The organism is Streptomyces sp. NPDC045022 (assembly GCF_056432605.1).
On record NZ_JBWKIR010000018.1, the window covers coordinates 111,672 to 161,528 of the forward strand.

The window sequence follows — 49,857 nt, forward strand, 5'->3', positions numbered from 1 at the left end:
CCGCCTCGCCCGCGTCCCGCACCGGGACGATGACGATCTCCTTGCCCGGCGCCTCCACCTGGTTCAGCTCGCCGACACCGACACCGGAGACCAGTTCGCCGAGCGGACCGGGGTCGGGGATGCGGGAGACGAACCGGGGGCAGGCGCGGGCGGCGAGGAGGTCCGCGAAGACCCGGCCGGGTCCGGCCGACCACAGCACCGCGGGGTCGCCGCTGAGCACCAGCCGGGCCCCGTCGGGCAGCGACTCCACCAGCATCGCGGCGCCCTCCACGTCCAGCTGGGGCGCGTCCAGAACGATCAGCAGATCGAGTTCCAGCGCGCCCTCCGTGTCCCGGCCGGGGCCCTCGGCGCCGGACAGCAGACCGGCGACCGTGCCCACGCTCTGCTGCGCCGGCTCCTCGCCCAGCAGCGCCGCGAAGCGGTGGCGGCCGTCCGGCGTGTGGCAGGCGGCGAAGGCCCGCAGACCCGCGGCGCGGGCGGCACCGAGCAGCGCGGCCGGCTCGGCGCGGGCCGCCTCGCCGCCGGTGTGCAGCACCAGGCCGTGCCCGGCGACCGCGCGGACCAGCTCGGCCGCGCCGCCGGACACCCCGGAGGCGGCTGACTCCCAGGCCTGCTCGGCATCCCTGGACAGTGAGTTGACCAGCCGGGCCAGGCCGTCCGCGAGGCTCTCCTCCGCCAGCGCGTACCGCTCCAGGCCGACGAGGACCCGGACCGGCCGCTCCGCGTCGCCGTCTTCGGTGTCCTCCTCCTGCGGGGCCGGGACCGGAGCCGGGGCTCCGGGCTCCTCCAGCGCGTCCTGGAACATCAGGGCCTCGCCCTCCGAGAGGGCGCTCTGCACCGCGGCGTCCGGATCGGGCACGCCCTGCCGGGTGAGTGCCGCGGTGAGCGTGGGCAGTTCCAGGGCGGTGTGACCCGCCACGGCGGCCTGGTCCAGCAGCCAGACGGTCAACGCGCGGCCCCGCCGCTCGTCGTCCGGGCCGCAGGCGGCGCCGAAAAGCGCCCGCGCGAAGCCGTCGGCCTGCTCGGGCCGTACCCCGCTGACCCGGAGCAGCCGCCACGGGTCCTCCCGCAGCGCGGCGCCCGCACCACCCAGATCCGCGGCCACCCGTGCGGCCAGCGCCTCGGGCGCGCCGCCCTCGGTCAGTACCCGGCGCACGGCCTCCACGGCCTCCGGTGCGGGCGCACCGGAGGCGACGACGGCAGGGGCCGGCTGCGGCCGGCGCACGGGCTCCGGGGCCGGGCGGCGCGGGGCCGGGGTGGGCTCGGTGAACACCGTGGCCACCGGCTTCTCGCCGCTCTCCACGGCGCGTACCGCGGCGAGCAGGTCGGCCGCCTTGCCGCTGAGCTTGGTGCCGCTCTCGATGGGGCCCTGCTTCTCGGCCTTGCGCCGCTCGATCCGCTCCCGCTCCACCCGCTGGGCGGCCAACTCGGCCTCCACCTCGGACAACTCGGCCGCGGCGGCACCGCCCCCGGAGGAGACGGCCCCCGCACTCTCCCCGCTCTCCGGGTCCGCCGCGTCCTCCGGGCTCCCGGCGTCCCCCGCGTTCGCCGTGCCGTCCGCGTCCTCCGCACGGTCCGTGCTCTGGGTGCCGTCCGCGTCCACCGGGCTCCCGGCGTCCCCCGCGTTCGCCGTGCCGTCCGCGTCCTCCGCACGGTCCGTGCTCTGGGTGCCGTCCGCGTCCTCCGGGCTCCCGGCGTCCCCCGCGTTCGCCGTGCCGTCCGCGTCCTCCGCACGGTCCGTGCTCTCGGTGCTGTCCGCGTCCTCCGCGCCGGCGGTGCGGTTCACGCCATCCGCGCCGTCCGCGTCCTTCGTGCCGTCCGTGCCCTCCGCGTCCCGCTCGTCGGTGTCGTCGCCGGTGCTCTCGGCGCTGTCGGTGCTGTCGGCCCGCTCGGCTGTCTCCGGGGCCGCGGCCTCGGTGTCCTCCGCCGTACCGCCGTCGTCCGCACGGCGGCTCTCCCCGGGTACGGCTTCCCGCCCCGCGGCCTCCGGGATGTCCGGCGTCCCCGGCCCGGCTTCCTCCGTGGTCTCCGGCTCCGTGCTCACAGCGTGCTCCAGTCGTGATCGGGATAGCGGTGCACGGGCGCCGACACATCGTCCAGCGCCCGGCAGATCTCGTCAGGAAGACTAAGGGCCTCCACTGACAATGCCGCCGTGAGCTGCTGCGCGTTGCGCGCGCCGACGATCGGCGCGGCCACGCCCGGCCGGTCCCGGACCCAGGCGAGGGCCACCTGCAGCGGCGTGACCGCGAGCCCGTCGGCGGCCGTCGTCACCGCGTCCACGATGCGCGCCGCCGTGTCGTCGAGGTACGGCTCGACGAACGGCGCCAGGTGCTCGGAGGCGCCGCGCGAGTCCGGGGGAGTGGTGTGCCGGTACTTGCCGGTCAGCACGCCCCGGCCGAGTGGGGAGGAGGGCAGCAGGCCGACCCCCAGATCGAGCGCGGCGGGCAGCACCTCGCGCTCCACGCCCCGCTGCAGCAACGAGTACTCCATCTGCGTGCCGGCCAGCCGCGTGCGGGTGCCCGGCGCCGCGAGCTGCCAGGTGGCCGCCTTGGCGAGCTGCCAGCCGCAGAAGTCGGAGACGCCGACGTACCGGGCCCGGCCGCTGCTGACCGCCAGGTCGAGGGCGTGGAGCGTCTCCTCGAGCGGGGTCCGGTGGTCGAAGGCGTGGATGTGCCACAGGTCGACGTAGTCCGTGCCCAGGCGGGCCAGGGAGGCGTCGAGCGCGGTGAGCAGATGGCCGCGGGAGCCGTCGAACCGGCGGTCGGGGTCGGGGACGCTGCCGGCCTTGGTCGAGACCACCAGGTCCCGGCGCGGTACCAGCCCGTCCATGAGCTGCCCGAGCAGATGCTCCGCCTCTCCGTCGCCGTACACGTCGGCGGTGTCGACGAGGGTGCCGCCGGCCTCCCAGAACGCCTTCAGCATGTCCGCGGCGTCGTGCTCGTCGGTGTCCCGGCCCCAGGTGAGGGTGCCGAGTCCGATGCGGGACACGCGCAGGCCGGTACGGCCGAGATGCCTCTGCTCCATGCCCGCGAGATTACTGGCCGGAACTGCTGCCGTGGGTTGCCTGTGGATAACTCCTCGGCCTGCGCGCGCAACGCCTCGGGCCTGCACCGGACACCTCGTCGGGACTGCTCCCGGCGACTCGGCGGGCCTGCTCAGGACGCGTGATCCCGCTCCCTGTCGGGGCCGCGCCCTGCCCCCCGCCCGCACCCCCGCGCTAAGGTCTGCGCCACAGGGACGTTACTCACGGGTAAGGGGAAATGGCCATGCAGCTCGGGATCAACCTCGGCTACTGGGGTGCCGGAATGGACGGGGACAATCTGGCCGTCGCGCAGGAGGCCGAGCGGCTGGGCTACTCCGTCTGCTGGGCCGCCGAGGCCTACGGCTCCGACGCGGCCACGGTGCTCAGCTGGGTCGCCGCGCAGACCGAACGCATCGACGTCGGCTCGGCCATCTTCCAGATCCCGGCCCGGCAGCCGGCGATGACCGCCATGACCGCGGCGACACTGGACTCCCTCTCCGGCGGCCGGTTCCGGCTCGGCCTCGGCGTCTCCGGGCCGCAGGTCTCCGAGGGCTGGTACGGCGTCAAGTTCGACAAGCCGCTGGCACGCACGCGCGAGTACGTGGAGATCGTCCGCAGGGCGATGACCCGGGAGCGGCTGACGTACGAGGGCGCGCACTGGACGCTGCCGCTGCCCGGCGGCCCCGGCAAGCCGATCAAGCTGACCGTGCACCCGCAGCGCGAGCACATCCCGCTGTACATCGCCGCGATCGGCCCGAAGAACCTGGAGCAGACCGGCGAGATCGCCGACGGCGCGCTGTTGATCTTCCCCGCCGCCGAGCACCTCGAGGACACCACGCTCAAGTACCTGCGCGCGGGCCGGGAGAAGGCGGGCAGGACCCTCGACGGCTTCGACGTGTGCCCGACGCTGCCGCTCGCCGTCGGCGACGACAAGGACGTGGCCCGCCTCGCCGACACCTTCCGCCCCTACACCGCGCTGTACGTCGGCGGCATGGGCAGCGCCAAGCAGAACTTCTACAACCAGCTCGCGCAGCGCATGGGGTACGAGAAGGAGGCCGCCGAGATCCAGCGGAAGTACCTGTCCGGGGACAAGCAGGGCGCCGCGGCCGCGATCCCGCAGGACCTCATCGACAAGACCACGCTGCTGGGCTCCGTCGACCGCATCGCCGACCGGATGAAGACCTACGCCGCCGCCGGGGTCACCACCCTCAGCCTCGCCCCCGCCGGCTTCACGCTCGACGAGCGTCTCGCCTCCCTGCGGGCCGGCAGCGAGGCACTGGAACGCGCCGGACTCGCCTAGGGTCTCTCGTTTGGATCATGCCGGGCTCGCGGGGCCTGGCACCGCACCTCGCCGCGTTGTCGTCGGTTGCCATGGCTCCGCCATGACGCCCTCCTCCGCCTTGCGATGCACGGCGCCAGGCCCCGCTTCCTGATCCGGCATGATCCAAACGAACGGCCGTAGTGCGGGGGGAGTTCAGCGGCCGTGGTGGGGGCTCGGGGGTCTTCCCCGCCACGGCCGTCACGGGGAACAACGCGCCCGGCGCCACGCGGTTACGACCCTCGTGGTCCTTCTTACGGCCGAGTCGGCACACCTCCGCGCCCGAGGCGGCTCACAGCCAGCCGCGCCGCTTGAACAGGCGGTACAGCAGCACCTCCAGCACCGCCATCACCAGGATCACCGCCGGGTACGACCACAACCAGTGCAGCTCGGGCATGTGGTCGAAGTTCATCCCGTAGATCCCCGCGATCATCGTGGGGACCGCGGCCATCGCCGCCCACGCGGAGATCTTCCGCATGTCGTCGTTCTGCCGCACGCTCATCTGCGCCAGGTGGGCCGAGAGGATGTCCGACACCAGCCGGTCCAGGCCGTCCACGGACTCGTTCACGCGCGTGAGGTGGTCGTTCACGTCCCGGAAGAAGGGCCGCGCCTTGTCGTGGACGAACGGCACTGCGCCGCCCAGCTGCCCGGTGCCGGCCAGCCGGGTCATCGGTACGGTCAGCGGCCCGGTGGCCCGGCGGAACTTCAGGACCTGCCGTTTGAAGGTGTAGATCCGGGACGCGGTGTTGCGCGAGCCGCCGGAATCCGGCTGGAACACCTCCGCCTCCAGCTCCTCCAGATCCGTCTGCAGCTCCGTCGCGACCTCCAGATAGTGGTCGACGACGGCGTCGGAGACCGCGTACAGCACCGAGGTGGGGCCCTTGTCCAGCATCTCGGGCTCCTCCTCCAGCCGGCGGCGCACGGCGGCGAGCGGCGAGCCGGCACCGTGGCGGACGGTCACCACGAAGCAGTCCCCGATGAACACCATGATCTCGCCGGTCGAGACGGTGTCGCTCTCCGGTTCGTACACGACCGGCTTGAACACCAGGAACAGCGAGTCGTCGAACACCTCGAGCTTGGGCCGCTGATGCGCCTTGAGCGCGTCCTCGACGGCCAGCGGATGCAGCCCGAACTCCTGGGTGACCAGGTCGAACTCCCGCTCGGACGGCTCGTGCAGACCTATCCACACGAAGCCGCCCGCCGCCCGCGCCTCCTCGAGCGCGTCGGACAGGTCCTCCGGGCCCTCGGTACGGTGCCCGTGCCGGTAGATGGCGCAGTCCACGATCACGCGGCGCACTCTCCCTTCATCCCCGCCACCGCCGCACGGCGGTGAACACCTACCCTTGCCGCATGCCCACGCTGATCCTCGTAAGGCACGGACGTTCCACCGCCAACACCTCCGGCGTGCTCGCCGGGTGGACGCCAGGCGTAACCCTGGACGAGCGCGGCGCCGCGCAGGCCGCCGCGCTGCCCGGCCGCCTCGCGGGCCTGCCGATCTCCGAGGTGGTCGTCAGCCCGCTCCAGCGCTGCCAGGAGACCCTACGGCCGCTGCTGGAAGCCCGCCCGGAACTGCGCGCCCACACCGAAGAACGGATCGGGGAGTGCCACTACGGCGACTGGACCGGCCGCAAGCTCGCCGAGCTGAAGGACGAGCCGCTGATGGAGGTCGTGCAGGCCCACCCGTCGGCCGCCGCCTTCCCGGGCGGGGAGTCCATGCGAGCCATGCAGACCCGCGCCGCCGAGGCCGTACGCGAGTGGAACGCGCGCGTGGAGCGCGATCACGGAACCGACGCCGTCTACCTCATGTGCTCCCACGGTGACATCATCAAGTCCCTCGTCGCCGACGCCCTCGGACTCCATCTCGACCTCTTCCAGCGGGTCTCCGTGGAGCCGTGTTCCATCACCGTGATCCGCTACACCCGCCTCAGGCCGTTTCTCCTTCGCCTCGGCGACACCGGGGATTTCGCCTCGCTCGCCCCGCGCGTCGACCCCGGCGAGGGCGACGCACCGGTCGGGGGTGGTGCGGGCGCACCGTGATCGTCGGCCGCAGTAGGGTGAAGCGATCCACACAGTCGTCGTATTCGCATGGCCCGCACCGCTGAAGCTCTCGAAATCAATGGAGACAGGACGTGTCCCGTCAGGTGTTCCTCTACGACCAGCCGGACCGCTTCGTGGCCGGCACGGTCGGACTGCCCGGGCGCCGTACCTTCTTTCTCCAGGCCACCGCAGGCCCCCGGGTGACCAGCGTGGTCCTGGAGAAGACCCAGGTCGCCGCGCTCGCCGAGCGCATGGACGAACTGCTCGACGAGGTCGTACGGCGTAGTGGCGGCAGCGCCGCCGTCCCCGCCGTGGCGCCCTCGGAGATCGCCGACAGCGCGCCGCTGGAGACCCCCGTCGAGGAGGAGTTCCGCGTCGGCACGATGGCTCTCGCCTGGGACGGCGAGGACCAGCGCATGATCGTCGAGGCACAGGCCCTCGTCGAGCTGGACGCCGACACCGAGGAGGACCTCGCGGAGGCCGAGGAGCGGCTGCTCCAGGACGAGGAGAACGGGCCCCCGATGCTGCGGGTCCGGCTGACCGGCGCGCAGGCCCGGGCCTTCGCCAAGCGCGCCCTCGACGTCGTCAACGCCGGGCGGCCGCCGTGCCCGCTGTGCAGCCTCCCGCTCGATCCGGAAGGACATGTATGTCCGCGCCAGAACGGATACCGCCGGGGGGCGTGACGGTCCCCGAGGCGGCGGCCGAAGCGGACCCCGCCGAGCTGCTCGCGCGGGGTGAGCTGACCGTGCGCGGCCGGATCCGCGAGGCGTCCAACGCCGCGCTGTTCTGCACGGTTGCCCACGATGGCCGGGAAGCCACCTGCGTGTACAAGCCGGTGGCCGGGGAGCGCCCGCTGTGGGACTTCCCCGACGGCACCCTGGCCGGCCGCGAGGTGGCCGCCTACGAGATCTCGGAGGCCACCGGCTGGGGGCTGGTACCGCCGACCGTGCTGCGCGACGGGCCGTACGGCGAGGGCATGTGCCAGCTCTGGATCGATGTGAGCCCCGAGGCGGAGCTGCTCGCCCTGGTGGACGGCGAGGAGCCGGAGCCGGGCTGGAAGGCGATCGGGTTCGCCGAGGTCGACGAGGACCGTACCGCGCTGCTGGTGCACGCCGACGACGAGCGGCTGCGCCGGCTCGCCGTCCTGGACGCGGTGATCAACAACGCCGACCGCAAGGGCGGCCACCTGCTGCCCACCGCCGACGGCCGGCTCTACGGCATCGACCACGGCGTGACCTTCAACGTCGAGAACAAGCTGCGCACGCTGCTGTGGGGGTGGGCCGGGGAACCGCTCACCCCGGAGGCCGTCGATGTCCTCGGGGGGCTGCGGGACGCCCTCGGCGGACCACTGCGGCGGCGGCTGGCCCGGCTCATCACGGCGGCCGAGATCGACGCCACACACGCGCGCGTCGACGCCCTGCTCACCTCCGGCAGGCACCCGGAGCCGAGCGGGGAGTGGCCCGCCATCCCCTGGCCACCGGTGTGAGGGCACGGCCGGCGCGAGCACGAGCACGATGAGCACGGCGAGCACATCGCGTCCCGATGTACAAGACCGCCTGTCCGGCCATCCGGCCCGATCCTGTCGTATCCGGGGCTGGGCGCCGGTTAGGCTCATGTACATGCATGCCTGGCCCGCTTCCGAGGTCCCCGCCCTGCCTGGTCAGGGCCGCGACCTGAGGATCCACGACACCGCGACCGGCGGCCTCGTCACCCTCGACCCCGGTCCTGTCGCCCGTATCTACGTCTGCGGCATCACGCCGTACGACGCGACCCACATGGGTCACGCGGCGACCTACAACGCGTTCGACCTCGTTCAGCGCGTGTGGCTCGACACCAAGCGGCAGGTCCACTACGTCCAGAACGTCACCGACGTCGACGATCCGCTGCTGGAGCGCGCGGACCGGGACGGCGTCGACTGGGTCGCCCTCGCCGAGAAGGAGACGGCCCTCTTCCGCGAGGACATGACCGCCCTGCGAATGCTCCCGCCCCAGCACTACATAGGCGCCGTCGAGGCGATACCCGGCATCGTCCCGCTCGTGGAACGGCTGCGCGACCTCGGCGCGGCCTACGAGCTGGAGGGCGACACCTACTTCTCCGTCGAGTCCGACCCGTACTTCGGCAAGGTCTCGAACCTCGACGCGGCCGCCATGCGGCTGCTGTCCGCCGAGCGCGGCGGCGACCCGGACCGTCCGGGCAAGAAGAACCCGCTCGACCCGATGCTGTGGACGGCGGCCCGCGAGGGCGAGCCCAGCTGGGACGGCGGCTCGCTGGGCCGGGGACGCCCCGGCTGGCACATCGAGTGCGTGGCCATCGCCCTCGACCACCTCGGCATGAGCTTCGACGTCCAGGGCGGCGGATCCGACCTGGCCTTCCCGCACCACGAGATGGGTGCCTCGCACGCCCAGGTGCTCACCGGCGAGTTCCCCATGGCCAAGGCGTACGTGCACGCCGGCATGGTCGCCCTGGACGGCCAGAAGATGTCCAAGTCCAAGGGCAACCTGGTCTTCGTCTCGCGGCTGCGCCGCGACGGCGTCGACCCGGCCGCCATCCGGCTGTCCCTGCTGGCGCACCACTACCGTGCCGACTGGGAGTGGACCGATCAGGTCCTCCGGGACGCGGTCGATCGCCTCGGCCGCTGGCGCGCGGCCGTCTCACGGCCCGACGGCCCGTCCGCGGACGCGCTCGTCGAGGAGGTCCGCGAGGCGCTCGCGAACGACCTCGACGCACCCGCGGCCCTCGCCGCCGTGGACCGCTGGGCGGCCCGTCAGGAGCAGGAGGGCGGCACCGACACCGGGGCCCCCGGCGTGGTCACCCGGGCCGTGGACGCCCTGCTGGGCGTGGCGCTCTAGGCAGCTGCGCCCCCCCACGGGGCGCGGGGAACTGCGCGATCGGCCACGACGGCGCGGCAGCCGCCGACGGTCGATCGTGGCACTTCGGACGAGCACTCCGCAGCACCTCGGCAACACGGAGAGGGGGCGGTTCCCGGCCGGGAACCGCCCCCTCTCCGTGTCCTCAGTCCTCCGAGCTGTCCTCGTCGTCGGCCTTGGAGGCGTCGCCCTTCGAACCGCCGGAGGCATCCGGCTTCGGCGGGCGGGCCTTGCCGCTCGGGCTGTCCCGCAGGTACGAGCCGCCGTCCCCGCCGTCCGCGGTCGCGTGGCCGCCCGGCGGGCTGACGTCCCGACGCCGCAGATACCGCTCGAACTCGCGGGCGATCGCCTCACCCGAGGCCTCCGGCAGCTCGGCGGTGTCCCGGGCCTCCTCCAGCGTCTGGACGTACTCGGCGACCTCGCTGTCCTCGGCGGCCAGCTGGTCCACGCCCACCTGCCAGGCGCGCGCGTCCTCGGGCAGCTCCCCCTGCGGGACGCGCAGGTCCAGCAGGTCCTCCAGGCGGTTGAGCAGCGCCAGGGTGGCCTTCGGGTTGGGCGGCTGGGAGACGTAGTGCGGGACGGCCGCCCACAGCGACACCGCCGGGACACCGGCGTGCGCGCACGCCTCCTGCAGGACGCCGACGATGCCCGTCGGGCCCTCGTACTTGGTCTCCTCCAGGTCCATGCGCTGGGCCAGGTCCGAGTCGGACGTCACCCCGCTGACCGGCACCGGACGCGTGTGCGGGGTGTCACCGAGCAGGGCGCCCAGGATCACCACCAGCTCCACGCCCAGCTCGTGGGCGAAGCCGAGCAGCTCGTTGCAGTACGAGCGCCAGCGCATGGACGGTTCGATACCGCGGACCAGCACCAGGTCGCGCGGCTTCGCGCCGCCGACGCGGACCACCGACAGCCGGGTCGTCGGCCATGTGATCTTGCGCACCCCGCCGTCCATGAACACCGTGGGGCGGTTCACCTGGAAGTCGTAGTAGTCCTCGGCGTCCAGCGCCGCGAACACCTCACCCTTCCACTCGCGTTCCAGATGCGCGACCGCCGTGGAGGCGGCGTCGCCGGCATCGTTCCAGCCCTCGAACGCGGCCACCATGACTGGGTCGATCAGCTCGGGAACCCCCTCCAGCTCGATCACCCAGTGCCTCCTTCCGACGTGCCCTCGCTTGACTCACCAACCTTACGGCGTCCGGCGGGTGCGCCCGCAGCCCCCTTGCACGGGCCAGTGAACGGATCACTGCCCCGTTCACCACCGTGGAACACCCCCGGATGACCAGGAGCCCCGGCCGCTCGGCACGGAGCATCACAGGGTGCCGCGCAGCCACTGCTCCACGCTCGCGATGTGCACCGTCGCCCAGGACCGCGCCGCCTCCGCGTCCCGGTCGCGCAGCGCGCCCAGGATCGCCCGGTGCTCGCGCAGGGTCCGGCCGACCGCGTCCTCCTGGGTGAGCCCGCGCCAGACCCGGGCGCGCGTGGTGGGCCCGGACAGGCCGTCCAGCAGCGAGCACAGCACCGAGTTCCCGGAGCTGCGCACGATGCCCCGGTGGAACTCCAGGTCTGCGGCGACCAGTTCCTCCACCGAGGGCTCGGCACCGAGCGCGTCCAACCGGGCCGCCAGCGCGTCCAGTTGCCGCTCGTCGATCCGTGTGGCCGCCATCGCGGTCGCGGCCGGCTCCAGGATGCGGCGCACCGCCAGGAACTCCAGCACCGTGTCGTCACGGTGGAAGTCCACGACGAAGCTCATCGCCTCCAGCAGTAGTTGCGGATCGAGGCTGGTCACGTACGTGCCGTCGCCCTGGCGCACGTCGAGGATCCGGATCAGCGACAGCGCCCGTACGGCCTCCCGCAGGGAGTTGCGGGACAGACCCAGCCCGGCGGCCAGCTCGCTCTCCTTCGGCAGCCGGTCACCGGGCCGCAGCGCACCGGAGACGATCATGTCCTTGATCTTCTCGATCGCCTCGTCGGTGACTGCCATGACCGGCCTCCCTGCGCCCAGACATCGGATGTCTCAGCCCACACTATGCGGGCGCACGGAAAAGGGGCGGCTCCGTCGGTGCGGAGCCGCCCCTCCCGGTTCCCGGCCCCGGTGCGGCGGGGGCCGGTCCGCGGCGGTCACCGGCCCTGGTCAGGGACAGGGCCGGTGGCCGTGGCCTACTTCTTGTCGAGCAGGTCCTGGACCTTGGCGCGGACCTCGTCCGTGGCCAGGCCCCGGATGGTCAGCGTCGTACGGCGGCGCAGCACGTCGTCCGCCGTCTCGGCCCACTCGTGGTCACGGGCCCAGACGACCTGCGCCCAGATCTCCGGGGCGTCCGGGTGGACGCGCTCGCCCAGGTCCGGGTGCTCGTTGGCCAGCCGGGCGATGTCGAAGGCCAGGGAGCCGTAGTGGGTGGCCAGGTGCCTGGCGGTGTCGGCCGCCATGCGCGGACCCGGTGCCGGGTTGTCGACCAGGAGACGGTGCGCGACGGCGCGGGGGTTCGCGACGCCCGGCAGCGGCAGCTTCTTCGGCAGCGAGGAGATCGGCTCGAAGTCGTCGCCGAGCGGGTGGCCCGGCAGCGCCTCCAGCTTCTGCATGACCGTACGGCCGATGTGCCGGAAGGTGGTCCACTTGCCGCCCGCGACGGACAGCATGCCGCCCTTGCCCTCGGTGACGACCGTCTCGCGCTTGGCCTTGGCGGTGTCGCCGGGGCCGCCCGGCAGCACGCGCAGACCGGCGAAGGAGTAGGTGATCAGGTCGCGCCGGAGCTGCTGGTCCCGGACGGAGAACGCGGCCTCGTCCAGGATCTGGGCTATGTCCCCCTCGGTGACGGACACGTCCGCCGGGTCGCCCTCGTACTCCTCGTCGGTGGTGCCGAGCAGCAGCATGTCCTCCCAGGGGAGGGCGAAGGTGATGCGGTACTTGTCGATCGGGGTGGCCAGCGCCGCCTTCCACGGGGAGGTGCGCTTGAGGACCAGGTGCGCGCCCTTGGACAGGCGGATGGACGGAGCCGCGCTCGGGTCCTCCATGCGGCGCAGGTGGTCGACCCAGGGGCCGGTCGCGTTCAGCACCAGGCGGGCGTTGACGCCGAACTCCGCACCGGAGGTCCGGTCCCTGAGGTCGGCGCCGGTGACCCGGCCCCGGGTGAAGCGCAGGCCGGTGACCTCGGCGTGGTTGAGGACGACCGCGCCCGACTCGACGGCCGCGCGGACCGTCATCAGCGCCATGCGCGCGTCGTTCATCTGGTCGTCGCCGTACACGGCCACGGCCTTGAGGTTCTCGGTGCGCAGCTCGGGCACGTCCTGCGCCGCCTTGGCGGGGGAGAGCAGGTGGCCCACGCCGTCACCGAACGCGGAGAGCGCGGAGTAGGCGAACACGCCCGCGCCGAGCTTCGCCGCGCCGTGCGGCCCCCCCTTGTACACGGGGAGGTAGAAGGTGAGCGGGTTCGCCAGGTGGGGGGCCACCTGGCGGGAGACCGCACGGCGCTCGAAGTGGTTCTCCGCCACCAGCTTCACCGCGCCGGTCTGCAGGTAACGCAGACCGCCGTGGAGCAGCTTGGAGGAGGCGGAGGAGGTGGCACCGGCGAAGTCGCCGGCGTCGACCAGCGCCACCCTGAGCCCGGCCTGCGCGGCGTGCCAGGCGGTGGAGATGCCCAGAATGCCGCCGCCGATCACAAGAAGGTCGTACGACGCCTTGGAGAGCTGCTCCCTGGTCTCGGCCCGGCTCGGGTTGGAGCCGGAGGCCGGGTGCGTCCCCAGGGCAGGTACGGTCTGCAGGGTGGACTGACTGGTCATGTCGGGTACTTACTCCTCGTCAGAGATGTCTGAGCCGTCTTGGGCCGCTCAGCTCTCGTCCTCGATCCAGCCCATGGTCCGCTCGACGGCCTTGAGCCAGTTCTTGTACTCACGGTCGCGGGTCTCCGCGTCCATCTGGGGGGTCCATTCGGCGGCCCGGCGCCAGTTGGCGCGCAGTTCGTCGGTGCTGGACCAGAAGCCGACGGCCAGGCCGGCGGCGTAGGCGGCGCCGAGGCAGGTGGTCTCCGCGACCATCGGGCGCACCACGGGTGCGTCCAGGACGTCGGAGAGCGTCTGCATCAGCAGGTTGTTGGAGGTCATGCCGCCGTCGACCTTGAGGGTCACCAGCTCGTCGCCGGAGTCCTTGACCATGGCGTCGGCGATCTCCCGCGTCTGCCAGGCGGTGGCCTCCAGAACGGCGCGCGCGAGGTGCGCCTTGGTCACGTACCGGGTCAGGCCGGCGATCACACCGCGGGCGTCGGAACGCCAGTGCGGGGCGAACAGACCGGAGAAGGCCGGTACGAAGTAGGCGCCGCCGTTGTCCTCGACCGAGAGCGCGAGCGTCTCGATCTCGGCGGCGGTGGAGATCAGGCCCATCTGGTCGCGCATCCACTGCACCAGCGAGCCGGTGACGGCGATGGAGCCCTCCAGGGCGTACACCGTCGGCTGGTCGCCGATCTTGTAGCCGACGGTGGTGAGCAGACCGGCGTAGGAGTTGATGATCTTGGAGCCGGTGTTCATCACCATGAAGGTGCCGGTGCCGTAGGTGGACTTGGTCTCGCCCTCGGAGAAGCAGGTCTGGCCGAACAGGGCCGCCTGCTGGTCGCCGAGCGCCGAGGCGACCGGGATGCCGCCGAGCAGGTCGCCCAGCTTGCCGCCGGTGACCTCGCCGTAGACCTCGGCCGAGGGGCGGATCTCGGGCAGGATCTGCATCGGCACGCCGATCGACTCGGCGATCTTCTCGTCCCACTGCATGGTGTGCAGGTTCATGAGGAGGGTGCGGGAGGCGTTGGTCACGTCGGTGACGTGGCGGCCGCCGTTGACACCGCCGGTCAGGTTCCAGATGACCCAGCTGTCCATGGTGCCGAAGAGGATGTCGCCCGCCTCGGCGCGCTCCTGGAGGCCCTCGACGTTGTCGAGCAGCCAGCGGGCCTTGGGCCCGGCGAAGTAGGCCGCCAGCGGGAGGCCGGTCTCGCGGCGGAAGCGGTCCTGGCCGACATTGCGGCCCAGCTCCCGGCAGAGGGCGTCGGTGCGGGTGTCCTGCCAGACGATGGCGTTGTGGACGGGCTCACCGGTGTTCTTGTCCCACAGCACGGTGGTCTCGCGCTGGTTCGTGATGCCGATGGCCTTGATGTCGTCGCGGGTGATGCCGGCCTTCGCGATGGCTCCGGCGACGACTTCCTGGACGTTGGTCCAGATCTCGTTGGCGTTGTGCTCGACCCAGCCCGGCTTCGGGAAGATCTGCTCGTGCTCCTTCTGGTCGACGGAGACGATCCGGCCGTCCCGGTCGAAGACGATGCAGCGCGAGGAGGTCGTGCCCTGGTCGATGGCCGCGATGAACGGGCCTGCGGTGTGGGCGTCGGTCACTGTGTGCTCCTGAAAGGTCCGTGGTGATGGGGCTGTACGTACGGCGCGTGCGCGAAGCCTCGGTGCTTCTTCCTAAGCGAATGCGACGTTGTAGATGCCTGCGGCGATCGCGCCGCCGATCAGCGGACCGACCACCGGGATCCAGGCGTAGCTCCAGTCGGAACCGCCCTTGTTGGGCAGGGGCAGCAGGGCGTGCACGATGCGCGGGCCGAGGTCACGGGCCGGGTTGATCGCGTAGCCCGTCGGGCCGCCCAGAGAGAGACCGATCGACACCACCACGAGCGCGGTGACCAGGCCGCCCAGGATGCCGAGGCCGTTGCCCTTGTCGTTCAGGCCCTGCGTGAGGACCGCGAGGATCAGCACCACCGTGCCGATGATCTCCGTGGCCAGGTTCTGCACCACGTTCCGGATCTCCGGACCGGTGGAGAAGACGCCGAGGACCGGGCCGGCGCCCTTCTCCTGCGCCTCGACGGCCTTGGCCGTGGTGGCCTGCGCACCCGGACCGCCGACGATCTCCTTGTCGGTCAGGTGCGCGTGGAACTGGCCGTAGTAGGTCACCCACACCAGAGCCGCGCCGATCATCGCGCCGAGCAGCTGGCCGGCGAAGTAGGTCGGAACGTTGCTCCAGTCGCCGTCCTTGATGGCCAGGGCGACGGTGACAGCGGGGTTGAGATGGGCCCCGGAGAGTGGTCCGGAGATGTAGACGGCCGTCATGACGGCGAAGCCCCACCCGAAGGCGATGGCGAGCCAACCGGCGTTACGGGCCTTGGAGGCCTTGAGCGTCACGGCGGCGCAGACGCCGCCGCCGAGCAGGATGAGTATGGCGGTACCGATGGTCTCGCCGATGAAGATGTCGGAGCTGGACACCCGCGACTCCTTTGTCCTTCGTCCAGGGGTAGCCGTACCCCGGGTCCCTCCGGGGGTCTGGCGCCCTCGGGGGATGAGAGCGATGAGCTGGCCCTTGGCGTTGTCACACTCTAGCGCGTATTGCCGGTAGGTGTTCGACAATGCCGACCGATGGACGGGAGTCTCGCTGCGGCGTTACGCGTGCGTCAAGAGTTCTGTTATCGAAAACAGGATCGTTATTGATCGCTGTCGGTTATCGCTCTTCATGTGCTGTCGTACCTTCTAGCCCCATTTGTCCATTTCAGGGTAGGGCGAGAACCGGGACGCCGCCCGGCGTCCCGGTCATTCCCGCGGGGAGCGCGCAGCGCTCAGAAGCGGCCCGCGCCCAGGTCCCTGGACACGGCGCGGGCGCAGTCGCGCACCGCGGCGATCAGTTCGGGGCGCAGCTCGCCCTCCCGGCACAGCCGCTCCACGGCGCCGGTGACGCCGACCGCGCCCACGGGCATGCGGCGCCGGTCGTGGATGGGCGCGGCGACGGACGCCACGCCCTCCCAGGTCTCCTCCACGTCCGCCGCGTATCCACGCGCGCGCGTGACGTCGAGGAGGTGTTCGAAGTCGCCCGGATCGCACACCGTGCGGTCCGTGAAGGGCTTGCGGTCGGCTTCCAGCGCCTCGCTGTGCGCGACCGGGTCGTAGGCGGAGAGCACCTTGCCGAGCGCCGTGGAGTGCAGTGGCTGCATGGCCCCGATCTCCAGCACCTGCCGGCTGTCGTCCGGCCGGAAGACGTGGTGCACGATCAGTACGCCCTGCTGGTGCAGGACGCCCAGGTGCACGCTCTCCCCGCTGGACCGGGCCAGGTCGTCGGTCCACACCAGGGCCCGCGCCCGCAGCTCGTGCACGTCGAGGTAGGTGGTACCCAGGCGCAGCAGCTCCGCGCCCAGCTGGTAGCGCCCCGAGGCGTCGTCCTGCTCCACGAACCCCTCCTGCTGGAGGGTGCGCAGGATGCCGTGGGCGGTGCCCTTGGCGAGGCCCAGTGACGAGGCGATGTCCGACAGGCCGAGCCGCCGCTCGCCGCCCGCCAGCAACCGCAGCATCGCGGCCGCCCGTTCGAGCGACTGGATGTTCCGTGCCATCGCCGTCCTGCCTCCGTCCCCTTCGACTGTCGACGAACGCCCGGTCGACGCCGTCCGCCGGTGTCCACCGCTGTCGTACACCCGTCGTACGTCTCTTTTACCGCCGTTCGGCAATGTCGAACACTACCGGTCCATGTCGACCTCCCGCCAATGGTCGGACGACAGCTGTTACATCTCACGTGACCCCAGCGCGGCGCCAGCGCCACCCGAGTCCGCCTCGTGGACGCCGCTGCCCATCCAAGCCGACTCCCGGTTACGCTGGCGCCGTGCGGCATCCCGGCCTGCCCGGGACACCGCATAGCCGACAGCCGTCGCACTCCAGGGAGCACCTTCATGGCCTCGTCGCCAACGTCCCCGTCCGCCGACAACCGGACCCGCGCGTCCGCGCTCCGAGAGGCGCTCGCCACCCGTGTGGTGGTCGCCGACGGAGCCATGGGCACCATGCTCCAGGCGCAGGAGCCGACGCTCGAGGACTTCCAGCAGCTCGAGGGCTGCAACGAGATCCTCAATGTCACCCGCCCCGACATCGTCCGCTCCGTCCACGAGGCGTACTTCGCCGTGGGCGTCGACTGCGTCGAGACCAACACCTTCGGCGCCAACCACGCGGCCATGGCGGAGTACGACATCGCCGACCGCGTCCACGAGCTGTCCGAGGCGGGTGCCCGCATCGCCCGCGAGGTGGCCGACGAGTTCACCGCCGGTGACGGCCGGCAGCGCTGGGTCCTCGGCTCCATCGGCCCGGGCACCAAGCTGCCCACGCTCGGCCACGTCGGATACCCCACGCTGCGCGACGGCTTCCAGGCCAACGCCGAGGGCCTGCTCGCGGGCGGCGCCGACGCCCTGATCGTCGAGACCACGCAGGACCTGCTGCAGACCAAGGCGTCCGTCCTGGGTGCGCGTCGCGCCATGGAGAACCTCGGCATCGAGGTCCCGCTGCTGGTGTCGATGGCGTTCGAGACCACCGGCACCATGCTGCTGGGCTCCGAGATCGGCGCCGCGCTCACCGCGCTGGAGCCGCTCGGCATCGACATGATCGGCCTGAACTGCTCGACCGGCCCCGCCGAGATGAGCGAGCACCTGCGTTATCTCACCCGGCACTCCCGTATCCCGCTGCTGTGCATGCCGAACGCCGGCCTGCCCATCCTCACCAAGGACGGCGCCCACTTCCCGCTCGGCCCCGAGGGTCTGGCGGAGGCCCAGGAGAACTTCGTACGGGACTACGGCCTCTCGCTGATCGGCGGCTGCTGCGGCACCACCCCCGAGCACCTGCGCCAGGTCGTCGAGCGGGTCGGGAACCTCACCCCGCCCGAGCGCCACCCGCAGCCCGAGCCCGGCGCGGCCTCCCTCTACCAGTCGGTCCCCTTCCGGCAGGACACCTCCTACCTGGCCATCGGCGAGCGCACCAACGCCAACGGCTCCAAGAAGTTCCGCCAGGCCATGCTGGAGGGCCGCTGGGACGACTGTGTGGAGATCGCGCGCGAGCAGATCCGCGAGGGCGCGCACATGCTCGACCTCTGCGTGGACTACGTCGGCCGCGACGGCGTGGCGGACATGGAGGAACTGGCCGGCCGCTTCGCCACCGCCTCCACCCTGCCGATCGTCCTGGACTCCACCGAGGTCGAGGTCATCCGGGCGGGTCTGGAGAAGCTCGGCGGCCGCGCGGTGATCAACTCGGTGAACTACGAGGACGGCGACGGCCCGGACTCCCGGTTCGCCAAGGTCACCAAGCTGGCCCAGGAGCACGGCGCCGCGCTGATCGCGCTGACCATCGACGAGGAGGGCCAGGCCCGCACGCCGGAGAAGAAGGTCGAGATCGCCGAACGGCTGATCGACGACCTGACCGGGAACTGGGGCATCCACGAGTCGGACATCCTCATCGACACCCTGACCTTCACCATCTGCACCGGTCAGGAGGAGTCCCGCAAGGACGGCCTCGCCACCATCGAGGCGATCCGCGAGCTGAAGAAGCGGCACCCGGCCGTGCAGACCACCCTCGGCCTGTCGAACATCTCCTTCGGCCTCAACCCGGCCGCCCGCATCCTGCTCAACTCCGTCTTCCTCGACGAGTGCGTCAAGGCGGGCCTGGACTCGGCGATCGTCCACGCCTCCAAGATCCTGCCGATCGCCCGGTTCAGCGAGGAAGAGGTCCAGACGGCCCTCGACCTGATCCACGACCGCCGCCGCGAGGGCTACGACCCCCTGCAGAAGCTCATGCAGCTCTTCGAGGGCGCCACGGCGAAGTCCCTGAAGGCCGGCAAGGCCGAGGAGCTGGCCGCGCTGCCGCTGGACGAGCGCCTCAAGCGCCGCATCATCGACGGCGAGCGCAACGGCCTGGAGGCCGATCTGGGGGAGGCCCTCACCGAGCGCCCCGCCCTGGACATCGTCAACGAGACCCTCCTGGACGGCATGAAGGTCGTCGGCGAGCTGTTCGGCTCCGGCCAGATGCAGCTGCCGTTCGTCCTCCAGTCCGCCGAGGTCATGAAGGCCGCCGTGGCCTACCTCGAACCGCACATGGAGAAGTCGGACGCCGAGGGCAAGGGCACGATCGTGCTGGCCACCGTGCGCGGTGACGTGCACGACATCGGCAAGAACCTGGTCGACATCATCCTGTCCAACAACGGCTACAACGTCGTCAACCTCGGCATCAAGCAGCCGGTCTCCGCGATCCTGGAGGCGGCCGAGGAGCACCGGGCCGACGTCATCGGCATGTCCGGCCTGCTGGTGAAGTCCACGGTGATCATGAAGGAGAACCTGGAGGAGCTGAACCAGCGCGGCCTCGCCGCCAGCTTCCCGGTGATCCTCGGCGGCGCCGCCCTGACCCGGGCCTACGTGGAACAGGACCTGCACGAGATCTACCAGGGCGAGGTCCGCTACGCCCGGGACGCCTTCGAGGGACTGCGCCTGATGGACGCCCTCATCGGCGTGAAGCGGGGCGTGCCGGGTGCGAAGCTGCCCGAGCTGAAGCAGCGCCGGGTCCGTACCAGCGCCGCCGTCGAGGTCGAGGAACGCCCGCAGGAGGGCCACGTCCGCTCCGACGTCGCCACCGACAACCCGGTCCCGGCCCCGCCCTTCTGGGACACCCGCGTCATCAAGGGCATCCAGCTCAAGGAGTACGCGAGCTGGCTGGACGAGGGCGCGCTGTTCAAGGGCCAGTGGGGGCTCAAGCAGGCCCGCACCGGCGAGGGACCGACCTACGAGGAGCTGGCCGAGACCGAGGGCCGTCCCCGGCTGCGCGGTCTGCTGGACCGGCTGCAGACCGACAACCTGCTCGAAGCGGCCGTCGTCTACGGCTACTTCCCCTGCGTGTCCAAGGACGACGACCTGATCATCCTGGACGAGCAGGGCAACGAGCGTACCCGCTTCACCTTCCCGCGCCAGCGCCGCGGCCGCCGCCTGTGCCTGGCCGACTTCTTCCGCCCGGAGGAGTCGGGGGAGACGGACGTGGTCGGCTTCCAGGTCGTCACCGTCGGCTCGCGCATCGGCGAGGAGACCGCCAAGCTCTTCGAGGCCAACGCCTACCGCGACTACCTCGAACTGCACGGCCTGTCCGTCCAGTTGGCCGAGGCACTCGCCGAGTACTGGCACGCCCGCGTCCGCGCCGAACTCGGCTTCGCCGGCGAGGACCCGGCCGGCATCGAGGACATGTTCGCCCTCAAGTACCGGGGCGCCCGCTTCTCCCTGGGCTACGGCGCCTGCCCCGACCTGGAGGACCGCGCGAAGATCGCCGAACTGCTCAAGCCCGAGCGGATCGGCGTGCACCTGTCCGAGGAGTTCCAGCTGCACCCCGAGCAGTCCACGGACGCCATCGTGATCCACCACCCCGAGGCGAAGTACTTCAACGCCCGCTGACCCGGACAGGGGGCGGCGCATACCCAAGGGCCTCCTGGCCCACGCCGGGGGGTGCGACAGGGGTACCCCCTCCACCCGAGTGATAAACGAGGCGCTCCGGGCGCCGGAGACGTACACTAGTCGGTCCACTGCAGGCCGGTTCCCCGCGCGGGAACCGGCCTGACCGTCCCTCAAGGAGGTGCGCCCGGATGACCAGCACGGTCCCCGCGCTCGGAACCTGTACGGCCGAAGGCTCCGCCCTGCAGGCGGTGCTCCTCGACATGGACGGCACCCTGGTGGACACCGAGGGCTTCTGGTGGGACGTCGAGGTCGAGATCTTCGCCCGCCTCGGCCACACCCTGGACGACTCCTGGCGGCACGTCGTGGTCGGCGGCCCCATGACCCGCAGCGCCGGCTTCCTCATCGAGGCCACCGGCGCCGACATCACGCTCGCCGAACTCTCGGTGCTGCTCAACGACGGCTTCGAGGACCGCATCGGCCATGCCCTGCCGCTGATGCCCGGAGCCGCCCGGCTGCTCGCCGAACTCCATGAGCACGCCATCCCCACCGCCCTGGTCTCCGCCTCCCACCGGCGCATCATCGACCGCGTGCTGACCGTGCTGGGCCCGCAGCACTTCGACCTGTCCATCGCCGGCGACGAGGTCTCGCGCACCAAGCCCTTCCCGGACCCCTATCTGCTCGCCGCCGCCAAGCTCGGCGCGGACCCGGCCAGATGCGCCGTCGTCGAGGACACCGCGACCGGCGTCGCCGCCGCCGAGGCCGCGGGCTGCCGCGTGGTCGCCGTACCCTCCATCGCCCCCATCACGCCGGCCGACGGGCGCACCGTGGTCACCTCGCTGGAAGACGTCGACCTGACATTTCTGCACGCCCTGATGACGGAAATGCGCTAGCCGTTCACCGAGCGTACGAAGTCCATTGGCGCGTTGGACAAATTTCCGGGGAAGTACACCCAGGTGGAATTCCGAGCCGGTCATCCGACCGGAATTCCACTGACTCCCCACACAGTTGGGAGTGTGACGTTCCCCACGCCCGCAGGTCTCGACAGCGTCGGCCAACTGTGCTGATCGACCCGGTTCGGCCACGCTCACCGGGTCCATGTGTCCCGATTGATGGGAAGCTGCACTAATCCTGCCGCTGTCGGGTTTTCGGTGTGTCCGCGCCTGGTTCCACTGCGTGATGGGGGGTCAACTCGCGCGGCCGTGAACCCCCCTGCGGGCGCGGACTAATCTCATCGCGAGAACATCGCCGCAACCCCCCGTGATCCGCCGCACCACCCATGCATGTCGGGTACACGGACTCGAACAGCTCTGGAGAAACTCCCGCATGAACCGCAAGACTTTGGTGCTGCCGGCGGTGGCCGGCCTGCTCACCCCGGTTCTCGCCGCATGCGGCGGATCCGACAGCGGGAGCAAGGGCGGCGACGCCATCGTCGTCGGCACCACGGACCGGTTCACCGCCACCACGGACGCCCCGGCGCCCCTCGACCCGGCCTACGCCTACGACGTCGGCACCTGGAACATCCTGCGCCAGAGCGTGCAGACCCTGATGGCCCAGCCCAAGGGAGAGGGCGTACCCGCCCCGGACGCTGCCGAGAGCTGCACCTTCACCGACAGCGGCAGCGAGCGCTACGCCTGCAAGCTGCGTCCGGGCCTGAAGTTCGCGAGCGGTGACCCGGTGACCGCGGGCGACGTCAAGTACTCCATCGAGCGTGCGCTGCGCATCAACGCCGACAGCGGTGTCTCCGCCCTGCTGAACACCATCGACACCATCGAGACGCAGGGTGATCGCGAGGTCGTCTTCCACCTCAAGACGGCCGACGCCACCTTCCCGTACAAGCTGTCCACCCCGGTCGCGGGCATCATCAACCCGAAGGACTACCAGAAGGACAAGCTGCGCGACGGTTTCGAGGTGGACGGCTCCGGCCCCTACACCTTCTCGGCCGACGTCCAGGACAACGCGATCGTCAGCGCCACCTTCACCAAGAACCCCTCGTACAAGGGCAGCGTGACGGTGAACAACGACAAGGTCGTACTGCGGGCCTACAGCGACGCGGACGCCATGGGCACCGCGATCGACAAGGGTGACATCGACGTCATGACCCGCACCATGTCGCCCGCGCAGATCCAGAAGCTGGACGCCGGCTCCGACAGCAAGGTCGACCTCGTCGACATGCCGGGCCTGGAGATCCGCTACCTGGCCTTCAACACCGACGCGCCGAGCGTGAAGTCCAAGGCCGTACGCCAGGCCATGGCCCAGGTCATCAACCGCGGCGAACTGGTCTCCAAGGTCTACGGCACCCAGGCCGAGCCGCTGTACTCGCTGGTCCCGGCGACCCTCACCGGCCACTCCAACTCGTTCTTCAACAAGTACGGCAACCCCAGCGTCGACAAGGCCAAGGGCCTGCTCGACAAGGCCGGCATCACCACCCCGGTGAAGCTGACCCTGCACTACACGACCGACCACTACGGGTCGGCCACCAAGCAGGAGTTCGAGATCCTGCAGAAGCAGCTCAACAACAGCGGCCTGTTCGACGTCTCCATCCAGGGTCACCCCTGGGCAGCCTTCCGCCCCGCCGAGCGGAAGGGCCAGTACGACGTCTACGGCATGGGCTGGTTCCCCGACTTCCCGGACGCCGACAACTTCCTCGCGCCCTTCCTCGACAAGGACAACTTCCTCGGCTCCCCGTACACCAACACCGGGATCCAGCACACCCTGATCCCGCAGTCCCGCCGCGAGGCCGACCGGCTCGGCGCCGCCAACAGCCTGACGGAGATCCAGGACACCGTCGCCGAGGACGTCCCCGTCCTGCCGCTGTGGCAGGGCAAGCAGTACGTCGCCGCGCGCGACGACGTCACGGGCGTCGCCTACGCCCTCAACTCCTCCTCTACGCTCCAGCTGTGGGAGCTCGGCCGCGGTGTGAGCGGCTGACGGCTCTCCGGGGGGACCAGGGCCGCGTCGCCGACAAGGCCCGGAGGCACCCCCCACCCGGGGGCCAGGGACGGCTGCCCCGGGACCCGGGGCCAGGACGGCGGCCCCGGCTGACGAACCGACGACAAGGCACACTTCAAGTGAACATGCGCAACCAGTGGCCAGTCCTGCCCATCGTGGCGGGGCTGGCCTCCGGCCTGTTGACCGGCTGCGGCTCGGAGACCGGTGGTTCCGGGGGAACCGGCTCCTCCGTGGTGATGGGGATGTCCGACGACGTCCTCGCCACGGACCCGGCATCCGGCTATGACCCCGGCTCCTGGCTGTTGTTCAACAACGTCTTCCAGTCGCTGCTCAGCTTCCCCAAGGGAGCGACCGAACCCGCACCCGAACTGGCGAAGCAGTGCACCTTCACCGACACCCGGGCCATGGTCTACAAGTGCGAGCTGAAGGACGGCCTGAAGTTCAGCAACGGTGACGCCCTCACCTCGAAGGACGTGAAGTTCTCCTTCGACCGCATGATGAAGATCGACGACTCCGCCGGTCCCGCGATCATGTTCCCGATGCTGGGCACGGTCGAGACACCGGACGCCAAGACGGTCGTCTTCCGGCTGAAGGTCCCCGACGCCACCTTCCCCAGCAAGATCGCCTCCGGTGCCGGCTCGATCGTGGACCACCGCCAGTACGACGCGGGCGCTCTGCGCACCGACCACAAGGCCGTCGGCTCCGGCCCCTACCAGCTGGACTCCTTTGACGAGGACCAGGCGGAATTCTCGGTCAACGGCAACTACAAGGGCACCGCCGAGGTCAACAACTCCGGCGTCACCCTCAAGTTCTTCCACGGCGACCGCACCGCCCTGAAGCAGTCCCTTCTCGACGGCGACATCGACATCGCCTACCGAGGCCTGGCCGCCACGGACCTCGCCGACCTCGACCGGCAGGACGACAGCAAGGGCGTCGACGTCATCGAGGGCAGCAGCGCCGAGGTCCAGCACCTGGTCTTCAACATGAAGGACCCGGTCGCCGGCAAGCTCGGCGTCCGCAAGGCCATGGCCTACCTCATCGACCGCGACGCCCTGATCAAGGACGTCTACCAGGGCACCGCCACCCCGCTGTACTCGATCATCCCGGCGGGCATCGCGGGCCACAACACCGCCTTCTTCGACACCTACGGCGCCCGCCCCTCCCGTGACAAGGCCGCCGCCGCTCTGCGCGCCGACGGCATCACCGGCAAGGTCAAGCTCACGCTGTGGTCCACGCCGTCCCGCTACGGCCCCGCCACCGAGCAGGAGCTGAAGGCCATCGCCGGCCAGCTCAACGCCAGCGGACTGTTCGAGGCCGACGTGCAGTCGGTCGCCTACGACCAGTACGAGAAGGACATCGCCAAGGGCCGGTACGGCGTCTACGTCAAGGGCTGGGTGCCCGACTACCCGGACGCCGACAACTTCACGGCACCCTTCTTCGGCAAGGGCAACGTGCTGGGCAACAACTACAGCAACCGCACCATCACCGGCTCCCTCATCCCCGGCACGGCCGCGCAGAGCGACCGTGGCGCCACCGACAAGGAGTTCGGCCGGCTGCAGAACATCGTCGCCGCCGAACTGCCCGTCCTGCCGGTCTGGCAGGCCAAGCAGTACGCGGTGGCCCGCGACGGCGTCTACGGCCTGGAGTACTGCCTGGACGCCTCGACGGTGTTCCGGTTCTGGGAACTCAGCAAGAGCTGACGCCGGTCACGGCGAAGGGCGCCCCTCTCCAGGCGGGAGGGGCGCCCTTCGCCGTCGTACGGTCCTACCGCGCCGGTCTACTGCGCGCCGGGGCGCACCAGGCCGCTCTCGTACGCGTACACCGCTGCCTGCACGCGGTCCCGCAGGCCCAGTTTGGTGAGCACATGCCCCACATGGGTCTTCACCGTCGTCTCGCTGACGAACAGGTCGGCCGCGATCTCGGCGTTGGACAGCCCGCGCGCCACCAGCTTCAGCACCTCCACCTCACGGTCGGTGAGGGTGTGCAGGGTGTCCGGCACCGGTTCCTCGCCGGAGGGCAGGTGCGTGGCGTACTTGTCCAGCAGACGGCGGGTGATGCTCGGCGCGAGCATGGCCTCACCGCCCGCGACGACCCGGATCGCCTGCACCAGCTCGTTGGCGGGCGCGTCCTTCAGCAGGAAGCCGCTGGCTCCGGCCCGCAGCGCCTCCACCACGTACTCGTCGAGGTCGAACGTCGTCAGCACGAGCACCTTGGCCGGACCGTCCCGCCCGGGACCGGTGATCTGCCGGGTGGCTTCGACCCCGTCCATCCGGGGCATCCGGATGTCCATCAGCACGACGTCCGGCTGCATGGCCCGTACCTGGTCGAGGGCCTGCAGGCCGTCACCGGCCTCGCCGACGACCGCGATGTCCTGCTCGGCCTCCAGGATCATGCGGAAACCGGTACGCAGCAGCGGCTGGTCGTCGACCAGTAGGACGCGGATGGCCACGTGACACTCCTTCGCTAGGCCGGCCCCATTCTGCCCTGCGCGTGTCCCGCGGTGCGCCGCCGGGGTTCCGCACCCGGTGCCCGGCTCACCCGGCGCCGGACCCGGGCGCGCTGACCGGCAGCGGATAGGGCGGGGGAGTGCCGCCGAACTCGGGGCAGTGCGCCTGGTGGTCGCACCAGCCGCACAGCTTGGTCGGCCGGGGCCGCCAGACCCCCGTCCGCGTGGCCTGCCCGATGGCCTCCCACAGCGCGTGCAACTTCCGCTCCACCCGCTCCAGATCGGCGAGGACCGGGTCGTACGTCAGCACGTCCCCGCTGCCGAGGTAGACCAGCTGGAGCCGGCGCGGGACCACCCGCTTCAGCCGCCACACGACGAGGGCGTAGAACTTCATCTGGAACAGGGCGCCCTCGGCGTACTCCGGCCGCGGCGCCTTCCCGGTCTTGTAGTCGACGATCCGCACCTCGCCGGTCGGCGCCACGTCCACCCGGTCGATGATCCCGCGCAGCCGCAGCCCCGTCTCCAGCTCGGTCTCGACGAACAGCTCCCGCTCGGCCGGCTCCAGCCGCGTGGGGTCCTCCAGCGTGAACCAGCGCTCCACGAGCCGCTCGGCCTCCTCCAGCCAGCGGGCCAGCCGCTCGCCGTCCGGATCGTCGGCGAACAGCTCGGTCACCTCCGGGCGGCTCTCCCGCAGCCGGTCCCACTGCCCCGGGATCAGCCCCTTGGCCCGCGGCGCGGTCCGCTCCCCGGCCGGCGCGTCGAACAGCCGCTCCAGCACGGCGTGCACGAGCGTCCCCCGGGTCGCGGCCTCGCTCGGCTTCTCCGGCAGCCGGTCGATCACCCGGAACCGGTACAGCAACGGACACTGCATGAAGTCACTGGCCCGAGAGGGGGACAGGGAGGCCGGCGCCGTGGCGGCACGTTCCCCACCGGCGGCTATGGCGATCGAGGGGCCCGTCGCCCCGGCTGACGTGGGCGGCGTGGGCGGCGTGGGCTGTGACGGGACGGCCGGGCCCGTCAGCTCGGCCGCGCCCGGCAGGGCCTCCGCGCCGCCGGGCCCGGCCCCCGCCTCCTCGATGCTGCTGTCCATGCCCACAGACCTTACGGCCCACCACTGACAGCGACCCGGTCGCCGCCCGCGTCGGCCGGGCGACCACGGGGCAAACACAAGGGGTGCCGGGGCGGAACGTGCCACCACGGCCGCATACCATCGACAGAGACCCTTCCGCCCGGCAGGTGCGGGAGACGCTTCGAACGAGGGGACACCGTGGACGTGAGCGGCGGGAGCGGGCAGCCGCGGTCCGGCAACGACGAGCCGGCCGAGCATCCCGCAGGTCCTACGGCCCCGGCGACCGGACCCACCGACCACCCCGGGCCCGAGTCCGAACGCCACGAACAGCCGGCGCCCCCGCAGGACCCGTCTCGCGCGGACCGGGCCCCGGACGGTGACGAGGAATCCCGAGCCGCCGCACCCCGCCCGGAGCCCGGCCCCACCGACGCGCACGGCACCGAAGGCGCCGACGACCGAGCCCCCGGCGCCGCCCCGCACCCCGACCACTCCGAGCACCGTTCCCTCGCGCACTCCGGCATCGCCAAGGGCGAGCCGCCCCAGCCGCGGCCCAAGGAACCCGGCGGTGGCATCCTCATGGGCCGCCCCTTCGGCGTACCGGTGTACGTGGCGCCGAGCTGGTTCCTCGTCGCGGCCCTGATCACCTGGGTCTTCGGCGGCCAGCTCGACCGCGTGCTGCCCGAGCTGGGCGCCGCCCGCTACCTGGTGTCCCTCTTCTTCGCGGTCGCCTTCTACGCCTCCGTCCTGGTCCACGAACTGGCCCACACGGTCGCCGCGATCCGCTTCAAGCTCCCGGTCCGCCGCATCCAGCTGCAGTTCTTCGGCGGTGTCTCCGAGATCGAGAAGGAGGCCGAGACCCCCGGCCGGGAATTCGTCCTGGCCTTCGTCGGACCGCTGCTCTCCCTCCTCCTCGCCGGCCTGTTCTACCTCGCGATGAAGCCCGTCGAGCCCGGCACCGTCCCCGGCGTGCTGCTGGCCGGACTGATGGCCTCCAACCTCATCGTGGCGATCTTCAACCTCCTGCCCGGCCTGCCCCTCGACGGCGGCCGCATGCTCCGCGCCGTCGTCTGGAAGATCTCCGGCAAGCCGATGACCGGCACCGTCGCCGCCGCCTGGGTCGGCCGCGCCCTCGCCGTCTGCGTCCTGATCGGCCTGCCACTGCTCAACCAGTCCGGTGCCCTCGGAGGCGGCGGCGAGGACACGGGCGGCATGGACACCGTCACCGACGCCCTGCTCGCCGCCATCCTCGCCGCGATCATCTGGACCGGCGCCGGCAACAGCCTGCGCATGGCCCGGCTGCGCGAACACCTCCCCGAGCTGCGGGCCCGCAACCTCACCCGGCGGGCCGTACCCGTCGAGACCGACACCCCGCTCTCCGAGGCCCTGCGCCGCGCCAACGCCGCCGGTGCCCGCGCCCTGGTCGTCGTCGACGCCGACGGCCACCCCCTCTCCCTCGTCCGCGAGGCCGCCATCGTCGGCGTACCCGAACACCGCCGGCCCTGGGTGGCCGTCAGCGGCCTCGCCCAGGACCTGACCGACGGCATGCGCGTCTCCGCCGAGCTGGCGGGCGAGGAACTGCTGGACGCCCTGCGCGCCGCCCCGGCCACCGAGTACCTGGTCGTCGAGCAGACCGGCGAGATCTACGGCGTCCTGTCCGCCGCGGACGTCGAGCGCGCCTTCGTCAAGGCCATGGCCAGGCCCACGCCGTAGTGGTCGGCGGCCCCGGCAAAGGCCGGTAGGCTGTTCACATGTCCGAACCGACCGGTGCCGCCCGCAGGCGCGGGCCCTTCAAGGTCGGGGACCAGGTACAGCTGACCGACCCCAAGGGCCGCCACTACACGTTCACGCTCGAAGCCGGGAAGAACTTCCACACCCACAAGGGCTCCTTCCCGCACGACGAACTGATCGGCGCTCCCGAGGGCAGCGTTGTCCGCACCACCGGCAACGTGGCCTACCTCGCGCTGCGCCCCCTGCTCCCCGACTACGTCCTGTCCATGCCCCGCGGGGCAGCCGTCGTCTACCCCAAGGACGCGGGGCAGATCCTCGCCTTCGCCGACATCTTCCCCGGCGCACGCGTCGTCGAAGCCGGCGTCGGCTCGGGCTCGCTCAGCAGCTTCCTGCTGCGGGCCATCGGCGACCAGGGCATGCTGCACTCCTACGAGCGCCGCGAGGACTTCGCCGAGATCGCCCAGCAGAACGTGGAGCGCTACTTCGGCGGCCCGCACCCCGCCTGGCAGCTCACCGTCGGCGACCTCCAGGACAACCTGTCCGACACCGACGTCGACCGCGTCATCCTCGACATGCTCGCCCCCTGGGAGTGCCTGGAGGCCGTCTCCAAGGCGCTCGTCCCGGGCGGCATCCTGTGCTGCTACGTGGCCACCACCACCCAGCTCGCCCGGACCGTGGAGTCCATCCGGGAGATCGGCTGCTTCAACGAGCCGACCGCCTGGGAGACCATGATCCGCAACTGGCACATCGAGGGCCTGGCCGTCCGCCCCGACCACCGGATGATCGGCCACACCGGCTTCCTGCTCACCGCCCGCCGCCTCGCGGACGGCGTCGAGCCGCCCATGCGTCGCCGCCGCCCCGCCAAGGGCGCCTACGGCGACGACTACGCCGGACCCAACGCCGACGGCGGCGCCGGCCGCTGACCGGCGACGCGCGCGTACAACGCGAGGGCGCCGTGGCCGAGTTCCCCACCGACTGACGGGAACTCGGCCACGGCGCCCCTTCGTTGACAGCGCAGGAGGGCTCCCGCGACCCCTGCGCCCCGTCCGGTCCCCACGCGCGCGGGTGTGCGGCCTGCGGGAATCCCGGACCCCGCCGTTCCCCCGCACTGTGACGTGTGGCACCATGCTGGCCACCCCACCGGCACAGCCCTCACAGGAGACACTCCTAGTGCAGCAATCCGCCGTTCCGGAGCTCGCCCACACCCAGACCCGGCCCATCCACTGGCTCGCCACCGCCACCGCTGTCGCCGGCGTCGTGGCCCTCTCCTCCGTCGTCCAGCCCGGATCGGCCACGGCCGCCCAGTCCCACAGCGGGCCGCAGACCAAGTCCGCCCCCGCGGCCGCCGCTCCGCCCAGCACGGCCGGCGTGGTCTTCCCGCTGGAGTGCGGACCCGTGAAGGCGGTGGTCGTGAAGAAGGCCACCGGTGACCTGGACGGCGACGGCAGGCCGGAAACCGTCGCGGTGGTGCACTGCGACGCCGCCATGGGCACCCCGCCGGACGGGGTCTACGTCCTCACCCGCTCCGCGGACGGCGGCAAGGCCCGCGTGGTCGCCACCCTCGTGGACCCCAAGGACCGGCTCACCGTCACCGACTTCACCCTCCACGCGCGGGTGATCGCCGCAACCCTGCTCGGCTACTCCTCGGACGCCGTGCCCAGTTGCTGCCCCGACATGAAGACCCCGGCCAAGTGGCAGTGGAAGGGCAGCGCCTTCGTCCGCTCCACTCCGGCCGGGGCCCACAGCGTCTGAACCGGACTCAGTCCGCCTCGGGCCCGTACACCTCGACCTTGTCCGAAACCCGGCGCACATGGATGCACTCGCCGGGACACTCCTTCGCCGAGTCCACCACGTCCGTGAGCAGTGGCAGGGGCACCGGCGTGGTCGCCCCCGGGTCCTGGAGCAGCACGTCCTGCGCGCCCTTCACATAGGCCAGCCCGTCGATGTCCAGCTCGAACACCTCGGGGGCGTACTGGGCGCAGATCCCGTCGCCGGTACACAGGTCCTGGTCGATCCAGACCTCCAGCGCCTCGCCCCCCGGGGCCTCCTGCTGCACGGTCATCTCTCCTGCCGTCGGTTCGCCGGGCGGCCCCGGCGCCGCGAGGGCCAGCCGGGTCCGCTCCAGCGGCTGTTGAACACACCCGACCCTACCTCCGCCCGGTTTCCGGCCGTGTTCCCCGGTTCCGGGTTTCCACCCCGGCCCCCCGGGTACGAGCGCCCGACCAGGAGAGGGGCACCCCGGCCCCGGGTCCGACGACTTCAGGCCGGACCGGAGGTGACACCGCCCGCCCGCACCGTCGCTCTGCGTGATGATCGTACGAGCGCTCCGCGGGCTGCGCCCGTATCGGTCGATCGGGCTCGCAGCGGGCAACTCCGGCCAGTAGCGAAGGGTTTTGGCCGCACCGCGCACGGAACAAGCTGCTTCCACCTCACGTTGAGTGGGTATTCCCTCCGTGCGAGGGAGAGCGCACCGGGTGACCGACGACACACCTTGACAGTCTTTGTGATCTAGGGGTTTCAATCGACACCCACCCAGGTAGGGTCTGGAAGCGTCCAGCTCCCCTTGGAGGAGGTGAGGACCGTGGCAGCCCACGACGACGACATGAACCGCGGCATCCGCCCGGGACGAGGGTCCGACGACCCGGCCGGGCAGATCGCCTACCTTGAGCAGGAGATCGCCGTCCTGCGACGTAAGCTCGCCGACTCTCCGCGACACACGAGGATTCTCGAAGAGCGGATCGTCGAGCTGCAGACCAATCTGGCCGGCGTGTCCGCGCAGAACGAACGACTGGCCAACACGCTCCGCGAGGCCCGCGACCAGATCGTGGCCCTCAAGGAAGAGGTCGACCGGCTCGCCCAGCCGCCGGCCGGCTTCGGAGTCTTCCTCGTGGCGAACGAGGACGGTACCGCCGACATCTTCACCGGCGGCCGCAAGCTCCGGGTGAACGTCAGCCCCAGTGTCGAGCTGGAAGATCTGCGGCGCGGCCAGGAAGTCATGCTCAACGAAGCGCTCAACGTGGTCGAGGCCATGGAGTACGAGCGCGTCGGCGACATCGTCACCCTCAAGGAGATCCTCGAGGACGGCGAGCGCGCCCTCGTACTGGGGCACACCGACGAGGAACGGGTGGTACGGCTCGCCGAGCCGCTGCTGGACGTCACCATCCGGCCCGGCGACGCCCTCCTGCTCGAACCCCGCTCCGGCTATGTGTACGAGGTCGTGCCCAAGAGCGAGGTCGAGGAACTCGTCCTCGAAGAGGTCCCCGACATCGGCTACGAGCAGATCGGCGGCCTCGGCAACCAGATCGAGGCCATCCGTGACGCGGTCGAGCTGCCGTACCTCTATCCCGACCTGTTCAAGGAGCACGAGCTGCGCCCGCCGAAGGGAGTCCTCCTCTACGGGCCCCCCGGCTGCGGCAAGACGCTCATCGCCAAGGCCGTCGCCAACTCGCTGGCCAAGAAGGTCGCCGAGGTCACCGGCCAGGCCGCCGGCAAGAGCTTCTTCCTGAACATCAAGGGCCCCGAGCTGCTCAACAAGTACGTCGGCGAGACCGAGCGGCAGATCCGCCTCGTCTTCCAGCGTGCACGTGAGAAGGCCAGCGAGGGCACCCCCGTGATCGTCTTCTTCGACGAGATGGAGTCGCTCTTCCGCACCCGGGGCTCCGGTGTCAGCTCGGACGTGGAGAACACCATCGTCCCGCAGCTGCTCGCCGAGATCGACGGCGTGGAAGGCCTGCAGAACGTGGTCGTCATCGGCGCCTCGAACCGCGAGGACATGATCGACCCCGCCATCCTGCGACCCGGCCGGCTGGACGTGAAGATCAAGATCGAGCGTCCCGACGCGGAGGCGGCCAAGGACATCTTCGGCAAGTACCTCACCGAGCGTCTCCCGCTGCACACGGACGACCTCGGCGAACACGGCGGCGACAGGACCACCACCGTCCAGAGCATGATCCAGACGGCCGTGGAGCACATGTACACCGAGTCCGAGGAGAACCGCTTCCTGGAGGTCACCTACGCCAACGGCGACAAGGAAGTCCTCTACTTCAAGGACTTCAACTCGGGCGCCATGATCGAGAACATCGTGGGCCGTGCCAAGAAGATGGCGATCAAGGACTTCCTGGAGAAGAACCAGAAGGGCCTCCGCGTCTCCCACCTGCTCCAGGCCTGCGTGGACGAGTTCAAGGAGAACGAGGACCTGCCCAACACCACCAACCCGGACGACTGGGCCCGTATCTCCGGAAAGAAGGGCGAGCGGATCGTGTACATCCGTACCCTCATCACCGGAAAGCAGGGCGCGGACACCGGACGCTCCATCGACACGGTGGCGAACACCGGTCAGTACCTGTAACGGCGGGGCGGCTGCGGGTGCCCTCACCGGGTACCCGCAGCCGTTGCGTTTTTCAGGCCACGACCGGAGCAGCCAATGACGCAAATGATCTCCCCACCAGCGCAAAGGCGTTCTAGGCTCGTTCCTACCGCCGAGTCGCGCAGTGCGGGGACGGGCACCGCACACGCACCGGAGCGCCAGCGGTACTTGAGCGGCGCCCACGACCGAGGGTGCCGCCGGGCAAGGAGGGCCGCATGACCGTACGGCGAGTAATGGGCATCGAGACGGAGTACGGGATCTCCGTCCCCGGTCACCCGAACGCCAATGCCATGCTCACCTCGTCCCAGATCGTCAACGCCTACGCGGCCGCGATGCACCGGGCCCGCCGGGCCCGCTGGGACTTCGAGGAGGAGAATCCGCTGCGGGACGCGCGAGGCTTCGACCTCGCCCGGGAGGCCGCCGACTCCAGTCAGCTCACCGACGAGGACATCGGCCTCGCCAACGTGATCCTCACCAACGGTGCACGCCTCTATGTCGACCACGCCCATCCCGAATACAGCGCCCCCGAGGTCACCAATCCCCGCGACGCCGTCCTCTGGGACAAGGCCGGCGAGCGGATCATGGCCGAGGCCGCCGAGCGGGCCGCACAGCTCCCCGGCGCCCAGCCGATCCACCTGTACAAGAACAACACCGACAACAAGGGCGCCAGCTACGGCACGCACGAGAACTACCTGATGAAGCGGGAGACCCCGTTCTCGGACATCGTGCGCCACCTCACGCCCTTCTTCGTCTCCCGTCAGGTCTTCGCGGGCGCCGGCCGCGTCGGAATCGGCCAGGACGGCCACGAGCACGGTTTCCAGCTCAGCCAGCGAGCCGACTACTTCGAGGTCGAGGTCGGTCTGGAGACCACCCTCAAGCGCCCGATCATCAACACCCGCGACGAGCCGCACTCGGACGCGGAGAAGTACCGTCGCCTGCACGTCATCATCGGCGACGCGAACCTCTCCGAGATCTCCACCTACCTCAAGCTGGGCACGACCGCCCTGGTCCTCTCCATGATCGAGGACGGGTTCATCGCGGTGGACCTGGCGGTCGACCAGCCCGTGCGCACCTTGCACCAGGTCTCCCACGACCCCGCGCTGAAGCGCCTGGTCACCCTCCGCAGCGGCCGCACCCTGACCGCCGTCCAGCTGCAGATGGAGTACTTCGAGCTGGCCCGCAAGTACGTCGAGGAGCGGTACGGCGCCGACGCCGACGACCAGACCAAGGACGTCCTGAGCCGCTGGGAGGACACCCTCACCCGGCTGGAGAACGACCCCATGAGCCTCGCCGGCGAGCTGGACTGGGTCGCCAAGCGCGAGCTCATGGAGGGCTACCGCCGCCGCGACGACCTGGACTGGGACGCCGCGCGGCTGCACCTGGTCGACCTCCAGTACGCCGACGTAAGGGCCGAGAAGGGCCTGTACAACCGCCTGGCGGCCCGCGGACGCATCAAGCGCCTCCTGGACGAGACCGAGGTCGAAAGGGCCCGCACGAAGCCGCCGGAGGACACGCGCGCGTACTTCCGCGGCCGCTGCCTGGAGCAGTACGCGGACGACGTCGCAGCCGCCTCCTGGGACTCGGTGATCTTCGACCTCCCCGGCCGGGACTCGCTGCAGCGCGTTCCAACCCTGGAACCGCTACGCGGAACGCGAAATCACGTCAAGGAGCTGCTGGACCGCTGCCGGACGGCGGAAGACCTGGTCAGGGTCCTGTCAGGCGGCTGAGCGCGGTCAGCGGGTACCCGTACCGCCCCGGGCGGACAGGGTGGAAAACCCACCGCCCGGGAATCATCGAGATGGCCCCCGCACGTTGTGGAAACTGCGGGGCCGATGTCGGACCCGGCTTGTAGGGTCTGATCATCACCGATCGGCAGGCGAACTGAGCGGGGTGAGGGTTATGGCAACCAAGGACACCGGCGGCGGCCAGCAGAAGGCGACGCGGTCCACCGAGGAGGTCGAGGAGCAGGCGCAGGACGCGCAGGCTACGGAGGACCTCAAGGAGCGGCACGAGAAGCTGAGCGACGACGTGGACTCCGTCCTGGACGAGATCGATGACGTTCTGGAGGAGAACGCGGAGGACTTCGTACGCTCCTTCGTGCAAAAGGGTGGACAGTAAGGCGCCCTTCCCTTCGAATCCAAGGTTCGAGGGCGCGGGGATAGTGAGTGGCCAACGAGCGGTCGAGGGAGCGCTGCTCGCGGCCGGAGAAGTCCGGGCCGCGGGCGGTCCTCGTCACCGGGAAAGGCTTTGGCCGGGCATGTGGATCACCCCCACGAGCCGGGTAAGGTCCGTGGCATACCGTGCTTCGACTGCAATTCGGCCATCGGCAAGTCGGGCGAGTCGTCCCGGGCTTGTCCGCCGGACTGCGGCCTATGTGGAAGGAAACTTGTGGAAGCCAATACTCGTGGCACCGGGCGTCTACCAGCTGCCTTCCTGACGCCAGGATCCTCCTCTTTCATGGACTTCCTCTCCGAGCACCAGCCGGAGATGCTGCCCGGCAACCGGCAGCTGCCGCCCACGCGGGGCGTGATCGAGGCGCCGCACGGGACGACGATCGTCGCCGTCACATTCCCCGGGGGCGTCGTGCTCGCCGGTGACCGCCGGGCGACCATGGGCAATGTCATCGCCCAGCGGGACATCGAGAAGGTGTTCCCGGCGGACGAGTACTCGGCCGTCGGTATCGCCGGCACCGCGGGTCTCGCCGTGGAGATGGTCAAGCTCTTCCAGCTGGAGCTGGAGCACTTCGAGAAGGTCGAGGGTGCTCAGCTGTCGCTGGAGGGCAAGGCGAACCGGCTGTCGACGATGATCCGTTCCAACCTCGGCATGGCCATGCAGGGACTGGCCGTCGTGCCGCTCTTCGCCGGGTACGACGTGGACCGGGAGAAGGGCCGCATCTTCTCCTACGACGTCACGGGCGGCCGTTCCGAGGAGCACAACTTCGCGGCGACGGGTTCCGGCTCGGTCTTCGCGCGTGGGGCGATGAAGAAGCTGTTCCGTGGCGACCTGACCGAGGAGGAGGCCACCACGCTGGTGGTCCAGGCCCTCTACGACGCGGCAGACGACGACTCGGCGACCGGTGGTCCCGATGTCGCCCGCCGGATCTACCCGATCATCACCGTGATCACTGAGGACGGCTTCCGCCGGCTCACGGAGGAGGAGTCCTCCGAGCTGTCCCGCGCGGTGCTCCAGGGCCGCCTCCAGGAGCCGGACGGCCCCAAGGCCGCCCTGCTCTGAGTGCGGGCCCGGTTCTTATCAAGGTGATCCAGTGACCATGACAGAAAGGGACGGATAACCGGTGTCGACGCCGTTCTATGTCTCACCCCAGCAGGCCATGGCCGACCGGGCCGAGTACGCCCGCAAGGGCATCGCCCGCGGCCGCAGCCTGGTCGTGCTGCAGTACGCCGACGGCATCGTGTTCGTCGGCGAGAACCCGTCCCGCGCGCTGCACAAGTTCAGCGAGATCTACGACCGGATCGGCTTCGCGGCCGCCGGCAAGTACAACGAGTACGAGAACCTGCGCATCGGCGGTGTCCGCTACGCCGACCTGCGGGGCTACACCTACGACCGTGACGATGTGACCGCCCGGGGCCTGGCGAACGTCTACGCCCAGACGCTGGGCACGATCTTCTCCTCCGCGGCCGAGAAGCCGTACGAGGTGGAGCTGGTGGTGGCCGAGGTGGGGGAGACCCCCGAGGGCGACCAGATCTACCGGCTGCCGCACGACGGTTCCATCGTGGACGAGCACGGCTCGGTCGCGGTGGGCGGCAACGCCGAGCAGATCAGCAGCTTCCTGGACCAGCGGCACCGGGACGGCATGAGCCTGGCGGAGGGGCTCAAGCTGGCCGTGCAGGCCCTGTCCCGGGACACCAACGGCAGTGAGCGGGAGATCCCGGCCGAGCGCCTGGAAGTCGCGGTGCTGGACCGTACACGCCCGCAGAAGCGCAAGTTCAAGCGCATCGTCGGCCGTCAGCTGGCCCGTCTGCTGGAGGTGGACGGCGCGGCCACCGAGGCGGAGAGCTCCGAGGAGGAGTAGCCCGTCACCTCGTCCCGCATCTCCTGTGCCCCGGCCGGTTCCTCCGGCCGGGGCACAGGAGGTTCAGGCCGCGCGCGGCGGTGCTGTGGAGCCCCGGACGACCAGTTCCACCGGGATGTCCTCGCGGTCCGGTTCCCGGCCCTCCAGGACGGCCAGGAGGGCGTGCATGCCGCGTTCGCCGAACAGCTCGGCGTCCAGTCGTACGGTCGTCAGCTCCGGATCGAGCGCGGTGGCTAGGGCGAGGTCGTCCAGGCCGGTGACGGAGACGTCCTCGGGGACGCGCAGGCCGAGGCGGCGCAGCGCCTTGTAGGCGCCGGCGGCGAGCTTGTCGTCGTCGCAGACGACCGCCGTCGGGCGGGGGCCGGGCGCGGTGAAGGCCGTCTCGGTGGCGGCCAGGGCGCCGTCGATCGAGATGGGGGCGGCCGCCGTGCGGACCTCGGTCCCGGGGACCGCGGCCAGGCGCGCGGCCAGCTCCCGTGCGCGTACCTCGAAGGTCCAGGAGGGGACGTCGGCGGCGAGGTGCAGTACGCGGCGGTGGCCGAGGCCCAGCAGGTGTGCGGCGACCTGGCGGACGCCGTCGGCGATGTCCAGGTTCACGGTGGCGGCGCCCAGGCTGCCCTCGGGGTCGCTGTCGAGCATGACGAGGGGCAGCTGGTCGCCGCGGATCGCCGTGAGGGCGTCGGCTGCCATGGAGGAGGCGATGACGCCGTCCAGGGCGGCCTGTGCGGAGGCGAAGGGGTCGCGGGCGGGGCCGACACCCTCGGGGGAGGGGTAGAGCACCATGCCGAAGCCGTGTGCCGCGGCGACGCGGGCGGCGCCGGTGTAGACGCCGGCGAAGAACTCCGTGGTCAGGGCGGGGACGACGAGCAGGACGGTGCGGGTGCGGCCGAGGCGGAGGTTGCGGGCGGCGAGATTGGGGCGGTAGCCGAGGTCGCGAGCGGCTTCCCGGACGCGTTCGGCGGTGGCCTCCGAGACCCGGCCGCGCCACTTGTCGCCCAGGACGAGCGAGACGGCGGCCTGGGAGACTCCGGCCGCCTGGGCGACGTCACGGCTGGTCGGGCGCGTGCTGCTGCGTGCCACCGCGGGCGTGCTCCTTCGTCTTCCGGTCGTTCGCCTGGACGGGCGAACAGCGCACATGGTACGTATGAGAGGAGACGTTATACGTAACACGAGGGTCGTCGAGGGTCCTGGACGAGCCACTGGAGGGCAGGACATGGCCACGGGGTACCTGGAGATCCTGCGCGCGCGACACGCGCTGCGACTCCTCACCGGCACTCTGGTGGGCCGGCTGCCCAACGCCACCGCCGCGATCGCCCTGGTGCTGTACGTGCGTGCCGAGGGCGGCACCTACAGCCTCGCGGGCGCCCTCGCGGCCGTGTACGGCGTCGCCAACGCCGTCGGCCAGCCGGTGCTGGGCCGGCTCGTGGACCTGTACGGCCAGCCGCGTGTGCAACTGCCCGCAGCGGTCCTCGCGGCGCTCGCCATGTCGGCCTTCGCCCTCCGCGGCACCGATCCGCTCCCGCTCGCCTACGCGGCCGTCGCGGCGTCCGGACTGTTCACCCCGCCCCTCGAGGGCGGCCTGCGGGCCCTGTGGCCGTCCGTGCTCCGGCGCGAGGAGCAGGTGCACACCGCGTACGCCATGGACGCGGTCGCGCAGGAGATCATGTTCACGGTCGGGCCGCTGCTGGTGACCCTGTGCGTCGCCGTGTGGGACGAGCGCGCCGCCCTGCTCGTGCTGAACCTGCTGGGCGTGCTGGGCGCGCTCTCCGTGGTCCTCTCGCCGCCCTCGCGCGCGTGGCGCTCGGCCCCGCGCGAGGCGCACTGGCTGGGCGCCCTGCGCTCGCCCGGCCTGCTGGCCCTGCTGGCCGCCTTCCTGTTCGTCGGCATCGCGCTGGGCTCCATCACGGTCGCCTCGGTGTCGTACGCCGACGGTCACGGCGGTGACGCGGTCTACGGCTGGCTGATGGCCGGCCTCGGTCTCGGAGCGCTGGCAGGCGGCACGGTGTACGGCGCCCGCCAGTGGGCCGGTGCGCCCGAACGGCGACTGCGTGTGCTGGTGGCGCTTCTGGCGGTGTGTTACCTGCCGCTGGTGCTGATGCCCGGCGCGGTCGCCATGGTGCTGCTCAGCGTGGTCTCCGGGATCTTCCTGGCCCCCTGCATCGCCTGTGCGTTCATCATCGTCGACCGGCACGCGCCGACCGGAACCGTCACCGAGGCCTTCTCCTGGCTCGTGACGACGTTCACGGTGGGCGCCTCGGTCGGAACGGGCCTGGCGGGGCCGGTGGTCCAGGCCGGTGGCACGCTGTGGGGCTTCGTGCTGCCGGGCGCGGCGGGAGCCGTGTCCCTGCTGGTCCTGTGCGCCACCGGACGGGTCCTCGCAGCTCCCGCGCGAGGCGCGGTCGTTGCGGCTTCATCGGAAACTGATCCAAATCGTGCTGCCGAACCCCGTTTCAGCTCAGGGGATCGGGCGTAATGTTCACTCATGGACCGCCGCATTTTCGGGCTGGAGAACGAGTACGGCGTCACGTGCACGTTCAGGGGACAGCGCCGCCTGTCTCCTGACGAGGTGGCGCGGTACCTCTTCCGCCGTGTCGTGTCATGGGGCCGTAGCAGCAATGTCTTTCTGCGAAACGGCGCCCGGCTCTATCTCGACGTGGGCTCACATCCGGAATACGCGACACCCGAATGTGACAACGTGACCGAACTGGTCACCCACGACAAGGCCGGCGAGCGCATTCTCGAAGGACTCCTGGTGGACGCGGAACGACGCCTGCACGAGGAGGGAATCGCGGGCGACGTCTACCTCTTCAAGAACAACACCGACTCGGCGGGCAACTCCTACGGTTGCCACGAGAACTATCTGGTGGCGCGGCACGGGGAGTTCTCCCGGCTCGCGGACATTCTCATCCCCTTCCTGGTGACCAGGCAGCTGCTGTGCGGCGCGGGCAAGGTGCTGCAGACCCCGCGCGGCGCGGTGTACTGCGTCAGCCAGCGCGCGGAGCACATCTGGGAGGGCGTCTCCTCGGCGACGACCCGCTCCCGTCCCATCATCAACACTCGCGACGAACCGCACGCGGACGCCGAGCGTTACCGCAGGCTGCACGTCATCGTCGGCGACTCGAACATGTCCGAGACGACCATGCTGCTCAAGGTCGGCGCCACCGACCTGGTGCTGCGCATGATCGAGGCGGGCACCGTCATGCGCGACCTCACGCTGGAGAACCCGATCCGGGCGATCCGCGAGGTCAGCCACGACATCACCGGCCGGCGCAAGGTGCGCCTGGCCAGCGGGCGGGAGGCCTCCGCGCTGGAGGTGCAGCGCGAGTACTTCGACAAGGCCGTGGACTTCTGCGACCGCCGGGGCATCCGCACCGGTACGGTCGCGCAGGTCCTGGAGCTGTGGGGCCGCACCCTCGACGCGATCGAGACCGAGGAACTGGACCGCATCGGCACCGAGATCGACTGGGTCATGAAGTACAAGCTCATCGAGCGGTACCGGGCCAAGCACAACATGACGATGTCGCACCCGCGGGTCGCCCAGATAGACCTCGCCTACCACGACATCCACCGCCGTCGTGGCCTGTACTACCTGCTGGAGAAGAAGGGCCAAGCCACCCGGATCTGCAACGACTTGAAGATCTTCGAGGGCAAGTCGGTTCCGCCGCAGACCACGCGCGCACGGCTGCGCGGCGACTTCATCCGGCGGGCACAGGAACAGCGCAGGGACTTCACCGTCGACTGGGTGCACCTGAAGCTCAATGACCAGGCCCAGCGCACCGTGTTGTGCAAGGACCCGTTCCGTTCGGTGGACGACCGGGTGGAGAAGCTGATCGCCGGAATGTGACGAAGGCATGTGAGTCAAGCGTTTCCGCACCGAAATGCCGGAACGCCACACGGGCGCCGTACGTTTCCCGTACGGCGCCCTTCTCCGTCGTAGAGTTGCGCGCACGCCAATCCGCAAGATCGACCGATTACGAGGCTCTTCCGTGCGCCGACGCTCACTCCTCCTCGCCGCCCTCCCCGCAGGACTGGTCACACTCGCCGGATGCGGAGACGACAAGTCCGACTCCAGCAAGGCCGGTGTCTCGCCGTCGCCCTCGGCGTCCAGCGCACCCCCGCCGAAGATCGTGGACGGGCCGCTGCCGGCGATCACCGGAGGAGCGAAGTTCGGCGAGAAGCCGACCGTGGCCAAGGGGACGGGGGAGCCGTCGAAGAACCTCGCGGTGAAGACGCTGATCGCGGGCAGCGGCCGCCCGGTCGCCGAGAACGAGTTCATCCGGGCGGACTACCTGGGCCAGATCTGGGCCACCGGCAAGGTCTTCGACAACTCCTACGACCGGGGGAGCCCGCTGCTCATGCAGCTGGCCCAGGGCACCATCATCGACGGCTGGCGGTACGCCCTGACGGGCAAGAAGACCGGCAGCCGGATCGAGATCGCCGTCCCGCCCAACTACGGATACGGCAAGTCGGGCCAGCCGCAGGCGGGCATCAAGGGCACCGACACCCTGGTCTTCGTCATCGACCTGATCGAGTCCTTCAACTCGCAGAGCTCGGCCAAGGGCAAGCCGGTCGCCCAGAGTGACGCGGCCCTGCCGAAGGTGGCCACCAACACCGACGGCAAGGTGCCCAAGGTCACCGTCCCCGAGACGGACCCGCCGAAGAAGCTCGTGTCGGCCTACGTCCTGGAGGGTGACGGCGCCGAGGTGAAGGCCGACCAGACCGTCCTGTGCCAGTTCCAGGGCCTGGTCTGGGACGGCGGCAAGACGTTTCAGCAGACCTATGGCTCGGGCCGGCTCAGCCAGTTCCCGATCCAGCAGATGCAGCAGACGGTCAAGGGGCTGGCGCAGGGCCTGACCGGCAAGAAGGTCGGCAGCCGGGTCCTGGTCGTCGTACCGCCGGAGCTGGGCTACGGCGACAACCCGCCGAGCGGTGGGGCGATCAAGAAGGACTCCACCCTCGTGTTCACGGTGGACATCCTCGCCGCGATGTAGCGCGCGGGACGCAGGTGCGGGCGGGAGAGCCGTGGGGATGAAAGACTGTCGGCGTTTCGTGTCGTACACAAGCAGGAGCCTTTGACGTGAGCATCGAGAAGCCCGAGATCGACTTCCCGGGCGGCGAGCCCCCGGCCGACCTCGAGATCAAGGACATCTGGGAGGGCGACGGGCCGGTTGCGCAGGCGGGCCAGACCGTCACCGTCCACTACGTGGGTGTCGCCTTCAGCACCGGCGAGGAGTTCGATGCCAGCTGGAATCGGGGCACCCCGTTCCGCTTCCCGCTGGGCGGTGGCCGTGTCATCCAGGGCTGGGACAAGGGCGTGCAGGGCATGAAGGTCGGCGGCCGCCGCCAGCTGACCATCCCCGCCCACCTCGCCTACGGCAACCAGAGCCCTACCCCGGCGATCAAGCCCGGCGAGACCCTGATCTTCGTGGTTGACCTGCTCGGGGTCTGATCCACCGGCGGGTCCGACCGGATCCGATCACCTGGGGCCCATGCCTGCTCGGGCATGGGCCCTCGGCTTTGCCCCCGCACTCCGGAGCGGTACGGTCATCGGTCGTAAGCACCATAGGGGAGGCGAAGGGCGTCGATGGCCATTGCCAAGGCCGAGCGGCTGATGAACCTCGCGCTGTGCCTGCTCGGCACACGGCGGCCGCTCAGCAAGCGCGAGCTGCGCGATTCCATTGAGGCATACGTCGAGGCCGCCAGGCCGGACAGGGCTGTGGCCGCCAGGCCGGACAGGGCTGTGGCCGCCAGGCCGGACAGGGCTGTGGCCGCCAGGCCGGACAGGGCTGTGGCCGCCAGGCCCGAGAAGGGTGCGGCCGGTTCCGAGGACTCCTTCAACCGCATGTTCGAGCGGGACAAGGACGACCTGCGCGAGCTGGGCCTGGTCATCGAGACCGTCGAGAACATCGACGGGGAGGTCGGTTACCTCGCCCGTCGCGACAGCAACCGGCTGCCCCCCATCACCCTGGACGCCGAGGAGGCCGCCGCCCTGGGCCTGGCCGCGAAGGTCTGGCAGCAGGCCCGGCTGGCCGGTGCGGCCAGCGGCGCCCTGCAGAAGCTGCGCGCCGCGGGGCTCCCCGAGGGCGTCGACCCGTACGAGGCGCACGGCGCCCTGGAACCGCGCATCCCGGTGCACGAGGCGGCCTTCGAGCCGCTGATGCTGGCCTGCCGGGACCGCCGTCCCGTCGTCTTCGACTACCGCAAGGCCTCCGCCGCCCACCCCGAGACCCGGCATGTCGAGCCGTGGGCGCTCGAGTGCTGGCGCGGCCACTGGTATCTGGCCGGTTTCGACCGCGACCGGGGTGCCGAGCGGGTGTTCCGCCTCTCCCGGATCACCGGCAGGGTCCGCTCCCGTGGCACGGGCTTCACCGCTCCCGTGCCGGATGTGGTCACCGTGCGGGAGACCGTCGCGAGCTGGGCGGGTGAGATCGCCGACCGCTCGGCGTTGATCCGGCTGCGCTCCGGCGCCGGTTACCCCCTTCGGGCGAAGGCCACCCGGGTCCGGGAACTCGGCGACGGCTGGGACGAGTTGGAGATTCCGTACGGGCACGGTCTGGACGCCTGGCTGGTGGAGTTCGGGCCGGACGTGGTGGTCCTGGAGCCGGCCGAGCTGCGGGCCGACGTGGTGGACCGGCTGCGTGCCGTGGCCAAGGGCTGAGGGGGAGCAGGACTGTGGCAGGCAAACCGGTCAGGCCCGTGAACGCCATCGACCAGACCCGGCGGATGCTGTCCCTGGTGACCTATCTCCGGGAGCGCCCCGGCGCCCGGATCGCGGACGTCGCGCGCGCCTTCGGCATCACCGAGGACGAGCTGGTCGCCGACCTCGATCTGCTGCCCATGTGCGGCACCAGCTTCCGCGGCGGCGACCTGCTGGATATCGACACCGACGGCGAGCGCATCTGGTGGCACAACCCGGCCGCGCTGGGCGAGGAGGCGGCCGAGCCGCTGCGGCTCGCCGCCGACGAGGCCACCGCGCTGCTGGTCGCCGCCCGCGCGGTGTCCACCCTGCCCGGCCTTCGGGAGGGTGACCGCCAGGCCCTGCTGCGGGCGACCGCCAAGGTGGAGACCGCGGCCGGTGAGGCCGCCGGCGCCAGCTCCCGCCTGTCGGTGACCTTCGAGTCCGAGGGCGGGGTCTTCGCCGACGTCGACCGGGCGATCTCCGAGCGCCGCCGGCTGTGGATCCGCTACTACTCCCCGGCCCGCGACGAGGTCACCGAGCGCGAGATCGACCCGATCCGCCTGGTCAGCGTCGGCCACACCTATGTCGAGGCCTGGTGCCGTCGCTCCGAGGCCCGGCGCACCTTCCGGCTGGACCGGGTCGCCGAGATCAGGATCCTCGACGAGCCGTCCGCGCCGCCCGAGATAGAGCTGCGCGATCTCTCCGAGGGCCTGGTGCAGCCGGCCGCCGAGGACCCGGAGGTCGTCGTCGAGGTCGGCCCCGGCGGCCGCTGGGTCGCCGAGTACTACCCGCACGACAGCGCCGATGAGCTTCCCGACGGCGGACTGCGTATCACTCTGCGCACCCCCGAGCCGGCCTCCCTGCGCCGGCTGGCGCTGCGGCTCGGCCGCGACGGCCGGATCGTCTCCCCGCCCGAGCTGGCCGACAGCGCCCGCCGGGCGGCCCGCGAGGCGCTCGCGGCGTACGACGGCCCGCTGGAGGCGGTGCCGGGTGCCGATGGCCAGGACGAGAGGCAGGAGCGAGGGCTTTGAGCGAGTCCCCGGTGTCCGGTGCGGGTGAGATGACGGTGGCGGCCGCGTTCGCCGGGATGAGGAGAGTGGTCCCCGTGATGTTCCGGGCCGGGTGCCCGGACTGCCGGAACCGCTTCGAACTCGCCGCGAGCGCCCTGCGCCTCGCCATCGGCGCCAGCAGCCGGACGACGTTCTACTCGTTCACCTGCCCCGAGTGCGGTGCCTCGGTCCGCAAGCCGGCCGGCGAGCGCGTCGTCGAGCTGCTCACCGGCGGCGGGGTGCGGACCCTGCGCCTGCACTCCACGGTGTAGGCGGCTGCGCTCCGCACCGCGGGACGGTCTAGGCTCGACGCCATGTTCTGGCCGATGTTCGCGGTAGCCGTGGGTTTCCTGGGTCTCGCCGTGCTGGGGGTGCTCGCCGTCCGGGTCTTCCTGGAGGCGCGGCGCCTCGGGCAGCAGGTGGCGGACTCCGCGCGCCGTATCAACAGGGCGGCCGAGGACCTGGAGCGGGCGGCCGTGACCGCGGCCCGCGCCGTGGACGCCCTGTGAGCGCTCATGTCATGCGCTTTGGGTCACTTCGCCCTGTCACCTTGCCCGTCCGGCCAGGTACGCTGCTGGGCGCGGCCCGGTGACGAGGCGCGGTCCGCAGAGCAGGAGTACGCCGGGGGATTGTCCCGCGTTCACACCCAGGCGTTACGATCGCAGCCAGCACGACGTCCGGACACGTGTCCGACCTGTCGGACGTTCCCGCCTCGGTGAGAAGGTGAAGATCTATGTTCCGCAACGGACTTGAGCCGTGGCACCTGCTGCTCCTCGTTCTGGTGATCGTCCTGGTGTTCGGCTCCAAGAAGCTCCCGGACATGGCGCGCTCGCTCGGCAAGTCCGCGCGCATCCTCAAGAGCGAGGCCAAGGCGATGAAGGACGACGGCAAGCAGCCCGAGGGCACCGCCCAGTCCACCGCCGAGGAGCCCGCTCCGGCTCAGCGCACGATCCAGGCCGCCCCCGGCGACGTGACCAGCTCCCGCCCGGTCAACGAGCCGACGGACACGACCCAGCGCTGACGCGAGGGCCGGGGCATCCGGTCCGCTGCACGAGATGAGGATGTGGGTTGCTCAAGCCTGCCCGCAAGAAGGAGAGGGATCCCGAGGGGCGGATGCCACTCGCGGATCACTTGCGTGAACTGCGCAACCGGCTCGCCAAGGGTGTCCTGGCGATCGTGGTCGTCACGATCGTGGCCGCGTTCTTCTACAGGGACATCGTCAACTTCATCACCGAGCCGGTGCTCGACGAGATCGGCTGCCACCAGTCCTTCGGCGAGCTGGCCGAGGCCAAGAACGTCCACTGCGCGCATATCACGGTCAGCGGCCTGCTGGCGCCGTTCACCCTGGCCCTGAAGGTCGCGCTGATGGCGGGTGTCGTGCTCGCCTCGCCGGTCTGGCTCTACCAGCTGTGGGCGTTCGTCGCGCCGGGCCTGCACCGCACCGAGAAGAAGTACGCCTACGCCTTCGTCGGCTTCGGCTTCCCGCTCTTCCTCGGCGGCGGCTACCTCGCCTTCCACGTGCTGCCCACCACGGCGCGCGTGATGATCGACCTCACGCCCAGCGGTGCCGAGAACCTGCTGCCACTGGACGACCTGCTGGACCTCGTCACCCGCATGATCGTCATCTTCGGCCTCGCCTTCGAGATGCCGTTGCTGCTGGTCATGCTCAACCTCACCGGCGTCCTCTCCGGCCGGCGCATGCGGGGCTGGTGGCGCGGCATGGTCGTCGGCATCACCGCCTTCGCGGCCGTGGCCACGCCCAGCCCCGACCCGATGACGATGCTGGCGCTGGCGGCGCCGATCTGGGCGCTCTACTTCATCGCCGTGGCCATCGCGCTGCTCAACGACCGGCGCCGGGCCCGCCGCGAGGCCGCCGGCCCCGGGGACGACGAGGCCTCCGAGCTGGACCTCACGCCCGAGGACATCGGCGCGGTCGAGCCCGTCCCGGCCGCCCGGGCGCTGCCCGAGCAGACGAGCACCGACCGGGTCAACGGCTACGACGACGTGACCTGAGCCCTCACCGGCCACGGCGCGATGCCCCCGTCCCCGGAGCCCTCCGGGGACGGGGGCATCCGTCTTTGCCGATCAGCCCACGTTCCGGATAATGATCGTCCTGTTGTCAGTGGGGCCCGGTACGCTCGAAAGCACGATGACAGAGGATCTCTCACCGGCCGAGCGGTACGCGGCAGCCCGCAGGCGGGCAGCCGAGCAGGCCACCGCGCTCGCGGACTTCCGCGAGATGTACGACTTCGGCCTCGACCCCTTCCAGATCGAGGCCTGCCAGGCACTCGAGGCAGGAAAGGGCGTGCTGGTGGCCGCCCCCACCGGCTCGGGCAAGACGATCGTGGGCGAGTTCGCCGTCCACCTCGCCCTCAGACAGGGCAAGAAGTGCTTCTACACGACACCCATCAAGGCGCTGTCGAACCAGAAGTACGCCGATCTGTGCCGCCGCTACGGTGCCGACAAGGTCGGCCTGCTCACCGGCGACAACAGCGTGAACTCCGGCGCCCCGGTGGTCGTGATGACCACTGAGGTGCTGCGGAACATGCTCTACGCCGGCTCACAGACCCTCCTCGGCCTCGGCTATGTGGTCATGGACGAGGTGCACTACCTCTCCGACCGCTTCCGCGGCGCCGTCTGGGAGGAGGTGATCATCCACCTGCCCGAGTCGGTGACCCTGGTGTCGCTCTCCGCGACCGTGTCCAACGCCGAGGAGTTCGGTGACTGGCTGGACACCGTGCGGGGCGACACCGAGGTGATCGTCTCCGAGCACCGGCCCGTGCCGCTGTTCCAGCACGTGCTCGCCGGGCGCCGGATGTACGACCTCTTCGAGGAGGGCGAGGGCCATCGGAAGGCCGTCAACCCCGACCTCGTCCGCCTGGCCCGCATGGAGGCCACCCGGCCGTCGTTCCAGGACCGCCGGCGCGGCCGGTCGATGCGCGAGGCCGACCGGGAGCGGGAGCGCAGACAGCGCTCGCGCGTGTGGACGCCGGGCCGGCCCGAGGTCATCGAGCGCCTGGACTCCGAGGGCCTGCTGCCCGCGATCACCTTCATCTTCAGCCGTGCCGCCTGCGAGGCCGCCGTCCAGCAGTGCCTGTACGCGGGGCTCAGGCTCAACGACGAGGAGGCGCGGGAACAGGTCCGCGCCCTGGTCGAGGAGCGCACCGCCGCCATCCCGCAGGAGGACCTGCACGTCCTCGGCTACTACGAGTGGCTGGAGGGCCTGGAGCGCGGCATCGCCGCCCACCACGCGGGGATGCTGCCGACCTTCAAGGAGGTCGTCGAGGAGCTGTTCGTGCGCGGCCTGGTCAAGGCCGTGTTCGCCACCGAGACCCTTGCGCTCGGCATCAACATGCCCGCCCGCTCGGTGGTGCTGGAGAAGCTCGTCAAGTGGAACGGCGAGCAGCACGCCGACATCACCCCCGGCGAGTACACCCAGCTGACCGGCCGTGCCGGCCGGCGGGGCATCGACGTCGAGGGCCACGCCGTGGTGCTGTGGCAGCGCGCGATGAGCCCCGAGCACCTGGCCGGTCTCGCGGGCACGCGCACCTACCCGCTGCGCTCCAGCTTCAAGCCGTCGTACAACATGGCGGTCAACCTGGTCGAGCAGTTCGGCCGGCACCGTTCGCGCGAGCTGCTGGAGACCTCCTTCGCGCAGTTCCAGGCCGACAAGTCGGTCGTCGGGATCTCCCGTCAGGTGCAGCGCAACGAGGAGGGCCTGGAGGGCTACAAGGCCTCCATGACCTGTCACCTGGGCGACTTCGAGGAGTACGCGCGGCTGCGCCGCGAGCTGAAGGACCGGGAGACCGAGCTGGCCCGGCAGGGCGCGAGCCAGCGACGCGCCGAGGCCGCCGTCGCCCTGGAGAAACTCAAGCCGGGCGATGTCATCCACGTGCCGACGGGAAAGTACGCCGGCCTGGCCCTGGTGCTCGACCCAGGCCTGCCCGCCGGCCGCTCCAACGGCCACCGCGGCTTCGACCACCACGACGGTCCGCGCCCGCTGGTGCTGACCGCCGAACGGCAGGTCAAGCGGCTGGCGTCCATGGACTTTCCGGTGCCGGTGGAGCCGCTGGACCGGATGCGGATCCCGAAGTCCTTCAACCCGCGTTCGCCGCAGTCCCGGCGGGACCTCGCCTCCGCGCTGCGCACGAAGGCCGGGCACGTCCCGCCGGAGCGGGCCCGCAAGAAGCGGTCGCAGGCCGCCGACGACCGCGAGATCGCGCGGCTGCGGACCGCCATCCGGGCCCACCCCTGCCACGGCTGCAACGACCGTGAGGATCACGCGCGTTGGGCCGAGCGCTACTACCGGCTGCAGCGCGACACCTCGCAGCTGGAGCGGCGCATCGAGGGCCGTACGAACACCATCGCGCGCACCTTCGACCGGATCGTGGCCCTGCTGACCGAGATGGACTACCTGCGCGGCGACGAGGTCACCGAACACGGCAAGCGGCTCGCCCGGCTGTACGGCGAACTCGACCTGCTGGCCAGCGAATGCCTGCGCGAGGGTGTCTGGGAGGGGCTTGCTCCCGCCGAACTGGCCGCCTGCGTCTCGGCGCTGGTGTACGAGGCCCGGGTCGGTGACGACGCGATGGCACCGAAACTCCCCTCGGGCAAGGCCAAGGCCGCGCTCGGCGAGATGGTGCGGATCTGGGGCCGGCTCGACGCGCTGGAAGAGGATTTCCGGATCAACCAGACCGAGGGGGTCGGGCAGCGGGAGCCGGATCTCGGGTTCGCCTGGGCCGCGTACATGTGGGCTTCCGGGAAGGGGCTCGACGAGGTGCTGCGGGAGGCGGAGATGCCCGCTGGTGACTTCGTGCGGTGGTGCAAGCAGGTGATCGACGTCCTCGGGCAGATCTCGGCGGCGGCGCCCTCCGAGGGGTCGACCGTCGCCAAGAGCGCGCGCAAGGCCGTGGACCAGTTGCTGCGGGGTGTGGTCGCCTACTCGTCGGTGGGCTGATCCCCCACACGGAACCGGCCGGGGGGGGGGGGGGGGGGGGGGGGGGGGGGGGGGGGGGGGGGGGGGTGGGGGGGGGGGGGGGGGGGGGGGGGGGGGGGGGGGGGGGGGGGGGGGGGGGGGCGTGGGGGGGGGGGGGGCGCGGGGGGGG

The 49,857-nt window shown here is 70.9% G+C and carries 41 protein-coding genes and 1 pseudogene (1 of these 42 cut by a window edge); 29 read left to right on the forward strand and 13 right to left on the reverse strand.

All coding sequences use genetic code 11. The features are described from left to right. Nucleotides 1-2,044: the 5' portion of a helix-hairpin-helix domain-containing protein gene (locus AC07C1_RS28135; RefSeq protein WP_478943407.1), read on the reverse strand. Its footprint begins 575 nt before the window's first position; the window shows 2,044 of its 2,619 coding nt (coding positions 1-2,044); its start codon is at nucleotides 2,042-2,044; its stop codon lies off the left edge, out of view. Continuing rightward, a complete protein-coding gene (locus AC07C1_RS28140; RefSeq protein ID WP_478943409.1) occupies nucleotides 2,041-3,024 on the reverse strand; it encodes an aldo/keto reductase in 984 nt (327 codons plus the stop codon). Before AC07C1_RS28140 ends, AC07C1_RS28135 begins: the two co-directional genes overlap by 4 nt. 242 nt (nucleotides 3,025-3,266) lie before the next feature. Between AC07C1_RS28140 and AC07C1_RS28145 the strand changes: the two genes are divergently transcribed. Continuing rightward, on the forward strand, nucleotides 3,267-4,322 hold the full coding sequence (locus AC07C1_RS28145) for an LLM class F420-dependent oxidoreductase (RefSeq protein ID WP_478943411.1): 1,056 nt from the start codon (nucleotides 3,267-3,269) through the stop codon (nucleotides 4,320-4,322). 310 nt (nucleotides 4,323-4,632) lie between these two features. Here AC07C1_RS28145 and corA read toward each other — a convergent pair whose 3' ends face one another. Next, the gene (gene corA / locus AC07C1_RS28150; protein ID WP_478943413.1) at nucleotides 4,633-5,628 is read right to left on the reverse strand and encodes a magnesium/cobalt transporter CorA; all 996 of its coding nucleotides are present in this window, start codon (nucleotides 5,626-5,628) and stop codon (nucleotides 4,633-4,635) included. A gap of 62 nt (nucleotides 5,629-5,690) precedes the next feature. Between corA and AC07C1_RS28155 the strand changes: the two genes are divergently transcribed. The 4 genes from AC07C1_RS28155 (at nucleotide 5,691) to mshC (ending at nucleotide 9,226) form a co-directional block, all read left to right on the forward strand. Further along, nucleotides 5,691-6,377, forward strand: coding sequence for a histidine phosphatase family protein (locus tag AC07C1_RS28155; protein WP_478943415.1), 687 nt, complete (start codon nucleotides 5,691-5,693; stop codon nucleotides 6,375-6,377). A 92-nt stretch (nucleotides 6,378-6,469) separates the two neighbouring features. Continuing rightward, a complete protein-coding gene (locus AC07C1_RS28160) occupies nucleotides 6,470-7,060 on the forward strand; it encodes a DUF3090 domain-containing protein (protein ID WP_478943417.1) in 591 nt (196 codons plus the stop codon). Further along, the gene (locus AC07C1_RS28165) at nucleotides 7,024-7,863 is read left to right on the forward strand and encodes an SCO1664 family protein (RefSeq protein WP_478943419.1); all 840 of its coding nucleotides are present in this window, start codon (nucleotides 7,024-7,026) and stop codon (nucleotides 7,861-7,863) included. The genes AC07C1_RS28160 and AC07C1_RS28165 overlap by 37 nt, the downstream gene beginning before the upstream one ends. 133 nt (nucleotides 7,864-7,996) lie before the next feature. Beyond that, on the forward strand, nucleotides 7,997-9,226 hold the full coding sequence (gene mshC / locus AC07C1_RS28170; RefSeq protein ID WP_478943420.1) for a cysteine--1-D-myo-inosityl 2-amino-2-deoxy-alpha-D-glucopyranoside ligase: 1,230 nt from the start codon (nucleotides 7,997-7,999) through the stop codon (nucleotides 9,224-9,226). A gap of 163 nt (nucleotides 9,227-9,389) precedes the next feature. On the opposite strand, the gene AC07C1_RS28175 is transcribed toward mshC, so the two are convergent. The 6 genes from AC07C1_RS28175 to AC07C1_RS28200 form a co-directional block, all read right to left on the reverse strand. Continuing rightward, entirely contained in the window at nucleotides 9,390-10,388 is a 999-nt protein-coding gene (locus AC07C1_RS28175) for a PAC2 family protein (RefSeq protein WP_478943422.1), read from the reverse strand. 165 nt (nucleotides 10,389-10,553) lie between these two features. Beyond that, nucleotides 10,554-11,225 carry a FadR/GntR family transcriptional regulator gene (locus AC07C1_RS28180; protein ID WP_478943424.1) on the reverse strand — a complete coding sequence of 224 codons (672 nt, stop codon included), beginning with the start codon at nucleotides 11,223-11,225 and terminating at the stop codon, nucleotides 10,554-10,556. A gap of 176 nt (nucleotides 11,226-11,401) precedes the next feature. Beyond that, on the reverse strand, nucleotides 11,402-13,018 hold the full coding sequence (locus AC07C1_RS28185) for a glycerol-3-phosphate dehydrogenase/oxidase (RefSeq protein WP_478943426.1): 1,617 nt from the start codon (nucleotides 13,016-13,018) through the stop codon (nucleotides 11,402-11,404). Nucleotides 13,019-13,066: 48 nt separating this feature from the next. Further along, nucleotides 13,067-14,605: a glycerol kinase GlpK gene (glpK, locus tag AC07C1_RS28190; RefSeq protein ID WP_478943428.1), complete on the reverse strand. Its 1,539-nt coding sequence runs from the start codon at nucleotides 14,603-14,605 to the stop codon at nucleotides 13,067-13,069. A gap of 72 nt (nucleotides 14,606-14,677) precedes the next feature. After that, the gene (locus AC07C1_RS28195) at nucleotides 14,678-15,472 is read right to left on the reverse strand and encodes an MIP/aquaporin family protein (protein WP_478943430.1); all 795 of its coding nucleotides are present in this window, start codon (nucleotides 15,470-15,472) and stop codon (nucleotides 14,678-14,680) included. 347 nt (nucleotides 15,473-15,819) lie between these two features. After that, nucleotides 15,820-16,584: an IclR family transcriptional regulator gene (locus AC07C1_RS28200; protein ID WP_478943432.1), complete on the reverse strand. Its 765-nt coding sequence runs from the start codon at nucleotides 16,582-16,584 to the stop codon at nucleotides 15,820-15,822. Nucleotides 16,585-16,917: 333 nt separating this feature from the next. Between AC07C1_RS28200 and metH the strand changes: the two genes are divergently transcribed. The 4 genes from metH to AC07C1_RS28220 all read left to right on the forward strand — a co-directional run bounded on the left by metH (nucleotide 16,918) and on the right by AC07C1_RS28220 (nucleotide 25,082). Then, nucleotides 16,918-20,433, forward strand: a complete 3,516-nt coding sequence (metH, locus tag AC07C1_RS28205; protein WP_478943434.1) for a methionine synthase — start codon at nucleotides 16,918-16,920, stop codon at nucleotides 20,431-20,433. A 188-nt stretch (nucleotides 20,434-20,621) separates the two neighbouring features. Then, nucleotides 20,622-21,323, forward strand: a complete 702-nt coding sequence (locus tag AC07C1_RS28210) for an HAD family hydrolase (protein WP_478943436.1) — start codon at nucleotides 20,622-20,624, stop codon at nucleotides 21,321-21,323. Nucleotides 21,324-21,756: 433 nt separating this feature from the next. Further along, on the forward strand, nucleotides 21,757-23,361 hold the full coding sequence (locus AC07C1_RS28215) for an ABC transporter substrate-binding protein (protein WP_478943437.1): 1,605 nt from the start codon (nucleotides 21,757-21,759) through the stop codon (nucleotides 23,359-23,361). Nucleotides 23,362-23,501: 140 nt separating this feature from the next. Next, nucleotides 23,502-25,082: an ABC transporter substrate-binding protein gene (locus AC07C1_RS28220; protein WP_478943439.1), complete on the forward strand. Its 1,581-nt coding sequence runs from the start codon at nucleotides 23,502-23,504 to the stop codon at nucleotides 25,080-25,082. 77 nt (nucleotides 25,083-25,159) lie between these two features. On the opposite strand, the gene AC07C1_RS28225 is transcribed toward AC07C1_RS28220, so the two are convergent. Further along, nucleotides 25,160-25,831 (reverse strand): response regulator, encoded by a 672-nt coding sequence (locus AC07C1_RS28225; RefSeq protein ID WP_478943441.1) that lies wholly within the window; start codon nucleotides 25,829-25,831, stop codon nucleotides 25,160-25,162. A gap of 85 nt (nucleotides 25,832-25,916) precedes the next feature. Beyond that, nucleotides 25,917-26,918 carry a RecB family exonuclease gene (locus AC07C1_RS28230; RefSeq protein WP_478943442.1) on the reverse strand — a complete coding sequence of 334 codons (1,002 nt, stop codon included), beginning with the start codon at nucleotides 26,916-26,918 and terminating at the stop codon, nucleotides 25,917-25,919. Nucleotides 26,919-27,095: 177 nt separating this feature from the next. On the opposite strand from AC07C1_RS28230, the gene AC07C1_RS28235 reads away from it, so the two are divergent. The 3 genes from AC07C1_RS28235 (at nucleotide 27,096) to AC07C1_RS28245 (ending at nucleotide 30,377) form a co-directional block, all read left to right on the forward strand. Further along, complete coding sequence (locus tag AC07C1_RS28235; RefSeq protein ID WP_478943444.1) at nucleotides 27,096-28,607, forward strand: site-2 protease family protein; 1,512 nt, start codon at nucleotides 27,096-27,098, stop codon at nucleotides 28,605-28,607. A 38-nt stretch (nucleotides 28,608-28,645) separates the two neighbouring features. After that, nucleotides 28,646-29,548 (forward strand): tRNA (adenine-N1)-methyltransferase, encoded by a 903-nt coding sequence (locus AC07C1_RS28240; RefSeq protein ID WP_478943446.1) that lies wholly within the window; start codon nucleotides 28,646-28,648, stop codon nucleotides 29,546-29,548. A gap of 247 nt (nucleotides 29,549-29,795) precedes the next feature. Continuing rightward, nucleotides 29,796-30,377: a hypothetical protein gene (locus tag AC07C1_RS28245; protein WP_478943448.1), complete on the forward strand. Its 582-nt coding sequence runs from the start codon at nucleotides 29,796-29,798 to the stop codon at nucleotides 30,375-30,377. 7 nt (nucleotides 30,378-30,384) lie between these two features. Here AC07C1_RS28245 and AC07C1_RS28250 read toward each other — a convergent pair whose 3' ends face one another. Continuing rightward, complete coding sequence (locus AC07C1_RS28250) at nucleotides 30,385-30,687, reverse strand: ferredoxin (RefSeq protein WP_478943450.1); 303 nt, start codon at nucleotides 30,685-30,687, stop codon at nucleotides 30,385-30,387. Between the two features lie 519 nt (nucleotides 30,688-31,206). Between AC07C1_RS28250 and arc the strand changes: the two genes are divergently transcribed. The 6 genes and pseudogenes from arc (at nucleotide 31,207) to prcA (ending at nucleotide 37,024) form a co-directional block, all read left to right on the forward strand. Further along, complete coding sequence (gene arc, locus AC07C1_RS28255) at nucleotides 31,207-32,973, forward strand: proteasome ATPase (RefSeq protein ID WP_478943451.1); 1,767 nt, start codon at nucleotides 31,207-31,209, stop codon at nucleotides 32,971-32,973. A 233-nt stretch (nucleotides 32,974-33,206) separates the two neighbouring features. Beyond that, nucleotides 33,207-34,718, forward strand: coding sequence for a depupylase/deamidase Dop (gene dop / locus AC07C1_RS28260; protein ID WP_478943453.1), 1,512 nt, complete (start codon nucleotides 33,207-33,209; stop codon nucleotides 34,716-34,718). Nucleotides 34,719-34,890: 172 nt separating this feature from the next. After that, a complete protein-coding gene (locus tag AC07C1_RS28265; RefSeq protein ID WP_356149350.1) occupies nucleotides 34,891-35,109 on the forward strand; it encodes a ubiquitin-like protein Pup in 219 nt (72 codons plus the stop codon). Between the two features lie 126 nt (nucleotides 35,110-35,235). Further along, nucleotides 35,236-35,428: pseudogene (locus AC07C1_RS28270) on the forward strand (endonuclease domain-containing protein); the annotation flags it as partial. Next, nucleotides 35,380-36,225, forward strand: a complete 846-nt coding sequence (gene prcB, locus AC07C1_RS28275) for a proteasome subunit beta (protein WP_478943455.1) — start codon at nucleotides 35,380-35,382, stop codon at nucleotides 36,223-36,225. The pseudogene AC07C1_RS28270 and the gene prcB, both read left to right, overlap by 49 nt. Nucleotides 36,226-36,286: 61 nt before the next feature. Then, entirely contained in the window at nucleotides 36,287-37,024 is a 738-nt protein-coding gene (gene prcA / locus AC07C1_RS28280) for a proteasome subunit alpha (RefSeq protein ID WP_478943457.1), read from the forward strand. A gap of 63 nt (nucleotides 37,025-37,087) precedes the next feature. Here prcA and AC07C1_RS28285 read toward each other — a convergent pair whose 3' ends face one another. Beyond that, nucleotides 37,088-38,104, reverse strand: coding sequence for a LacI family DNA-binding transcriptional regulator (locus AC07C1_RS28285; protein WP_478943459.1), 1,017 nt, complete (start codon nucleotides 38,102-38,104; stop codon nucleotides 37,088-37,090). A 133-nt stretch (nucleotides 38,105-38,237) separates the two neighbouring features. Between AC07C1_RS28285 and AC07C1_RS28290 the strand changes: the two genes are divergently transcribed. From AC07C1_RS28290 to AC07C1_RS28340, 11 genes are all read left to right on the forward strand, one after another. Further along, on the forward strand, nucleotides 38,238-39,497 hold the full coding sequence (locus AC07C1_RS28290; protein WP_478943461.1) for an MFS transporter: 1,260 nt from the start codon (nucleotides 38,238-38,240) through the stop codon (nucleotides 39,495-39,497). A gap of 9 nt (nucleotides 39,498-39,506) precedes the next feature. Continuing rightward, nucleotides 39,507-40,868, forward strand: a complete 1,362-nt coding sequence (gene pafA, locus AC07C1_RS28295) for a Pup--protein ligase (protein ID WP_020938995.1) — start codon at nucleotides 39,507-39,509, stop codon at nucleotides 40,866-40,868. A 142-nt stretch (nucleotides 40,869-41,010) separates the two neighbouring features. Continuing rightward, on the forward strand, nucleotides 41,011-42,015 hold the full coding sequence (locus AC07C1_RS28300) for an FKBP-type peptidyl-prolyl cis-trans isomerase (RefSeq protein ID WP_478943463.1): 1,005 nt from the start codon (nucleotides 41,011-41,013) through the stop codon (nucleotides 42,013-42,015). An 86-nt stretch (nucleotides 42,016-42,101) separates the two neighbouring features. Further along, the gene (locus tag AC07C1_RS28305) at nucleotides 42,102-42,473 is read left to right on the forward strand and encodes an FKBP-type peptidyl-prolyl cis-trans isomerase (protein WP_478943465.1); all 372 of its coding nucleotides are present in this window, start codon (nucleotides 42,102-42,104) and stop codon (nucleotides 42,471-42,473) included. A 135-nt stretch (nucleotides 42,474-42,608) separates the two neighbouring features. Beyond that, nucleotides 42,609-43,682 (forward strand): helix-turn-helix transcriptional regulator, encoded by a 1,074-nt coding sequence (locus AC07C1_RS28310; protein WP_478943467.1) that lies wholly within the window; start codon nucleotides 42,609-42,611, stop codon nucleotides 43,680-43,682. 14 nt (nucleotides 43,683-43,696) lie between these two features. Further along, nucleotides 43,697-44,734, forward strand: a complete 1,038-nt coding sequence (locus AC07C1_RS28315) for a helix-turn-helix transcriptional regulator (protein WP_478943469.1) — start codon at nucleotides 43,697-43,699, stop codon at nucleotides 44,732-44,734. Next, nucleotides 44,731-45,024 carry a hypothetical protein gene (locus tag AC07C1_RS28320; RefSeq protein ID WP_478943470.1) on the forward strand — a complete coding sequence of 98 codons (294 nt, stop codon included), beginning with the start codon at nucleotides 44,731-44,733 and terminating at the stop codon, nucleotides 45,022-45,024. The genes AC07C1_RS28315 and AC07C1_RS28320 overlap by 4 nt, the downstream gene beginning before the upstream one ends. Before the next feature lie 42 nt (nucleotides 45,025-45,066). After that, nucleotides 45,067-45,261 carry a hypothetical protein gene (locus AC07C1_RS28325; protein ID WP_478943472.1) on the forward strand — a complete coding sequence of 65 codons (195 nt, stop codon included), beginning with the start codon at nucleotides 45,067-45,069 and terminating at the stop codon, nucleotides 45,259-45,261. Nucleotides 45,262-45,485: 224 nt separating this feature from the next. Then, a complete protein-coding gene (gene tatA, locus AC07C1_RS28330) occupies nucleotides 45,486-45,773 on the forward strand; it encodes a Sec-independent protein translocase subunit TatA (protein WP_478943473.1) in 288 nt (95 codons plus the stop codon). Nucleotides 45,774-45,820: 47 nt separating this feature from the next. Continuing rightward, nucleotides 45,821-46,765, forward strand: coding sequence for a twin-arginine translocase subunit TatC (tatC, locus tag AC07C1_RS28335; protein WP_478943475.1), 945 nt, complete (start codon nucleotides 45,821-45,823; stop codon nucleotides 46,763-46,765). 91 nt (nucleotides 46,766-46,856) lie between these two features. Beyond that, nucleotides 46,857-49,709 (forward strand): DEAD/DEAH box helicase, encoded by a 2,853-nt coding sequence (locus AC07C1_RS28340; protein WP_478943477.1) that lies wholly within the window; start codon nucleotides 46,857-46,859, stop codon nucleotides 49,707-49,709. The last annotated feature ends 148 nt before the right edge of the window (nucleotides 49,710-49,857 follow it).

Coding starts and splice junctions, on each gene's coding strand:
- AC07C1_RS28140 (WP_478943409.1), bottom strand. CDS start 3,024: ATGGAGCAGAGGCATCTCGGCCGTACCGGCCTGCGCGTGTCCCGCATC.
- AC07C1_RS28145 (WP_478943411.1), top strand. CDS start 3,267: ATGCAGCTCGGGATCAACCTCGGCTACTGGGGTGCCGGAATGGACGGG.
- AC07C1_RS28155 (WP_478943415.1), top strand. CDS start 5,691: ATGCCCACGCTGATCCTCGTAAGGCACGGACGTTCCACCGCCAACACC.
- AC07C1_RS28165 (WP_478943419.1), top strand. CDS start 7,024: ATGTCCGCGCCAGAACGGATACCGCCGGGGGGCGTGACGGTCCCCGAG.
- mshC (WP_478943420.1), top strand. CDS start 7,997: ATGCATGCCTGGCCCGCTTCCGAGGTCCCCGCCCTGCCTGGTCAGGGC.
- AC07C1_RS28180 (WP_478943424.1), bottom strand. CDS start 11,225: ATGGCAGTCACCGACGAGGCGATCGAGAAGATCAAGGACATGATCGTC.
- AC07C1_RS28185 (WP_478943426.1), bottom strand. CDS start 13,018: ATGACCAGTCAGTCCACCCTGCAGACCGTACCTGCCCTGGGGACGCAC.
- AC07C1_RS28200 (WP_478943432.1), bottom strand. CDS start 16,584: ATGGCACGGAACATCCAGTCGCTCGAACGGGCGGCCGCGATGCTGCGG.
- metH (WP_478943434.1), top strand. CDS start 16,918: ATGGCCTCGTCGCCAACGTCCCCGTCCGCCGACAACCGGACCCGCGCG.
- AC07C1_RS28210 (WP_478943436.1), top strand. CDS start 20,622: ATGACCAGCACGGTCCCCGCGCTCGGAACCTGTACGGCCGAAGGCTCC.
- AC07C1_RS28215 (WP_478943437.1), top strand. CDS start 21,757: ATGAACCGCAAGACTTTGGTGCTGCCGGCGGTGGCCGGCCTGCTCACC.
- AC07C1_RS28230 (WP_478943442.1), bottom strand. CDS start 26,918: ATGGACAGCAGCATCGAGGAGGCGGGGGCCGGGCCCGGCGGCGCGGAG.
- AC07C1_RS28240 (WP_478943446.1), top strand. CDS start 28,646: ATGTCCGAACCGACCGGTGCCGCCCGCAGGCGCGGGCCCTTCAAGGTC.
- AC07C1_RS28250 (WP_478943450.1), bottom strand. CDS start 30,687: ATGACCGTGCAGCAGGAGGCCCCGGGGGGCGAGGCGCTGGAGGTCTGG.
- dop (WP_478943453.1), top strand. CDS start 33,207: ATGACCGTACGGCGAGTAATGGGCATCGAGACGGAGTACGGGATCTCC.
- AC07C1_RS28265 (WP_356149350.1), top strand. CDS start 34,891: ATGGCAACCAAGGACACCGGCGGCGGCCAGCAGAAGGCGACGCGGTCC.
- AC07C1_RS28290 (WP_478943461.1), top strand. CDS start 38,238: ATGGCCACGGGGTACCTGGAGATCCTGCGCGCGCGACACGCGCTGCGA.
- pafA (WP_020938995.1), top strand. CDS start 39,507: ATGGACCGCCGCATTTTCGGGCTGGAGAACGAGTACGGCGTCACGTGC.
- AC07C1_RS28310 (WP_478943467.1), top strand. CDS start 42,609: ATGGCCATTGCCAAGGCCGAGCGGCTGATGAACCTCGCGCTGTGCCTG.
- AC07C1_RS28325 (WP_478943472.1), top strand. CDS start 45,067: ATGTTCTGGCCGATGTTCGCGGTAGCCGTGGGTTTCCTGGGTCTCGCC.
- tatA (WP_478943473.1), top strand. CDS start 45,486: ATGTTCCGCAACGGACTTGAGCCGTGGCACCTGCTGCTCCTCGTTCTG.
- AC07C1_RS28340 (WP_478943477.1), top strand. CDS start 46,857: ATGATCGTCCTGTTGTCAGTGGGGCCCGGTACGCTCGAAAGCACGATG.